General features: G+C 43.9%; 46 protein-coding genes and 1 pseudogene. 28 read left to right on the forward strand and 19 right to left on the reverse strand.

Annotated features, from left to right (window positions below; genetic code table 11):
• Positions 1-1601 precede the first annotated feature (1601 nt).
• The 11 genes from GF617_RS20500 to GF617_RS20550 all read right to left on the reverse strand — a co-directional run bounded on the left by GF617_RS20500 (position 1602) and on the right by GF617_RS20550 (position 13237).
• Entirely contained in the window at positions 1602-4283 is a 2682-nt protein-coding gene (locus tag GF617_RS20500) for a TraC family protein (protein WP_000387412.1), read from the reverse strand.
• Positions 4284-4291: 8 nt separating this feature from the next.
• The gene (gene trhV, locus GF617_RS20505) at positions 4292-5242 is read right to left on the reverse strand and encodes an IncHI-type conjugal transfer lipoprotein TrhV (RefSeq protein ID WP_001022588.1); all 951 of its coding nucleotides are present in this window, start codon (positions 5240-5242) and stop codon (positions 4292-4294) included.
• Between the two features lie 9 nt (positions 5243-5251).
• Positions 5252-6004: a protein-disulfide isomerase HtdT gene (gene htdT, locus GF617_RS20510; protein WP_182911723.1), complete on the reverse strand. Its 753-nt coding sequence runs from the start codon at positions 6002-6004 to the stop codon at positions 5252-5254.
• Positions 6005-6122: 118 nt separating this feature from the next.
• Positions 6123-6605 carry a hypothetical protein gene (locus GF617_RS20515; RefSeq protein ID WP_000377632.1) on the reverse strand — a complete coding sequence of 161 codons (483 nt, stop codon included), beginning with the start codon at positions 6603-6605 and terminating at the stop codon, positions 6123-6125.
• Between the two features lie 7 nt (positions 6606-6612).
• Complete coding sequence (gene trhB / locus GF617_RS20520; RefSeq protein ID WP_000351841.1) at positions 6613-7968, reverse strand: IncHI-type conjugal transfer protein TrhB; 1356 nt, start codon at positions 7966-7968, stop codon at positions 6613-6615.
• The gene (gene htdO, locus GF617_RS20525) at positions 7958-8419 is read right to left on the reverse strand and encodes a plasmid transfer protein HtdO (RefSeq protein ID WP_000521242.1); all 462 of its coding nucleotides are present in this window, start codon (positions 8417-8419) and stop codon (positions 7958-7960) included. Before htdO ends, trhB begins: the two co-directional genes overlap by 11 nt.
• A gap of 1 nt (position 8420) precedes the next feature.
• Positions 8421-9692 carry a type-F conjugative transfer system secretin TraK gene (locus tag GF617_RS20530; protein ID WP_000592092.1) on the reverse strand — a complete coding sequence of 424 codons (1272 nt, stop codon included), beginning with the start codon at positions 9690-9692 and terminating at the stop codon, positions 8421-8423.
• Entirely contained in the window at positions 9692-10480 is a 789-nt protein-coding gene (locus GF617_RS20535) for a TraE/TraK family type IV conjugative transfer system protein (RefSeq protein ID WP_000783153.1), read from the reverse strand. The genes GF617_RS20530 and GF617_RS20535 overlap by 1 nt, the downstream gene beginning before the upstream one ends.
• A gap of 11 nt (positions 10481-10491) precedes the next feature.
• The gene (locus GF617_RS20540; RefSeq protein ID WP_001447770.1) at positions 10492-10842 is read right to left on the reverse strand and encodes a type IV conjugative transfer system protein TraL; all 351 of its coding nucleotides are present in this window, start codon (positions 10840-10842) and stop codon (positions 10492-10494) included.
• A 17-nt stretch (positions 10843-10859) separates the two neighbouring features.
• The gene (locus GF617_RS20545; protein WP_000423602.1) at positions 10860-11213 is read right to left on the reverse strand and encodes a hypothetical protein; all 354 of its coding nucleotides are present in this window, start codon (positions 11211-11213) and stop codon (positions 10860-10862) included.
• 1148 nt (positions 11214-12361) lie between these two features.
• Positions 12362-13237, reverse strand: coding sequence for a RepB family plasmid replication initiator protein (locus GF617_RS20550; RefSeq protein WP_000594611.1), 876 nt, complete (start codon positions 13235-13237; stop codon positions 12362-12364).
• Positions 13238-13713: 476 nt separating this feature from the next.
• Here GF617_RS20550 and GF617_RS20555 point away from each other — a divergent pair, with 476 nt between their 5' ends.
• From GF617_RS20555 to GF617_RS20570, 4 genes are all read left to right on the forward strand, one after another.
• Positions 13714-14766: a hypothetical protein gene (locus GF617_RS20555; RefSeq protein WP_001065778.1), complete on the forward strand. Its 1053-nt coding sequence runs from the start codon at positions 13714-13716 to the stop codon at positions 14764-14766.
• A 19-nt stretch (positions 14767-14785) separates the two neighbouring features.
• Positions 14786-14986, forward strand: coding sequence for a hypothetical protein (locus tag GF617_RS20560; protein ID WP_000594930.1), 201 nt, complete (start codon positions 14786-14788; stop codon positions 14984-14986).
• Positions 14983-15699: a zinc finger-like domain-containing protein gene (locus GF617_RS20565; RefSeq protein ID WP_000838219.1), complete on the forward strand. Its 717-nt coding sequence runs from the start codon at positions 14983-14985 to the stop codon at positions 15697-15699. Before GF617_RS20560 ends, GF617_RS20565 begins: the two co-directional genes overlap by 4 nt.
• A 255-nt stretch (positions 15700-15954) precedes the next feature.
• The gene (locus GF617_RS20570) at positions 15955-16788 is read left to right on the forward strand and encodes a hypothetical protein (protein ID WP_001805246.1); all 834 of its coding nucleotides are present in this window, start codon (positions 15955-15957) and stop codon (positions 16786-16788) included.
• A gap of 8 nt (positions 16789-16796) precedes the next feature.
• On the opposite strand, the gene GF617_RS20575 is transcribed toward GF617_RS20570, so the two are convergent.
• Positions 16797-17609: a Dam family site-specific DNA-(adenine-N6)-methyltransferase gene (locus GF617_RS20575; protein ID WP_001121574.1), complete on the reverse strand. Its 813-nt coding sequence runs from the start codon at positions 17607-17609 to the stop codon at positions 16797-16799.
• A gap of 369 nt (positions 17610-17978) precedes the next feature.
• Here GF617_RS20575 and GF617_RS20580 point away from each other — a divergent pair, with 369 nt between their 5' ends.
• The 5 genes from GF617_RS20580 to GF617_RS20600 all read left to right on the forward strand — a co-directional run bounded on the left by GF617_RS20580 (position 17979) and on the right by GF617_RS20600 (position 22026).
• A complete protein-coding gene (locus GF617_RS20580; protein WP_000114860.1) occupies positions 17979-19142 on the forward strand; it encodes a hypothetical protein in 1164 nt (387 codons plus the stop codon).
• Between the two features lie 247 nt (positions 19143-19389).
• Positions 19390-21081, forward strand: a complete 1692-nt coding sequence (locus tag GF617_RS20585) for a DUF4942 domain-containing protein (protein ID WP_000096325.1) — start codon at positions 19390-19392, stop codon at positions 21079-21081.
• Positions 21078-21254 carry a hypothetical protein gene (locus GF617_RS20590; RefSeq protein ID WP_000070862.1) on the forward strand — a complete coding sequence of 59 codons (177 nt, stop codon included), beginning with the start codon at positions 21078-21080 and terminating at the stop codon, positions 21252-21254. The genes GF617_RS20585 and GF617_RS20590 overlap by 4 nt, the downstream gene beginning before the upstream one ends.
• 60 nt (positions 21255-21314) lie before the next feature.
• The gene (locus GF617_RS20595) at positions 21315-21758 is read left to right on the forward strand and encodes a hypothetical protein (RefSeq protein ID WP_001805248.1); all 444 of its coding nucleotides are present in this window, start codon (positions 21315-21317) and stop codon (positions 21756-21758) included.
• Positions 21745-22026 carry a hypothetical protein gene (locus GF617_RS20600; protein ID WP_000535423.1) on the forward strand — a complete coding sequence of 94 codons (282 nt, stop codon included), beginning with the start codon at positions 21745-21747 and terminating at the stop codon, positions 22024-22026. The genes GF617_RS20595 and GF617_RS20600 overlap by 14 nt, the downstream gene beginning before the upstream one ends.
• Positions 22027-22083: 57 nt before the next feature.
• Here GF617_RS20600 and GF617_RS20605 read toward each other — a convergent pair whose 3' ends face one another.
• Positions 22084-22710, reverse strand: coding sequence for a hypothetical protein (locus tag GF617_RS20605; protein WP_000966518.1), 627 nt, complete (start codon positions 22708-22710; stop codon positions 22084-22086).
• A gap of 372 nt (positions 22711-23082) precedes the next feature.
• On the opposite strand from GF617_RS20605, the gene GF617_RS20610 reads away from it, so the two are divergent.
• Positions 23083-25539 carry an Ig-like domain-containing protein gene (locus GF617_RS20610; protein ID WP_001232713.1) on the forward strand — a complete coding sequence of 819 codons (2457 nt, stop codon included), beginning with the start codon at positions 23083-23085 and terminating at the stop codon, positions 25537-25539.
• Between the two features lie 1107 nt (positions 25540-26646).
• A complete protein-coding gene (repHI2, locus tag GF617_RS20615; RefSeq protein WP_000159528.1) occupies positions 26647-27735 on the forward strand; it encodes an IncHI-type plasmid replication initiator protein RepHI2 in 1089 nt (362 codons plus the stop codon).
• 2077 nt (positions 27736-29812) lie between these two features.
• Here the strand turns inward: repHI2 and GF617_RS20620 are convergent.
• From GF617_RS20620 to GF617_RS20640, 5 genes are all read right to left on the reverse strand, one after another.
• On the reverse strand, positions 29813-32233 hold the full coding sequence (locus tag GF617_RS20620; protein ID WP_000681217.1) for an Ig-like domain-containing protein: 2421 nt from the start codon (positions 32231-32233) through the stop codon (positions 29813-29815).
• Between the two features lie 464 nt (positions 32234-32697).
• A complete protein-coding gene (locus tag GF617_RS20625; RefSeq protein ID WP_239006559.1) occupies positions 32698-33198 on the reverse strand; it encodes a hypothetical protein in 501 nt (166 codons plus the stop codon).
• 130 nt (positions 33199-33328) lie between these two features.
• Entirely contained in the window at positions 33329-33592 is a 264-nt protein-coding gene (locus tag GF617_RS20630) for a hypothetical protein (protein ID WP_000149862.1), read from the reverse strand.
• Between the two features lie 93 nt (positions 33593-33685).
• Positions 33686-34447 carry a methyltransferase gene (locus tag GF617_RS20635; RefSeq protein WP_001447802.1) on the reverse strand — a complete coding sequence of 254 codons (762 nt, stop codon included), beginning with the start codon at positions 34445-34447 and terminating at the stop codon, positions 33686-33688.
• 80 nt (positions 34448-34527) lie between these two features.
• The gene (locus GF617_RS20640) at positions 34528-35292 is read right to left on the reverse strand and encodes a hypothetical protein (protein ID WP_000277498.1); all 765 of its coding nucleotides are present in this window, start codon (positions 35290-35292) and stop codon (positions 34528-34530) included.
• A 331-nt stretch (positions 35293-35623) separates the two neighbouring features.
• Here GF617_RS20640 and GF617_RS20645 point away from each other — a divergent pair, with 331 nt between their 5' ends.
• From GF617_RS20645 to GF617_RS20725, 17 genes are all read left to right on the forward strand, one after another.
• Positions 35624-36139, forward strand: a complete 516-nt coding sequence (locus GF617_RS20645; protein WP_012695482.1) for a hypothetical protein — start codon at positions 35624-35626, stop codon at positions 36137-36139.
• Positions 36140-36242: 103 nt separating this feature from the next.
• Positions 36243-36674, forward strand: coding sequence for a hypothetical protein (locus GF617_RS20650; protein ID WP_001251242.1), 432 nt, complete (start codon positions 36243-36245; stop codon positions 36672-36674).
• Between the two features lie 236 nt (positions 36675-36910).
• A complete protein-coding gene (locus tag GF617_RS20655) occupies positions 36911-37099 on the forward strand; it encodes a hypothetical protein (RefSeq protein ID WP_001107529.1) in 189 nt (62 codons plus the stop codon).
• 32 nt (positions 37100-37131) lie between these two features.
• Positions 37132-37383, forward strand: coding sequence for a hypothetical protein (locus tag GF617_RS20660; protein WP_000115760.1), 252 nt, complete (start codon positions 37132-37134; stop codon positions 37381-37383).
• Positions 37384-37784: 401 nt separating this feature from the next.
• Positions 37785-40175 carry an Ig-like domain-containing protein gene (locus GF617_RS20665; RefSeq protein ID WP_000694552.1) on the forward strand — a complete coding sequence of 797 codons (2391 nt, stop codon included), beginning with the start codon at positions 37785-37787 and terminating at the stop codon, positions 40173-40175.
• A 433-nt stretch (positions 40176-40608) separates the two neighbouring features.
• Entirely contained in the window at positions 40609-41079 is a 471-nt protein-coding gene (locus GF617_RS20670; protein WP_000170639.1) for a hypothetical protein, read from the forward strand.
• Positions 41080-41128: 49 nt separating this feature from the next.
• Complete coding sequence (locus GF617_RS20675; RefSeq protein ID WP_000581857.1) at positions 41129-41425, forward strand: type II toxin-antitoxin system RelE/ParE family toxin; 297 nt, start codon at positions 41129-41131, stop codon at positions 41423-41425.
• A gap of 44 nt (positions 41426-41469) precedes the next feature.
• On the forward strand, positions 41470-42615 hold the full coding sequence (locus GF617_RS20680) for a hypothetical protein (RefSeq protein ID WP_000339750.1): 1146 nt from the start codon (positions 41470-41472) through the stop codon (positions 42613-42615).
• Positions 42616-43020: 405 nt separating this feature from the next.
• Entirely contained in the window at positions 43021-43398 is a 378-nt protein-coding gene (locus tag GF617_RS20685; RefSeq protein ID WP_000645320.1) for a hypothetical protein, read from the forward strand.
• A gap of 91 nt (positions 43399-43489) precedes the next feature.
• Positions 43490-43918, forward strand: coding sequence for a hypothetical protein (locus tag GF617_RS20690; RefSeq protein WP_000069824.1), 429 nt, complete (start codon positions 43490-43492; stop codon positions 43916-43918).
• A 64-nt stretch (positions 43919-43982) separates the two neighbouring features.
• Positions 43983-44240, forward strand: a complete 258-nt coding sequence (locus tag GF617_RS20695) for a hypothetical protein (protein WP_001290639.1) — start codon at positions 43983-43985, stop codon at positions 44238-44240.
• Positions 44241-44395: 155 nt separating this feature from the next.
• On the forward strand, positions 44396-45004 hold the full coding sequence (locus GF617_RS20700) for a hypothetical protein (RefSeq protein ID WP_000833775.1): 609 nt from the start codon (positions 44396-44398) through the stop codon (positions 45002-45004).
• Between the two features lie 170 nt (positions 45005-45174).
• Positions 45175-46425, forward strand: coding sequence for a site-specific DNA-methyltransferase (locus tag GF617_RS20705; RefSeq protein ID WP_000104393.1), 1251 nt, complete (start codon positions 45175-45177; stop codon positions 46423-46425).
• 294 nt (positions 46426-46719) lie between these two features.
• On the forward strand, positions 46720-47040 hold the full coding sequence (locus GF617_RS20710) for a hypothetical protein (protein ID WP_000834113.1): 321 nt from the start codon (positions 46720-46722) through the stop codon (positions 47038-47040).
• A 242-nt stretch (positions 47041-47282) separates the two neighbouring features.
• The gene (locus tag GF617_RS20715; protein ID WP_000556022.1) at positions 47283-47609 is read left to right on the forward strand and encodes a hypothetical protein; all 327 of its coding nucleotides are present in this window, start codon (positions 47283-47285) and stop codon (positions 47607-47609) included.
• Between the two features lie 65 nt (positions 47610-47674).
• Positions 47675-47932 (forward strand): hypothetical protein, encoded by a 258-nt coding sequence (locus GF617_RS20720; protein WP_001052325.1) that lies wholly within the window; start codon positions 47675-47677, stop codon positions 47930-47932.
• A gap of 229 nt (positions 47933-48161) precedes the next feature.
• A complete protein-coding gene (locus GF617_RS20725) occupies positions 48162-48953 on the forward strand; it encodes a hypothetical protein (protein ID WP_000774871.1) in 792 nt (263 codons plus the stop codon).
• Positions 48954-49040: 87 nt separating this feature from the next.
• Here the strand turns inward: GF617_RS20725 and GF617_RS20730 are convergent.
• A pseudogene (locus tag GF617_RS20730) lies at positions 49041-49250 on the reverse strand (hypothetical protein); the annotation flags it as partial.

Below are 49250 nucleotides of genomic sequence, written 5' to 3' on the forward strand. Positions count from 1 at the left end.
TCAGACATACTATGCACAGATATAATCACCCGTCCGTCCTTGTGATTATCGGAAAAGGCCATGCACCGGAGTCGGCAGACCGGTATGCAGTGATGTGACTTTAATCTTTATCAGCAGGCGCATTTCGTATTAAGGGAGCAAGTGTTAGCAACCCTGCCCAGGACGGAAGGACACTATCAGGACTGAACGCCAGTTTGGCGATTAAGGGGGTTAAATCTGCCAGTGGCTGACAGTGCCTTCTGATGCTGCTCAGACATACTATGCACAGATATAATCACCCGTCCGTCCTTGTGATTATCGGAAAAGGCCATGCACCGGAGTCGGCAAACCGGTATGCAGTGATGTGACTTTAATCTTTATCAGCAGGCGCATTTCGTATTAAGGGAGCCAGTGTTAGCAACCCTGCCCAGGACGGAAGGACACTATCAGGACTGAACGCCAGTTTGGCGATTAAGGGGGTTAAATCTGCAAGCGGATGACAGTGCCCCAGCTGCTGCTCAGTCACACCACGTCCTGATAAAATCTCCTGCCCGGTAATGTGATGACCGAAAAAAGCCCGTGCACTGGTGTCGGCAGACCGGCACGCAGGAATATGACGTTAATCTGTATCAGCAGGTACATCTCGCATTAGGGAGCAAGTGATAGCAACCCCGCCCAGAACTGAAGGCCAGCATGAGGACAGAACCCCAGTTTGGCGATTAAGGGGGTTAAATCCGGCAGCGTGAGTAAGTGCCCGTGCTGTGTTAAAGAAATATTCCCTAAGGACAATCTTCCGCTCGGCCTTTTGTATAAAGTTGTCACCCCGGGAGCGGGGATCACTTTACCTGCTTAGCCTAAATCTTACGTCAATCGCTATCCGGAATTTTAGCTTAATGGTCCTGAGTAAGTTAAAAGGGCTACCCATAATGACGTCCCCAGATGGTGATAAAGGAGTTAATTCCGCCTTCGGCTTACAGTGCCGCAGCTGCTGCTCAGCAACACCACGCCCTGATTAAATCTCCCGCCTGTCCTTGTGATGACCAAAAATAGTCCGTGCACTGGCGTCGTAAGACCGGCATACAGGAATGAGGCGTTAATCTTTATTAGGTGGCAGGATTCGCATCATGGGAGCAAGGGCCCTAGAACTGTAGACTAACATTAGAAAATCACAGTTTGGCGATAAAGGGGGTTAAATAAGTTAAAAGTCTTCGGTGAGCAAATTGGATAAATTTTCAGAAACCAAACCGTTAATAATAAACTTTTAGAAGAATGATTAAAGGATATTAAGTTTTGTATGCAAAATGACACCAGTGATCTGTTTTCACTAATAATGCCGCGCTACTTTGATTACCTTTGGTAAACAAAAATGTAATTTACGTGATTTTCATCTTATAATGTCAGTATTGAAGTTATAAATTTTGTTTACTTAATGCGTACACAACCTAACTGCGATTTGTATTTATGTCACTGTTTTTACACCACATTAATTATAAAACCAAAATTTGCAGCACAGTGATGAACTCATTAAGTCACAACCTCATTTGTTTACTTAAGGCATACAATAAAAAACCAGATTCTTATGAGACATCTGGTTTAATTATTTTTGCTTGAAGATATTTACTCTACGCGGCCAAACCCGCTGCTACTTCTTGAGCATAGAGAATTTCTATTGCCTCGCCATAGCTACAATTCTCGCGGCTTTGAATTTCCCATAATTTACTCCTGTCAGCACTATCCGTAGTAAAACAAAGCTCCATTTTCCGGTCTACGTATAACCGACAGATCTCTTGGAAGTTTTCGAACCTGACTAACATCTCTGAAAACACCTTTTTGACTGTACGAATATTTTTCATACGTTCATATTCTGCATCTGAAGTAGAAAAATATTTATTAGCCTTCATTGCTTCAATGCTTTCTTTTTCTTGTTTCATGATTATCTTCCAAGGCGAGTTAGCAGTCAGGGCCCGGCCAACAGAAGAAGTAAAATAATCTTCAAACGACTGTGTGATACAGATGCCAGCGCAGTTTGTTTTCCTGAACCTACGCCATGCCGCTTCGAGGAAGGAAGAGAAGAATTGGTTTGATTGATTTCCGGCACCTGATGAATTATCAGGACGAATGTACTCCCATGCTTCATCAAGGATGAACAAGCGACGACGCCCATCTTTTTTGATGAACATTGCATGCTGAGCAGCCTGAATGATAGACATTAATACAACTGTCTGAAGGTGGGGGGTGCCTTTTAGCTCCTCCAGTTCCAAAACAATAAATCTGCTGTCGAAGTTGATTGGAGGCAACGTATCGGTAAACCGGTGCCCATAAATTCCACCTTCGCACCATGCTCCGAGTTGCTCCCCAATATCCTTTATACGTTTGTCTTCATGCTTCTTGCAACGCAGAGCAAAGCCGGTTATTGAACCGGTCCGACCTGATTTTCTGGATTCTTGGTACTCTTCTGCAATAAGCTGAAGCATCACTGATTGTTGATAATCATCGATAAGGCCTTTCTCTGAAGCCATAATTTTTAGCTGATTCAAAACCATTATGGTCTGAGCAACTTTGTCTTTTTCTGCATCGTTTGAAGTTGATTCACCGGTAAATTCAGGTGCTTCGTTAAATACATCGTCGTTAACAGTGATGTCAGTTAGGAAGGCAAAGGGATTTAGGGTGAAGTCAGGGGTTTTACCGAAATCAATAAATTGACTGTTTGTATATTGTTCCGCAATCCCCTGGTAAGAACGGCCCACGTCCACAACAAATACTTGAGCACCGTCAGGATCATCATCTGGGTATTCGTTTTCTAAAAAATGCTTAAATGTTGAGCGATAATGAACGAGGTTATTAGATCGCGGTCCAGCTCCAAGATAGTTATTGATTAGATATGCTGTCCAGAATGACTTCCCTGCACCTGACGTTGCACCAATAACCATGTTATAGCTTGCAGAAGTCTTGAAAATATCAAGTCCCATGAGTTGACCTTCACGAGAAACTAAACTCAGTACTGGTCTATCTGTATTACCTTTCCAGGGCCCAAAGATCGGTGTCATATGAGCCGCTCCGGTGTTGCTCACTACTTCGGAACGGTCAAGGTCGAAAATTGTCTTTGGGTCATTGCACATTGGCAGACATGACATAAATGACGGGAAAACGATAAAGGAATCATCTGCTACTTTGACCCGGCTTTCGAGGTAAAAGGATTTGAGATCGTTAGCTGCTGTCTGCACAGAATTGGCATTACTACCCATAACAGTGAAAGTAAGATACCCTCTTAAAAGCTTTGCGCCATCCTCAAGCTCGCGAGTTACGGCCATGTAGTCATTATCCATATCCCGCAGGCGAGGGCAGAATGTGACAACTGAAGGTATACTTGCCTGTTTATTAGTGATTGCTTTGTAGCGGACGTTTTCTTTTGACAACTTGAGCGGATCGGCAAACTGAACAGTCTGAGTGATCATAAATGGGCTGAAAATTGTCTTACGTCCATGCATCCAGTTAACTACTAACTCATACATACAACCGAAATTGACGTATTCAGGAAACTTTACAACGGAAAGTTGTTTGAAGTAACGATGCTCAGATTCGTCGTCACTTTGTGTGACTGATGAGAAATGATTTTCTGTGACTGTATACTTACGGCCGGGAACGTTAACTTGTTCATTAAGCCTTTTCATAGTGTTAACGTCTATGAAACCTTCAGCCCACCGGGAGTTCTTTCCGGGGTTTACGACCTTATCTATACAATAGAGCCAGTTTTCTGCATCGACCTTAAACGGATGCAATCCAATCGTAATTAACTTACTTACAAGTTCAGAGTAAAGTGAATCGATACGCGAATGTTCCAGCTCGGTAGGAAGGGCAGACTGTAAAGGAATCGATAGCGAGATCCATACCTGAAAATCCCTCAACATAAGGTTATCATGATCAGGTTTTAAAGGCTTATGCATACTTCTGTCGTAGTAGTCCAACTGATAACCATTAAGCAGATCTGCTTTAAGCTTATCGTTCCCAGTCATACGCCCACCTCGCACAGCTGACCAAGCACTAAGCTGTAAAGTCAGGTCTGGCAATGCAGTCAGAGATATTTGACAGACAGTATCTGTAGGGAAATCCATTTTGAACATTTCAGCAAGAACATCTTGCTGATTATCAAAAACTCCAGGGGATGGATTACAGATAAACATAAACCCTAATCTGTTGCCATCAATCAAAAAATAGTGAGTCCCTGCTAATTGATCGTAAACAGGGATAAACCCACCTAATTGATGGCGATTTAAACCGCTATTGTAATTATTGATAGCTTCCATATTTGACCTTACAGTTGTCTAACAATGCCGTTCGAAGAGACAGCTTTAGTTGCTTTTTGTTGCTGCTGCATATTTTCCCGGGCCGCATCCTGTACTTCTAAAGGAACTATGCGAGCTGGGTTTGAGGTCGAATTCTTGCCAGCAATCCATGTTTGCGGTTTTACGTTGACATAAACGTAGCCGGGAAGATTAAGCGCATCGTTATCATCGGTATAAGGTGCAAAAGTAATTCTCATTACTTTCCCCTGTTGCAGAACAGCAAGTGGTTCAGGAGCCACTACAGCTTGTTTATAACCTTGCGAACGGTATTGCTGGATCTGCCCAGGGTTGAGAGTCGGGTTAACGGGCTGGCCATTGTAAAGAGAGTACATATCCTTACCAGGGCTGATATCAGAATTAGGTGCAACGTAGCGTGGGGCATTTCCAGCAGAAACCGGATAGCTTGTTTGTTTAACGACTTCCGCAGCCGGATGAACGAAAGGGTTACCAGTTGAAGAGGCAGTGCTATAACTGCTAGTCATCCTTACGTTTGAATTAACCGGTACACCAGAAATAGGCCGTGGTCCAATGGATGAAGTAGGGGCACCCATTTTTAAAGTTTTATCGTACATGACAGGTAACTGACCAACTGGCTTAATTTCGGTTTTTGAATAAGCCACAGGCTGATTTTTAAGGGTAGTAGACTGTGGATATTTGACTTCCCCTGGAGGGCTAATTTCAGTTGGATAACGGCTGTCATTGACAGCCGATTTCTCCTTTCCCGATTCCGACTCTTCCCCCGCCAGTGCAGACAGATCATCTCGATTATTAGTTAACTCCATAACTTCGCGAGGACCTTTACAGATAACGCCCTTTTCAATGCCTGGACATTCGGATTCGGAACTACCGATGGAGCACCCCGTAAGATATGAGGATGTACCTACAACCAGAGCACTGAGTACCAATCTTTTGATGTTCATAAACTAGCCTTAATTTGTCTCAAATGGATTTTTTAAGAGAGGTTCAACGCTTTGGTTCAACCAGTAGTCGAAATCTTTTGGAATGCCATTACCAGCCAAACCATCCTGTCTGACAACTGAAGGTACACCCTGCAATTTATAAATTCCTGCGAGCATCAATGACGCTACCAAAGGTTCCGCCGGACATTCTTCTGCTTCTTTTTGAGAGAGCAATCTTTTTTCAATGTCGGATTTGCTTCCCATTAGCCAACGAAGAATATCGAGGTTGTTTATTTTTCCTTTTTCTTTACTACACCAGAGCCTTCTAAGCTCTTCTTTTGGCTCACCGGGTGAGGGAACTAAAACAATATCTATCCGATACTTGTCCCGATCTGCATAGAATTTCTTAACAAGTTCCATGCAACCGTCACAATCAAGTGTTATGAAAATGGCTGCTTGTCTTTTAAGCTTTGAATTTCCCAGAGGAATGGACGCTACAGTTTCCAGAGGGAAGGGGGCCTCATCAAGACTAATAAAATAGGAATTCCTGATTTCTTCTACAGTCAGAACAGGTTTACGTTTAATTACATCAACAAGGCTTCCCCCAGTAAGGGAGTATCGGCCATCGGTCGTTACTGCCATTAGCTGCGAACGTTCGTCCTGAAAGAGGTATAGCCCACCAGAAGGAATGTATATGGCATCCTTAGGTTTATATCCTTTCATTTTTGATAACACACCCGAGATCTGACTGGGTGAAACGCCACCTTCCTTTGCCTTTGCCATTAACGCAGCAGCATCACTATTAGTTAGGACCTGCTCTGAAGCATAAGTGACCGTATTCGCCATAATGGCGAAAGCCGCCATTAAAGGGAAAAGTAACTTTTTCACTATTGGGTGCCCTCTACTTCTTTGCATTATAAGAACTTGATTGTACCGCTTCAGAGCTATCTTCAAGTTCCATATAAGTGACGATTTCAACACTATCCGGTACAGTAACGGCAAGCGTTGCATCAATAATTAAATAGCCACGGTCACGGTAGATCTTCATTAATGTTCTGAAATATTCTTCGAATTGAGATCTATCATTGTCAGCAGTACGGCCTCCGTGATGCTTGAAAAATTCCTTACGTAATTCAGGCATGTCAAGCACTGCAATCTTGTACGAAGGCTGGGATTGTTTATTGAAGTAATCGTAAACATTCATAAAGCCTTTATAACCATAAATAATGACCAATACGGCAAAGGCGAAGAAAAATAAATACTTCAATATTTTTTCAATATCAATTTCGAAGGTAATTTTTTTTGTTGTCCTTTCTCGCACCATTTTTTTAGTGATTTCAGGTCCAGCTGATTCAGGCGATTCTTTTTTTTCTAAACTATCCATTTAAACCTCAGCGACTGGTCAGATTCGTTGGAATTGTAGTTCCGGTCTGAACGACAAATGTAATAGCTCGGCCAGGGCTAATTTCTACGATTGGCCACTGTTGTTCTGCAATTGCGGTGTAGTAATCGACGAGTCGATTAAGACCACCTTGAGCTGCACCAGCCCCGGCTAATGCCCCAAGTGCACCAAAATTAGGGGACTGATACTGAGCCTGTGAATTAGGGTCGATGTTAAGTGAAGATACCTTACTGGGACTTAAGCTACCGGCAAGTGAAGAAAGTCCACCGGCAAATGCAGCTCCTGCAATTGCGTTACCATTTCGGCTGATAAGCGTGCCTCGGATCCCATTTTTTCCGTCATTTTCACTTACAGCATATGCTTCCAGTTTTACGTCAAAAGCTTTCCCTTTTGAATTAACACAAGAGATAGAAGTGGCACGTATGTAAGCACGCTGTGACGCCAGATCACCAACAGCTGAACCCAGAAGGTTACAGTCACGCAAATCCATGGTGAAATTATTGGGCATGATGACATCTTTTTTAATACGCATCGTTACTGGCATTGGTTCTGATTTGGAAGAAAGGCTTGTAGGCGCTTCAAGCCCGGTAATCAGAACACCAGTGATAATAGATGTTGCCGGAAGAAACATTTCATCTTTTCGGGCAGCATGCCGCGCTTTGCTATCAACTGGCGCAGTACCATCACCTCGTACAGTCCGAGTTGGCGCTTTATCTCCTGCAATGACCTCTCTGCCTTCCTTGATTCTGTTTTCAGACACGGGCATAACCTGAATGACACCATCGGTACCATTAGTCTTAATGGAACTTTGTGTGATTGTTCTCATTGGGCTATTACGCGTAGGTGTGATAGAAGCGTAATTAGGGTTTACGCCATTAATCGGCGCATTAGCATTAAGCTGATAAGGAGCTGCCGGTGCCTGCTCATTAATCGTTTTACGCGAACTACCAGCATCCAAGTTACGATTGCCGTTTCGATTTGTCTGCATATCATTAATTTGCTGAGACAGCTGCTGAAGTTGAGAAGTTAAACTTGCAACTTGGGCTTTAGTTTCCTGTTGGGCTTTTTCTGCTTTTTCGCGGTCCTCTTTCGCCGCATTTTGGTCAAGTCGGTTTTGCTTAACCATTTCTTTATATACTTTCTGGCTTTCTTCATTACTCAATTTGTTCATTTGCGAATCATCTAACAACAAATTGGTCTGCATGTCTTTTTTCTGTGTTTTCTTTTCTTTCTTAACTGGTGTGGAAAAAATAGACTGGCTAATAATATAAACAATCACTACCAGCAGAGCGCCAATAACAGAAAGTCTGACGGTCTTATTTTCCCAGGCCTTTTTAATGTCCATGATTAGCTCCACTTGTAGGTTTCTGGAATCGTTTAATTTTTAGATTTCGTTCGCTGTCAGACATCTGAGGAACGATATAGGGTTCACCTGCTCTGGCCCAGTTTTCACGAACAGATGGATGATTCATTTCAGCTTTATCTATCTGGCTCGTTCTAGATATTTCATGTTTGTAATTAGGTTCCAAAACGTTACTTTTGTGATAGTCAAAAGCATTCTCCTCATTAATATTGCCCTCTCCTACAAATTTATCAATAAGAGTTGGATCGTTCATTATTACTGTCTGAACGGGAAAAGCGTTACTGCCATCTTCGATACTAATGGGTGCGTCCGGAACGATTAATACACTCCTTTTTGGTATATATTCTGACCTGTAGTAAAAGCTGGTTAAAGCAAATACGACAAAACCAATCACGGTGGCCCCAAGCAGAGCAGGCAAAGTAACTTTTCCCATATTATTTTCTGATTAGACTTGGTCTGGTTGTAACCCGGGCCTCGCGTTCCTTGAACAATTTATCCCGGACTATGTAAAGCTCTGTTTCTTCTCCCGGTTGCAGGTATGCTTTATCAAATAAAGCACTTGCAATAACGCCTTCTGCCATACACTGCTGATCAGCAACGATTTGACCGTATGGTTTATCGTTTTTCACAAGAATTACATCAATAAGTTCACGTGAGCCAACCAGTCTCTGACCGAGCTTTGCATACATATTAAAGTTACATGGTGACTGCTCTGGCGCAGGAATACGAGAAAGTCGGTCCTGTTGTAAACTGAATCCTGAAGGGACCTCACCAAGAGCCACAGGAGTCAATAAATCAATGATTCTTTGTTTATGATCGTCTTGTTTTGGATCCGTTGGAGCCAGTTCTTCTGACTGGGAGCGGGCCAACATTTCCTCATAGTTTTGCTTATCCAATGAGGTTTCACGTTTGGCTTGCATAGATGGGCTTAAAGATGTAGTAACTGAAATCATCGCACCGGGAACATCAAGCGGTACCAGGGTCAGGTTATAGGTCGATTCAGGTACCTGATCTTCAGACAACATAATCCCGATTGGTTTATCGGTATTAGTTGAAATAAAGACATCGCCACCATTAACAAATATGCTTGCCTCTTCAGCAGGGGTAGAAGTACTGACAGAAGCATTCTTGAAGCTGGTCGATATTCTGTTTTGAAGTCCTCGTGAAACTGGCAGTACCACATTCCCACCAGGCGGCACATTTACACGCTGAACTTCTTTATATCGGTTACGAGCTTCGACATAAAGTTCATCGGCTTTTGACGTGGCGGTCGCATTGGTTGCATTCTGCTGGGAAGAGGTACCTGTTGGTCTCCCATAGCTATCAATTGCACCAGATCGGGTCTGTGCGTCAAATCCGGGGAGACTAGGATTATTTGATAATGCTCCAGTAATAGCGCTTACCGCAGGCGAAGCATTGCTGGCTGGGGAAAGTTGCACGGTAGGGAGATCAGTTGTAGGTTTTTGTCCCTGCGCATTACCGGCTTCACTAAGGTTTGTTTGTGCACCTGACTGTTCAGAACCAGCTTGACCCGGAATAATGGCTTTTGCAGCTCCATTCTGAAATCCGTCAGCACCAACTGGCATTACAACCGGGTTATTAATTGTTGCTGGCAATTGGTATTCTTCAGCGATTACGCAGTTCGAAGTCGTGAGCATGATCAATGCTGTAATTGCGTTGAAGCCTAAGCCCTTTTTTTTAATCATCACTTGTTACCTGTAGACGGTGGCGGATTATCCAGCGTTGCCAGTTGCTCTTTGCCGTTTATCGTAATTTTTTTAATATTCGGTGTTCCGGAATATTGATTTACATATGCAATTCTTGGGCGACCATTTTTCATCCCGAGAACCCATTCATAAGTCCATTTCGATGATTCAGTTTTGTCCGGAACATTTACAAGTCGAGTCGTTTTGGTACCCCAGACATAGACCATGTCATTTTTTGGATCAAAGTAAATATCATTAGGCTTAAAGGTCTGCTCAACACCACGAGCCTGCATGATATTTATCTGCTCCTGTAAAGACTCACTCGTTTTAGCCTGTAGTTCAGGTGAAAGGGCATCGAGGACATAGGCCGTCACAAAGGAAATATTAGTTGGATTAATATTCCCTAAAAGGGTACTAAAAAAGAGAGCCCATTGTGTTTTATAAGATTCCGATGCTTTGTTACCAACAACCGTGATCTCTTCATTCATGTTTGGAGGGGTAACAATCGTCACTGGGTCAGTGAAAAAAAGAATCTTTGCAACCAATAACCCAATGACGGCTATTGAAACAGTATTAATGCGGATAAGTTTTGTATCACGATTAATCAGGGCGCTGTATGTAATTCCAGCACCTGACGCTTCAGCTTGTGGGCTAAATCGTTTTTTAATGTCCAAAAAACGTCCCTTAGCACTTTCATCTTTCTTTACGTATGACTGTTCAAGATCACCGTTTTCATCCTTTTTAGATTTTTTGAAAAAAGGGATGTTAATGCCACTTAGCATTTTCATTCATAGCTCCATCAAGAATACAAATCTCTGATAAATGGATCGTTGAAATAACGGCTACTAAAAACTGCTTTACCTGGCAAAAAACCGAGCCACCAGAGTTTGTGTTTTAGCAATCCTCTTATTCCTGACTCAGCTGCTTTGTTATACGCAATCCAATACACAACCGCTGCTACAACAGAAAACCCGAAGCATTCGAAGATATTCCCAAATGCAACCAGAATGAATGCAAGCCCTAATTTTTTGGCATCCCAAAACAAAATCAGTAGAGGCATGTTGATCCTGAAAGGGAATCTATAGGTATGCTGAGGAACGTCGTTCTGCTTACTCATTAAAAATCCAGAGAGGGGGATGAACCCCCTCATGCATGATTAACAATAAATTACAGCGGTACGCCAGCATCCATAAAGGTGCTGATAATTTTCTCGCCGTTGGCCATTACCAGCATCATGAATAATGAAACCAGTGCCAGGCCCGGGTTAGGCTTAAGGACAGAGAAATATACGCTTGAGATCAACATCGCGGCTGCCAGAATTTTGCCCGGAGCTCCAGTCATACTTTCACTCATGTATGACCAAATATCTCCCAGTGCCCCATCATCTGAACCCGCATATGCCAGACCGCAAAAAAGCACGGTCAGCAGAACAAACAAAATCACTTTTGCGCTTTTTGTTTTAAAAAGTGCAGCCGTGTTAGATTTCTTTTCACTAAGGCCAATATTTAAAGAAAGTTCCATAATTACTCCGTGTAGATTTGAGTTCACGTAAACGCGAATGAATAATACTTTTTTATTCCGATCCTTCCGTTCGCATAAACCCCCTTTTTTTAACGTTTAGCGATTGGTGAATTTTTAAGCAAAGGGCCTAAAGCATAATCTTTGAAAGGTACCAGTGAACGCTTAGTAAAAGTTTGAAAGAGGGGAGGGGGTAAGATTACGTTAAGCTCAATCCTGAAGCTGATGAGACTCCTCAAGCATAAAAGTCACTTTTGATGGTTTGAAAAGCTCTAACTAGATATCGGGCAGGTAACTAAGCTTCATATCTAATCTTTTTTGTTCCCTTATTATCTATCTCTTGATTCTGAGAAGGCCGCATATCACTGTGCTCCCTGGTTCGGCAACTATCAGTTGGAGAAACTACATACAATCCTCGGGCCGGTGCGTCATTCATCTAAATGCCTTTTACACCTCTGGGCGTGAGTGGGACTTTGTCTTGTCCATACGAACATCATTCATTCGAATGCTTTTGGCCAATGCTATTTAAGCAAATGCTTTCTGGCTGAGTCCTTTTGCGAATGAGTCTTTGATATAACTGCATGAATTTTGGGTTGTTTGGTGTACTAACAAAACAAAGGCATTTCTTTGAATGCCATTGGAGTTGTGATGCTTCTGATATTTTTTTGATCTCATATCAAGCACATAGTCCTTCTGATGCCCAATGTCATAGATGTCTTGGACCATTCTCGCTCTTAACAAAGCTGAACTGTGTGTCATTCGACCTAATGCCATTCACCAAAATGCCTTTTTATACCACTGCATAGCTATGCTCGGGATACAGTGGCAAACAAAAGCATTTCAATGAATGAATTTTTGGGATACCGACATCAAAAGCATTTGTATGAATGTAAGAGGCGTAATCCACAAAAGGCATTCACGTGAATAGAGTGCGCACGAAACCATCTTGCTCAACGGCATTTAATGAATGGGCTAGCATGTACGCTTGAGTCAGAAAGGCATACAGATGAATAGTCAGGAGTTCGTTTGAAAAGTTACTTTTTTGCACATTAAGCCGAGATGTAAGACCAGTAGTAAAAGAAGCACTAAGCATAGCACTGATAAATAACTTATTTTTCAGCAGGTTATAACCAGTGCATACCAGATAGCTTTCAACCTTGTTTGGCAAGGGCCAGCTTAGGGCTTCTTTTGAAGATCTGAAATTGTATGTCGCGACCTTTCTTAACTTCTTGATAATCGAGATATCCGATAGATTCAAGTTCCCGCATTGCTTTACGAATTATCTGGTTTTGCGTACGAATAGGGGTTGTAAGAAGCAACCTTTCCCTCAACCGTTTCATATTAACGAACAACGTACCAGCTGGCATTGCTTCAAAATAAATATAGAGAGATTGCGCAGCTTCTTTTTTAGCCAAAATGTATAGAACCTGAAGGCTTAACAATGTCTTATGGTCGTAACGATACAGTTCCCACATAGAAGGATCCCCAACCAGCTCAACAGTATCGCTTTTTGGATCAATCATAGCCTTCTGCACCAGATGCGTTACTGTGAACCGACCACTACGAGAGTCTGAGAAGGCAAGCACTACCGATGCAAGGTTCATTAATGACTCTTTAAAGCGCGCACGAGTTCGTTTGTTGATGTTTGTTGAACTGATACCACACATCTTCGCAAACTCGTTAAAAGTCAGGCTAATCTTCTCGGAAGTAAAACCATATTTACTGAAAGCCATGATGATCCCGAGCCAGCACTTAAAGTCGGTAGACATAGATAGTTTGACACCAGTTATCTTGATGTCGTCATAACCCTCCGATCTTGCAATTTCCATACACGAAAGCTCATCAGAGGCATCAACTTCAAAGTTTCGGTCGCGGTTTTCTTTTGTGCCGACAGGGGTAAATACACTCAATCTCAGCAGGGCCACGGGCTGAACCGACTTGGACGAGTTAGGCGTCAGTTGATAAGTCTTACCTGATTCATTACTGGTTACGTCAAAAGGATGGATTAACTCGTTGTTTTTAATCATTAACTTAACTCGTCGGTGATAAGATTTTCATTTGGCAAACTGTTTATAACATATTCTTGCAAATGCTTTTTACGCATTTACCTAAATGCCATAAGCATTCCAGTAAATGCCTTCCTTATTCATTCAAATGCTTTTCGCATGCATCCGAATGCCGGATCCTTTCATAAAGTTACTATAATCAATGAGTTAAAGATGCCGTGATCTTTACTTGAACTCTATTGATCTTTAGTGATCTAAAGAATTGATCTAACCTGTTGAAAACAATGATAAGTCCATATAAAACAAGGAATAGCGCTCCTTTATCAATATCTACAGATCGCAAACGGAAATGAAAGTGGGTTTACTATCATTGTTTTATTCAAGACAGTTTTTATTTTAATTTTATTAAGCAAATTTTTTGAGTTTACCTTTTAGATGTATCAGCCCTATTTGGCAAATTTGAGGTTCATGTATCATGTAGTAAACAGGAGGAAGATATGAACAACAGCAAACATACAGTCATTGAAGTGGATACTAATCTAGTTGAAATTGAAAAGGGATTTAATCCCCGAGAGGCGGTAATCGGAGATTTGTGTTACGAACAAGAACCTGTCAAATCGATGATTGTGTCAATCAAACAAGCCTTTAAGGAAGGAAGGCAGGTTGATATGATCAAGGTCGTAAAAAGAAAAGGTAAATATTTAGTTCGTCAAGGTCATACTCGTTTTCATGGCTTAAAATTAGCAATTTCTGAAGGTGCTAATATTCCAAAATTATCTGTTATCTTAATCGATTATAAAAACGAAATTGAAGAATACCTTGAGAACCTCGATGGTAACAGAAGCAATGGGCTAAATCCGGTTGGGCAAGCTCATGCATTAGCTCATGCTGTTAGTCTCGGGTATTCGGTTGAAGAACTAGCAATGCGATATCAACGATCAACTACCGCAATTCGTAATATGCTAAAAATCCTTGATATGCCATTAGAGCTTCAACGTTTGATTAGCCTAAATCTAATCAAAAAAACGCTCGCCATTGAAATAATGTTAAAATATTCCAACGATCACAAAATGGTTTTAAAACATATAGAAGGTTTCTTACCTGGCGTTAAGAATATTGAGACTACAACGAGCAAAATTGTAGGCATACCTGAACACAATGCAGCTGGAGCAGGACCAGACACCTTAAATAAAGGCGGACCAGAAAAGAAAAATTCGGCAGTCACACGTAAGACTTTGGGTATTAAGCGCCTCTCGCATAAGAAAACAGAACGGCTAAAATCTGAATTTCTTGAGCTTGTGGAAAGTACACATACGGAATCTATAACGAATACTCAAACAGAACTAAAATTTGGTAGAGATAGTGCACACTTGTTCAAAAATGTTGATAGTAAAAATGTAATATTTTCTGATGATGGTGTTCAAATAATCTTGAATGATGAAAAGCTAAATATTTTATTGTCTTTACTTAACGACGAAAATACAGCAATCATTCTTTCTAAACCAAAATTAGAAGAGCTTCTGGAAATTCGAGATCTCCTTAAGGAATAAAAAACCGAGGATTAGTTGAGTGATTAAACCTATAAAGCTGACTCTTATCGATAATTATAATGATTTGCTTCTAACTCATGAAGTCCTTAAACGCAACATGGAAGAGTTAGAACACGGTAAACGTTTTGACCAATTTCCTGAAGGGCATGACCACTATGAAAAAACTGTGAAAGAAGCTGTAGCAATCGTAGAGGCACGTTTGGAGGTGTTTCGAAAATGAAATCTCTTTTCTTTACTCTTGATGGTCATATGGTACCAGCCTCAGTGAATGTATCCCTTAACGGAGATGGAAATTATTATGCACCTATCGAAAGAGAATGTAACGAATGTGCGGGCACAGGCCACAAAGGGGCTGATGTATGTGAAAAGTGTCATGGGGTGCAAACAGTTGGACCCATTATTGAAAAATTAGTGGTACTAGAGCCAATTACCTTTCTCGATAACATTCCGGAACTGCGTGTTAACCCAACACTCGAAGCATGGAAATCCAGAAACCACGTACTTATTGAGAAAGCAAAAAAGGCTAACACTAAGTTTTCTAATAGTATATTGGCGCAACTAGACAATAACCGTTTTTTGACAGAACGCCAGCTGGATTGTTTCTTTACAACCTTTGATGTGATGTTGTCTGAAACTCCGGAAAATGAACAAGAAATTTTAAAACATAGCTACAATATCGGCCAGGTCATAAGCATTGAACTAACATTTACTGAAGTCAGGGCCGCGTACGCAAAAAGTAAAGGGAGTTATTTTTTTACATTTACTGGTAAAGTTAGAAATGACGGGATCGCTTTAACGGCCGATAAACAGGATCACATTTTATTGGGTGAACGTTATCATTTGACTGGAAAAGTCAGAAAATTCTATGATTTTGATTCGAAAAATTATGCTGCAATAACAGTTTTTAAGTTAAGTAAACTCCAAGACAGTTAAATGTTTTACTGCTTAAATATAGAGCCAAGACTTAAACTGTCGTTAGGACTCACTCACGTAATATTGTTGCTTACGCAATGGGTTTTATCCCTCATAAAGATCTGCGAGTATAAATCTTTTACATTTAAATTCCCCTCTATCACAACCTTTTCAATAGTAAAAAAATGATAATCTTATTAATTATAATTTTTAATTTTTTGTATACCAATACCATACAGTTAAGGCTAAAAGGTGATGATGGAGATGGACTTTAAAATGCACAATGATCTGGGTCTCGGTTTCATTTGTAAAAATGCAAGAACATCGTCAAAGCCAACGTTAAGAAAAGTTACTTTTCCGGTAAGCGCATATGAAACGTCTAAGCTTTCTTTAACCGGTTTTCAATGCCCCACAGCCTGCCGATTTCCTTTTTTTGTGCTATGCATGATAATCCATAACCATCTTTCGTCTGCATGCCCTATCAACCAAAATGAATGTTCAAATCATATATCGCAATTTTCTATCGACATTAAAGTACAAGATTGGCTTAGCCGTTCAAGAGTAGCGTTTATTGATTTCCATAATCTAAGAAATACAGATAAAACCACATTAATAACAGTGGAACATCTTGAAGCTTTACTTACTGTTATGTCAACTACTCTTGTCGCTTACGCTCCATATTCAAAAAAGAGACTTAACTTTAGCTTTCTAAATTCATTTACTTTGTCTAAAACTTCTCAAAGTTACACATTAACTTTCCCGGTAGTTCTCAGTCCGCTTTTAGATGCTCTTGGCGGTTTCATTCAGGAATGCATAACCGAAAAATTGTTAAAACGACGAAATTCGAATTTCATGGTTTACGAGTATCTTAAACGTTCAGGCCAGAGCTCTCATAAAGTGGAGGACATTAATAACGACTTACAGCTTAAAACTCTAAATATAAGACTTATGAGCGTCCTTACTGGGCTTTCTCAGCAAGGACTCATTTCATTTATTTGCGAAGGAAAGAGGGGCGACCGGAGAATAGAAGAGCTTCAGTTTATACCTTATGTTCAACGAACTCACCCTGAGGTATTAACTTTTCAGGAATGGATTAGCCCCGTTGATTAGAATTAACTCTATTTCAGCACGGCCAGTATTTCTGTTTCCGTTTTCCGTGTATTTGGCTTACTTCCTACGGATCGGTAAGCGCTGAGTCTGTGTATGACGAATCCACGCTCTTCATAGAGGCCCAAAGTGAATGGTGTCAGGCTATTTGATATCGCAACAGCAGCGCCTTTTCTGTGAGCGTCAACGAGCATATTTGCTAACAGCACGTGGTCGCTTTGGCTGAACGGTTTACCATCGTAACTGACAAAACTAGTTTTGCTTGTTTTGTCATATGGCGGATCACAATAAATCTGATCTCCTTCGCCGGTTGCGGCCAGAGTCTCCTCAAAACCAGCGGTGATCAGTTCAATACCTGAAAGACGAAATGAAAGGTAGTCTATTTTATTGAAGTCAAGCTTCAGTTCTGTATGTTTCCCCCAGGGCACTGAATAGATTCTTTCTGAGTTATAGCGGCACATACCGTTATAGCCCAGGCGATTCAGGGAGTAAAACAAAGCCGCTCTTTGAAGCGGTTGACCAGAAATACAGGTTTTGTTGAAACGGTCCCTCATCTCATAGTAGTCCTTTTCGACAAAGGTTTTATCCGCTAGGTTTTGGACCTGATTTATAAAGTTAGTTTTCTGTCTTTGAATAGTCCTGTATAGGTTGATCAAGTCTGGATTGCTATCTGCAAGCAATGCATTTTGTGCAAACATGTTCAGAAAAACGGCACCACCGCCTATAAAGGGTTCTACCCACCGGCAACTATGATCGTGTGGGTAGTGATGGCTGATGAAAGGCATCAGTTTCGTTTTTCCACCAGCCCATTTGATTATCGGCATGTGTCTGAGATGTCGAGTCAAAGTGTCTATACCTGAGAGAGAAATTTAGGTGCTGGTATCGTACCTAACCACGGGCTTTAACTAATAACTTAGGGAGCAAAAAAAAGTTGTTTAAGACGCACAGTTTTGACTTTCAGCATTGCGGATTTATAAGATTTTTCCTCACTGATACCTGAACTTTATGTTTTGGATTTATGTCTTTGTTTATGAAGCGATTTTGATGCCATCACAAGAAATGGGGAGCCCTCTTTTTTTGTGAAAAATCAGAATAGGCTCAAAAAGTACCTTTTTTGCGAAAAATTATGGATTTTTTTTTCGGTAGTATCCCCGCTACGCAGAAAGTAAGCAGAAAAATGTAACGGAGCCCCTATGAGTGTTTTACTGACAGAACCTACACAGCAAGCTAATGACAAGGTCTTTAAAACGGCCCATGTTGCCTTTTCAGTAGTTACTGGCACAGGTCGTTACGTCACTGGGCTTAAACAGTTCCGTGATGCAAACCCTGAACTTTGTACTGAAGTAAGTGACCAGAAAGCATGGGCTATCCACCCTTCAGTAATTCAGGTCACGCCAGGCTTCAACTCCCGCGAAATGGGAATGGGTGACGATTACTATAAGCTCCCTGAGGTTGAAGAACACATCTACAACATCAAGAATGCCTACATTCGAGGTGACTATGTAGACCCTATCCGAGTACGTGTCATTGATGGGGTACCTTTTGTTCGCCAGGGGCACTGCCGTTTAAAAGCCGCAATGATGGCATGTGATGAAGATCATGACATCACAATCCTTTGCGTTGAGATTAAAGAAGATGAAATTGGCTGTGAGCTCGCGACCATTGATGGTAACCGTGGTCTTGCGCTTTCTCCTGTTGCGCTTGGCGAGTCCTATCGTCGCCTACATTCTCTTGCTGGCTGGTCACTCGAACGAATTGCTCAACGTGAAAATAAAAGCCCGACGACCATCAGTTCTCTTATCCGCCTGACAACCTGTTCTGTTGTTATCAAGAAATGGATTCATGCTGACGCTATTTCGTATGTTAACGTGCTTTCACTGATCGATGAGCTCGGTGAAACAGAAGCAATTTCACGTATCAAGAAGATGATCGCGGAACTTGAGCAGGCCGATGCGAATGGCATCACGGTGAAAAAAACCCAACATGGTCAGGTACGAGTCAGACCTTCAGACTTCAAGCCAGCACGGATTCCGCCGGTTATTGCCACAAAAGCCGTAGAAGGCGTCAAACTCATCACCACCAGCTTATTACAGAAACTGGGGGATATTGAATTGCCGGAGATGACAGATTCAAGTGCTGACGAAGAAATCAACATTACGTTGAACCGCAGTACTCTGGAGATGCTGAGAAATCTTTCAAAAGAGATCACAGAATCAGAGAACAAGCAGCTTCGCCGTGCGGAGAATCGTCAGGCAAAACTTAATGGTGAGAAGCCAAAATACCCACGTAAAAAAAATGCTAAGAAGGCAGGGGAAGAGACCGATCAGGATACTGACCCACAGCCGGACGCAGAATAATTTACTTTTGGCAAAGTGTTGGTTTTGTCAGAGTCATTAAGGATTCAGGCTTTTTGCCCGCCTTTTTTAAACCTCCATGTATCGTTCTTGCCCCGTTTATGCGGGGCTTTTTTTTTGCTTCTTTCTATGAGTTGACATCTTTAAGTTTTATTCAGAGACATAAAAAACTTTTTCGTGTCACTGAACCTATTAGGTTACAGAGCGACGTTGCTATCCTGGTAAAAGTTTTTTCTAAAGGACCGGTAAAATGTCATCTCTTGATTCTGAAGCTAAACCCGATAATGCAGGTCACAGCGTACTGGCTTTAACAACCTCTCATAGCCTGGTGGTTAGCTCTTCTGAAACATTTCTTCCAGATATGCGCAAAGAGCTCGGCATTATCGCGGATCTTGTTGAGTCCTATAATGATGAACTCTGCTTGTTGAAACACATGGCTGTCCAGTTCAAAACCCACAATCACCAGAAACTTTATTCTTATCTCTCAGGCTACAACCACAGTATCTCTGAAGCGGATGCCTTGTTCGCGGAAAACGCTCTGAGATCTGAATACTGGAAACGCGTTATGGCACTCACTGATGTTTTGCCTATCATGTCGGATGCCAAACGTAACGAATGGGATAAGCAGTTTACGGCCGACCGCTATATTATGCCGCCTCAGGTGATCCCTGATTTCACAGCTGACGCTGTAGTAGGCACAGTCGTTGCTTTGCTTAATGACCGCAATCAATTTATTAAAGAAAGGGTTTACGACGTCTTCCAGTCTCTGAGCCGCAGTCATAAGACAAACAAAGCTTTTGGGTTCTCCACCCGCATGATCACTACCGGAGTTTGCGAGCCGTCTAAATACCCCTGGCAGAAATTAAGGGTGGATTTTAAAGAGTCTGGCATTTCACCACTGAGCGAGCTCCGCGTTATATGCGCATTCTTCCGTGGCGAACAGGTGAAGGCGATCCATAACACCAAATCATTGGTTGAGGCGTTGGTCGAACATGAGGGGTTCAGAAAATGGATCTGCATCGATGGCAACAGTATTCGTTTCAGGGTTTACAAAAATGGATCAATGCATATTGACGTCCACCCTGATATCGCCGAGCGGCTTAACAATATTTTATCAGCTATCGTACCGCTGGCATTACCTGCCGACCGCATGGCTCATAGCAAGAAATCTTTGGAGGCATTCCCTGTACTTAAGCAGTGCATCGACTTTGATACCCGGATGCAGCTTTCTGAACTAATGTTTAAAAATGACGGGGACAATAAATGGAGTTGCTGGACATCTTTAGGGTCTCTCGCCGAACGCAAATCTTCGAGTGTTGCCGCTGACACCCTTCGGTTCTTAGGGGCAACAGTAACAAAATACGATGTGACATTTTCCTATGATCCGTGTGAGGTTATTCGTTACATCGGCCAGATAGGGGAGATGCCTGATATTGTATCGCATCAGTTTTACCCTTCATCTTGCCGAATCAGCGAATATGTATATTCCCTGCTCGGTGCAGGGGAAGGGGATACCCTCCTGGAGCCTAATATTGGCCATGCGGATTTGCTTAAATCATTCCCTGCCGGTGTGATCGTTACTGGCATCGAGCTTGATACTTTGAATTGCCTTATCTCCCGGGCTAAGGGATACGATACGACAGAAGCTGACTTCCTCACATGGTCTAAGTCTAATCAACAGAAGAAGTTTGATTATGTCGTGATGAACCCACCTTTTGCCGATAACCGGGCCAGGCTGCATCTCCAGGCAGCTGCATCTCATCTCGCAGCCGGGGGATCTCTAGCAGCCGTTCTTCCATTATCTCTTCAGGGGCTCGATAACCTTCTGGGGGAAGAATTCCGGACGGAATGGATGGACGTTTTTGAGAACGAGTTTGAAAACACGACCGTTTCGGTTCGCATCCTGTACGCCGAACGTATTCAACAAGAGGAAGTCCTATGAGCAACCAACCCACCAGCCTGCCAGAAGAAGATATTGAGTTTGTTATGGATACCTTTCAGAGGAGCATGGGTAAATCCAAACCTGTCAGGGATACTCAAATAGAGGGCGAGAAACCGCAAAGTAAAGAGTCCGCAAACTCAACTGAAAACCCCGGTTATGAAGAATTCTTTTAATTACGCTCATGATATCCTGGTGCAGTTATTTAGAATGATATTTGAGGGATGGGGGACATTGTGATTAAAAGGCGTAACATTCGACGATCAGTTTATGGATTGCTTATTGTTCTTATCGCCGGAAATGTGTGGTTAGGCCTTAGAGCTGATAAAATTCATAAAGTGCGTTATCAGGATTTCTGGTCACCGGCAACTGTGATTAAAGTAACTGTAATGCCTTCAACGAATGAAATCCAGCTCAGTGGTAAAATCCCTAAATCGGTAAGAGTTTCAAACAATTATGTTGAGTACTCGTTACCGGGCACACTCTCGGACAAGACCATTTACCGAAGCGTGTTAGAAGATGAGATGCTCACTTTGCTTAATGCTGGAGGTCAACTTGAAGTTAAATACACTCTGGACAAGCAGACAAATCGAACTAAGGTATGCACTAAGTGCTTACGGGTGATTAAAGATATTAACCATCAATATTCAGCCACTGAGGTAAAGCATGGGCAGTCCTAAATTTGAAATTGCTGAGCAAATTAAAATGTGGATCGTTGTTTATCTAGTTTGCTTTTTAGCACTTTACTGTGTGTTAAGCGCTCTACATGCGCTTTATGATCCGCTAAATTTACCTGCCCTGACGTGGCCTATCAGCTGGTTCGTGGTGCCTGAAATGACAAGTTTTGGCAGTGCATTATTAGCTTTTGTCCTAACGCCAGGCCTTTGCTCTATAATTGCTGTTTTATTCGGTAAGTCTACCTTTAAAAAAGCTAAAACAAAAATATAGAGTTAATTAGATTGGTGGCTCAGGTTTATAAAACCTCTCACTAGAGAGGTTTATTTATTATTTTTGACTGAGATTAACAGCGTTTTCCATAAATGTATCAATAACAACCGTAAGAGACTGGCTGGTACCATGGCTATACTCAGGCCAAGGTAAAAAAGGATATGAAGAATACGCCATCAACATGATACTGGTTGGGCAACGCCAGTCCGTTGGAACACCTTTACTGTAATGGACAATCATAGCCGGGCGACTACAATCAATATCTCCAGCGTTTTTATCGAGTACGAAAGTAGCCAGAACGCCGGTGTCCTTCTGGGATACGAAAACAAGGCTGTCAGTAAAAATAAAGGCCATTAAGGAAGAGGCCAGGAAAGCGCCAGTAAATAAGGACTTCTTCTCTTTCCAAACGCGTCGAGCATATAACCCCATTAGCGCTACCGCTGAAACCATTCCGGACCACTGAGCACCCAAAGAAAAATCTGTTACTGTTTTAGATGTCATACTTTCATTAATAGTAATCATTGCGACAATGAATGGTGATGCAATTCCAAGTGTTGCTAGGACTATCAGCGATATTTCAGACCGGTTTTCTTTAGCGGATCCTTTACTTATTGCAGACATTGCTCTGAACATAACGAATGTACTGTTGAGCATCAGAAAACAGCATAAGAGCATGTATAACATTGGGTTTCCTCAACCTAGAAGTGATGGTTACCCTGTTATTTTACATAAATTTGACTCAACAGATGCTTTTAAAATCTCGCTTCCTTGAATTTAAAAACATATCAGCACAATTGGCAAACATAAAGGAGCAGCGTCTATCAAAAGTTACTTTTATGATTGGTTGAATACTCATTTTGAAGGCTAAAATCCAAAAAAGTGGGTACAAAAAGTTACTTTTGCGTCATCCAGATGCACTGCCGCCATTTTGCATTCTGTACGTTGGTTGCTTTCTCACTTGATGTCTCTTTTAACAGGCAAATTATCACTTTATCCGACCGGACCTTGTAGGCTGAATCCGTAGAATAAGGCTATAACCTATTCCCGGAGCATCATATGCGTAAAACTCTAATTGGCTGCATGGTTGCAACTGCCCTTGCTACTGTATCTTCGGCACATGCTCAGGTATTTAGCTACTCATTTACAGATACCAATAAGGCTGTTCGGAATATTAAGCCTGCAACACAAACATATCTTAATCCCGCTGGTGTTTTGACTCTGAACTTGATATCGGGTCTTGATCGGTACGAGCGAGTGACGGTCACACGAGACAGCGATAAAAAGGTTATGTATTCCTCCGTCTCGACCAAAACGAGCGTTGCAGATCGTATCGTTGCTGCCGATGGAACAGAATACTATGGAAAGGATATGGTTCTACCGGCGCTCGGAGAAGGGACCTTTACTGTAGTCAATGAAACTCTGGATATTCGCCAGACTGTAGTGAGCACATCTACTTATCATTTCATCGTTGATACAACTCCTCCACGCTATAAGAGTATTTATCCGAGTCAAAACGCAGGTTACGACATGGTACTTTCTGGGCCACTTTGGGAGTTGGGCCGAGGCGGTAGTGGCCAGTTTTCTATATTTGCAGACGGTATTGAGGATGCTAGTGGAATTGCCAAGATCCGTCTTGTCATTAAACGAAGTAATGGTTCTGTGGTCTCCGACAATAACCTGAGTTATGACACAGCCAATAAACGTGCGTTCTATCCGTGGATTAAAGATATGAACACCCAGGCTGGCATGCCCTCAAGTGATCTTGATGAAGAATTCACCTTCAATTTCATCGTTACGGACCTGGCAGGAAATACGCTTAACATTCCTCCCCAGCGGTTTTTATATGACGATCAAATGGGAGAATTTACGCCATTTGCAGTTCATGACTCACGTGTAAGCACCAGTGTTGTACCCGGCATTTCTTCGGGATACGTCCCGTTTAAACGAGGCCTTACAGTGCTGGAAAACCCCTACAAGTTGGTTATACGTATCCCAAGAACTAACTGGAAGCCATATCGAAATGGTGGCATGAGCATTACCAATAACTATGGCGGAGTACAGGTCCTTTCCGAAGATGCCACCTATGTCTACGTGGAAGTTAAGCTGCCACAGGGTGCCTTAGATGGAAACTACTATAGACCTGTGAATACATATCAATGGTCTGGAGGAGATCTTGGTCAGTATGCCAGCTGGCTCAACTGGGATCCTGCCTCTGTAAAGAGTCCGGCTTGGGGAAGTTCACCCATAGAACGACAAAAGGCTGATGGAACATGGTTCAACAGCGTAAACTGGAACCTGTTCAAGGCATCTGATATGCCTATAAAACTTACTAATATCCGGTTCAATGTACAGGCTAGGCCATATGATCAAAAAATCACTGGCGGAGCAACATGCAGTATTCCAGCTGGCTCAACAACCTGTACCGTCTCTTTGCCCCAGGATATTATAAATGGCACTACCGGCTATCTTCATAGTGGCTATGAAGTAAGGTCAACCACCGAAGCAACCTTCTTTGCCCCTATATGGGAGAATATAGCCTGGCATACACTGGGTCCCTCCGTCACTGGATTTGATTACATTGAAACCACCAACATTCTCCAGGTTTACGTGAATCAACCTGGAGATGGTTCATATTTCGACCATGTTTATGTAAATCGAGTTTGGTTGTCAGATAAAAACCGTAACAACGCAGAAATAAGCGTAACCGGCAAACAAACAGGTAGAAATATGGCGTCTGGGAACTACACGTATGAGTTCAACATGAAAGAGGTACCAGAAGGCAGTTATAACGTGGTAATTAATGCCCAAGATACATTCAACAATACCGGTAACCTCCCTTATCAAACTGTTGTCGTTGATAATACAGCACCATCTGTAAGTATTAGCTACGAAGGAAAACCGATCAGCAAAAACGTAACAGTATATGGGCTGGAGAACGTCCGTATACAGCTCACCGATGCTCTAACTAAACCATCCTTAAGCCGTATGACTCTTCGCGGTGGCCCTGTTTCTGATGCGGTGGAATTGTCTTGGGTGAATCTGGGAAACAACCTGTATGCACCTAATTATCCCAAGATCTTTCCGTCTCTTAATGAAGGCGAAACATACACTCTCACAGTTCAGGCCAAAGATGAGATGAACAACGTTAAAGAAAGCTCAGTCGAATTTAACTACCTTCCAAACAATCTCGTCAGGCTAGAGAATCTGAAAACCTTAGCTGTCAATGCTTCTCTCAAAACATCTGACAATACTCCTCTGGCTGTTCTGTATGCCAGCCAGCTGCGTAAAAAGGATGGTTCAATCGCTACAGGGCTTCAGGACGCAGTGCTTACTGTCCGTAAGGACGCTGCATTCGGCGTGACTGTAAATGGTGTTTCTGCGATGCCAGGTGAAAGCAAAGAGCTTCAACTGGATTTGGGGCTCGGGGACAGCCGTAGCTTTCCTATTTTCCCTGCTGTATCCGGCCTTACAGGCAGATCTGAGTTCATGATTAACATTGAAGAATTAAAATAAAGCAGGGCTGTTTTGCTGAAGCACAACGGCCGTCTTCTGATGCGCCGTAGCCCATGTTGTTGCAAATCAGTCCGACGTTCATTGCGTAAGTAACGCTTACTGCGGACCATGGTAGTGATTAGACTCACTACCATGGTCATTTCACCACATATCTTCTCTGCATTGCTCTTGTTGGGCAGACTAGTAACTCGTCACTAAATTGCAGCTTTTGTCTTGCTAAGTCGCTGGTATAACTGCACTACGAAATCGTCAAAAGATTTTATCCCTCATGTAGATCCAATAAATGATCCCAAAGGTGCCAGAGAGTACAAAGAAGATCCCGGTACGCTGTAGGCCGCATGGTTACTGGGCTGGAGCATTGTCACTGACAACAGTAGCGACATAAGTGACAACGGGAGTGACTTAAAAGACAATGGTAGAGACTATTTCGACGTTGGTAATGATTTTAAGTGACAATGGTAGTGAGGTTAGACTTAAACTTCCACTGTAAGGTAAGGTGACTCGCATTATTTAAATAAATTATTACTTTCAATTACTTGCGACACGAGTCTGCATGTATGCTTCTATTTCTCAAAAATTTATCCACCGAAAATGCCTGTGGCTGTGATTTAGCTTTGACGACAGTTTTTATCAGGGAGGCAAGTTGAGACCTGTATAAGAACTAAGCATTTATTTATCCCCATTTTCCACAAGGTAGTTCCAATAATTAGTACCTTAGTGTTCCTGATAGATCAAAAGAGATCCCCGCTGCCTCCAGGCCAGACGGCACAAGGCCTGAGACGTGATCAGTGACAACAGTAGTGATTATTTTGACATTGGTAGTGATTATTATAACGTTGGTAATGAGTTTTTTGACATCAGTAGTGATCAGAGCGACAATAGTAGTGACTTTTCATTAGATCTTTTTAACTTGATCTGATCCGTTGTTGATAAGAGTTGCAGGTCATTGTATGCAAAGAGTTTTTGCCAAGTTTTAATGAGTGGAGTCGTTTTTTTAGGTAGAACTTATGCACAGATATGGATCATCACAATGATCCATCCAGTGACATAGAGTTCGCTGGGGCTTACTATTCACCAATCTGTTTACACATTCAGTGATAACTTATTATGACTAAAGAGAAAGATACTGAGCAGCAGGACCTGGTCACCAGGGCTTTCTCTGTTAGAGAGAAAGAATCAGGTAAAGACATCATTTTGCGTCCTAACAGCAACCGTACGGTGCAGTCTATTGCTTTGATGCGGCTCGGGCTGTTCGTCCCATCACCAAAGAGTGTGGGGCGTCAAAATCGGGAATATAAAACGGTTGGCTTTGACGCAACGAAAGAGTTACAGACGCTCTCTTTAATGGAGAGCGAGGGGTTCACCAATATTTCAATTGTCGGTGAGCGTCTTGATATGTCAGTAGATTTTAAGACGTGGATGGGCATCATTCGAACCTATGCCAATCATCCGATTAACAATGACACGATAAGCTTAAAATTCACTGAATTCCTCAAGCTATGTACGCCTGAAAATTATCGCTCATCTACAGCGTCCAGAAAACGTATAGACGCCTCCTTACGCAGGTTAGCATCCGTTACCTTGTCGTTCACCAGTAATAACTCGTCCAAAGTCTATACAACGCATCTGGTACAGTCTGCCCTGTTAGACCCGGAATCAGATCAGGTTGTCCTTCAGGTTGATCCTAAGATTTTCGAGCTCTATCAATACGATCATAAGGTTTTGATGCAGCTGAAGGCAATTAAGGAGTTGGCCAAGAAGGAAAGCGCCCAGGCTCTCTATACGTTCATAGAGTCATTACCGCCAAATCCTATACCGATATCCCTTACTCGGCTGAAAAATCGTCTGAACCTCAAAACACGAGCAAATAGTCAGAATGCTACCGTGAGAAAGGCTCTTGAAGAGTTGGCATCGATAGGATACCTCCAGTACACCGAAATTAAGAAAGACGGAAAAGTATACTTCCAGATTCATAAGCGGGATCCCGATCTGAATTTGAACAATACTCAGCCTCCTTTAGAAGTGGTTGAAGATGAAGAAGAGAACTCAGGGTCTTCTGTTTTAGAAGGTGAGTTATGCCCACCAGCTGACCCGATAGACGGCGATGATGTTCTTACCGTCCATGATTTAACCGCTGAAGAACTGCGCTATATTCGTAGTCTTCGAAGCCAGAAAAAGAACAGCAACGCCAGCTAAAGTTAACCCGGCGGTTCAGGCTCCGGGTGCTAAATTACTTCTTCGATTTTCGTTAGTCCCAGCCCGCTCTTTCACGTCAACGGTAATGAGTCAAAAGTCATTACCGTTGTCATTGTTCTCTACCACCCTATGTAGATCGAGATTGCGAATTCAACGCTTTCTCCTGAGTCACCTGTTAACACCCGGTTTCTACGCTTTACTTCATTGGCCAGTACATCCAACGGAAAATATCGTAACGGGGTGACAATGGCAGTGAGTTGACCCACTCACTACCATCGACATTCAAATCCCGGCTTCTCTGGTAGCTATAGTGACAATGGTAATGATGTGTACCTTACTGGCATTGTCATTGTCCTCCGAGTGTGCGTTCAGCTTTGGGAGGACACCGGAACTTAATGCGGCGAGTCACGGCCATTGTGAATCTCGATTGGATTGGCGAATACGGCTTCCGGTTGGGCCAGATGTCAATGGTTATGCTTCATCCAGCTCATTACTGTAGTCATTGCCGTTCAGCTGAGCTGATGCTCCTCTCATTCTATGTGGCGACAACGGTAGTGAGCCCAGAAAGTGACTACCGTTGTCATGGCCGTCCAGTAGAGCGGGTCAACCTCTTAAATCACAGGGTGACAACGGTATTGAGCCCAGAAAGTCACTACCGTTGTCATGGACGTCTGGTTAAGCGGATCTACCTCTCAATTCACAGGGTGACAATGGTAGTGAGCCCAGCAAGTCACTACCGTTGTCATAGTCGTCCCGTTGAGCAGATCAACCTCTTAACTTACAGGATGACAACGGTAGTGAGCCTATTAAGTCATTACCGTTGTCATTGCCATCCAGAAGAGCGGATGATCCTCTCAATTCATACGGCGACAATGGCACTGAGCCCAGCAAGTCACTTCCGTTGTCATAGCCTTCCAGAAGAGCAGATGAGCCTCTTAATTAACAGGGTGACAACGGTAGTGAGCTCATTAAGTCATTACTATTGTCATGGCCGTACAGCTGAGCTGATCATCCTCTCAATTCACACGCCGACAATGGTAGTGAGCTATTAAAGTCACTACCATTGTCATAGACGTCCAGTTAAGTGGACCATCCTCTCAATACACACGGTGACAACGGTAGTGAGCCATTAGAATCACTACCGTTGTCATTGCTTTTCAGGTGCACTGATAAGGCTCTCAATAGACACGACGACAATGGCAGTGAGCAATTAGAGTCACTTCCGTTGTCATTGCTTTCAGCTGAGCTGATAAGGTACGTCATTTACACGATGACAATGGCAGTGAGCCAATCGAGTCACTACCGTTGTTAATGCCGACCAACCGAGGGAAGGGTCCGCTCAAAGAACTGAGTGACAACAGTAGTGAGATCATCCAATCACTACCATTGTCAGCTTAAACCTGTAGGACGAAGAGGCTTGTCCGATAAAATGACGACAATGGAAATGAGCCTATCCATCACTACCACTGTCATTAAAGTCCAGCGGTTCAACGTTAATCAGTAGCTCCGGATGACAATGGTTGTGAGTCAGGCAATTCCCAAGCATTAAGTGACAGCAGCGTAACACCTCTAAGCTCACTCCTGTTGTCAGGGGTTAGGGTATTGAGTCTCTACCGTCGTCAGTGTTTCTGAGACACCAGTATTGCAGATCACTACAATTGTCACTTAAGTATCGACGGGGGAATAGATGCAAGTGACTGGCTAACCAGTACCAGTTTAGATTCAAAACGATCCCATCTTTGTGGATGCACTTGAGTAAGCTCGTATGACGATATGTCAGAGAAGTGACAACGGGAGTGAGTTGCCGGACTCACTACCGTTGTCATCCCCGGTTGAAGGAAGAGGATCCCCGGGGCTGTATATTTACCGGGTATCCTTACTCAAGGGTTTCGACACTCACTCCCATTGTCGTAATCAACGAGTGTGCATTGTCTTTTAAAAGCATCGCTGGAAACGTACGATTAAAGTAACTTTTCTTTCGGTTCTTCCTTGCGAATCTCTGAAGACGTACTGGCTGATCGGAGTCAAGGAGGGCAGTAAAATTGAAGCCGTCAGTTTTACTGTCGGCTCCGGGTAGTTACTTCAACTCGTCGATCTGAATCATGAATTCTGAGGTGCCAACTTTCCCATTTTCGGAAGGATAAACGGGTAACAGAAGATTATCCCCCTGGCCCATATCTATTTGCACCTCAACTGACTCACCTGGAGCCGCCTGTGCCCCGTTAAATTTAATACCGAAGGCTGCATCCTTCCGCACAGTCAGCGTTGCGTTCTGGACCCCTTTAGCAATTTCTCCATTTGTCTTACGCAGAACGTTAGTGGACAGGTACGCAAGGGGTACGCCATCTGTCGTTTTGAGAGGCGAACTGACCGATAATGTGCGTAGATTATGTAACTGCACAAGGTTATTCGGTAGATAACTGAACTTCTGAGTATAGGTTTTGGTATTCGACTGACTATCGGCAACTGTTACGCTAATTGAATAATTTTCAGATGGTTCGAAATTTGGGAACAGCCTCGGATACTCAGGCATGTATGTATCTTTGCCTGCCGGTGACCACGTAAGCTCAACGTTATCAGCTGTGGGGCCACCTACGAGCTGAAGACGGGTTATCCTCGGGGTTGTCAGATTATCTGCCAGAGCGATCCTGAGGTTCTCCAGGCCGTACACTACCGTATCGTCTTTTACCGGCTTTCCGTCGAATGTTATGGCCACTGTCGGAGGAGTGTTATCCAGAGCAATTTCTCCGAAAGTTTTATTGGTCTGGTTCTGGAAGAAGTCCCTGATGTTGACCTCAACGTTGTATTTTCCTTCAGACTGACGGGATAAATCATAAGCAATCGTGTAGTTACCTGAGATACGAGATTTGATTACGCCTGTGGGTGACATCCGGGTACCGGTGTTCTTATCGGAAAGATAAAATTCCCTCAATGAGACCGAGTCGAACCAGTTACCATCGCCTTCAAGTGACGCCAGTACATCCAGCTGCTTGTTAGTCTCGTCATATGATATCGAGTTTATTACCGGCAGTTGTTTATTGTTCCAGCGTGTCATAATCCATTGCTCAGACCGCAAAATGGGATTGCTGATGCTGCGAACGAAGTAAAGGATCCTATTGTAGCCCTGGGTACCCAAGGCCATATCAAACGTCTCAGGCGCTTCACACGAGGTTTTTCCTGCCGGAATGGTGCAGGTCGCCTTACCGCCGATCTCTTGTGCAAAGGGCCGGGCTTCAACGTTAAAACGAAGTCGGGAAATTTTAATTGGCAGTCGTGATGAAGCCACACTCTCAAAATCCTTCCACTTAACCCAGTTCCCCTTGTCATCGAGGAAATCTACCCAGGTACCCGCAAATGCAGGCGTTTGGTTTGCAGATGGGTTTAGAACGAGGCTGTATGACGGATAATACCCTCCCCACTGGCCAAAGTTCGCCATACGAGCCATATCCCCATTAATTGAGCCATAGGGAAGAGTCATTTCAACATAAGCATAAGTGCTGTCTACAGCTATCTCTTTGGGGGCGGAATATTGATTGATGAACTGAAGCCCACCTTCTGAATAAGCACGGTAGTTAGATTTTGGGATCCGGTAGACTAATCGAATAGGGTTTTCGTTAACGACCATACCGGCTTTGTAAGCCGGATAATTAGAAACCCCGGGTACGACGCTGGAAGACGTATTTGGATCATGAACGGCCCACAGTGTCATCTCACCCAGCGTGTTGTCGTAGCGAAATTTTTGAGTTGGCAGCGTTCGGCTATTACCTGCGTTATCGAAGATAACAACTTTTGCAGTAAAGTCTTCATCCAGGTTGCTGTCTGGTATTCCGGTTCCCTTAACTGAATTCTTAGAGTAAGTGTGGTACATCTTTTGGCCGGATACGTCATACTGCATCTGTGTAGTGCTGTAGAGGCTACCGTCCTGCCTGTAAATATATATTAGGCCCTTATCAATACCATTTGCATCACTTACGCCCGAAGAGGTGAAGTCATACTGCCCCGTTGCCTCTAATCCAAGCTTCCACACGTCACCAGCGGTAGAGCCAGAACCAGTATTAGCGGTAAGAGCATTTGCCGCTGGAGGGGTGACATCAATTAGCCAGTTATAGTTATAGGTCGCTACAGGCTTCTGATTGAGATCTAACACGTTTATCTGAACGACAAATTTGCCTTCACCCAAAGCAGGCAAAGTTACTTTTTTGCCGTAGAACTCACTACCGTCAGCAGCTGTTAGTCGGTCTGATACACCCGTCCGTGTAGTCGTAGTATTAAGAATGACAGTTCCAGTGTCTTTCGTGACTTTGACATTAACGAAACGATCAAGACCTGAAATAAGTGTCAAAGTTACCGGTGATGCCGGATTAAGCATAAGACGAGAAGACGGGGCGTGGATCTCAATACCGTTCGTGTCTTTAAAGGCCGATTCATATATCTGAGCTGGGGCCTGAACAGACATACCGAGTCCGGCTACAGCAGTAATAAAAGCGAGATGTTTCATTCTTATTCCCCTTTAGGTTTGGTGTTATTTTAAGCTTTTCCTAAAGGTCACTATGTTCGTAAAAGTATAAAAAACTTCTCCATATGGTGCTCGAAATTACAAATCTATAATTTGCCTTTCGACAAACCTTATTGTGCGTTCAGGACGGAAATCTTTCTTTTTGGAATTACATCTGACATTTCTGTGGTGTCCAAACTGGCAACGATTGCAAAACTTATAACATTAGCCTGAAACTATCGGCATCCACATATCGCATTAAGTGATGCTTTTACTTTATGTAAAAAAGAATCAGGATAAATTAGGTATGTCAGATATAAATGCGTTAACGGACGGCATATATGAATCAAAACCTGGCGGCATTACGCCACCAGTCGAGAGGGGAGTGAACCTCAGTCAGTACGTCTACCTTCGTTCCGCAAGGCGCTTCTTGTTGTGAATTACAAACTGCCCTGGCGAGAACTGCATCATTTCACCCCTAGCAACACACGTGCCTCTTCAACGGTTTGCCAAGAAGGCATTGCTACGCCAGATTGAGTGCCGTTGCCCCTGCGCTCACCTGTGTCACATTCTACATAAAGACGCATCAGCATCGCTTCTGTTTCAGCGGCCCGGCTATTATCCATTACCAGTTCTGCTGCGCGTCGTAGCTGTTCTGGAATGTCATTCCACATTCCCGCACCACTTCTGTCTTTGTTAGTGAGCAAGTCTTCAATAGCAGATGAAGCCATGTTAAGCAGGTCAGCCGAAACTAAAGGCATCGGCGGGGCGGTATAGAGGATTCGACGTCTTCCGCGTCTGTCTGGATCGTATTTATCATAAAAAGCTTTGTTCACATCTTCCCAGTGCCACTGAAGTTGCCCGGTTGCGTCATGGTGGCAAAACTCGCACTGATAAACAGGCGCAATCGACATAACTGCCTTTCCAATACGTGCCAGTACAGCAACTTCGTCAGCTCTGAGACTCATTGCTTCGCTTGGGTTACTACCCTCGGCAAATTCCAAAATTTGTTCAATACGTTCTGGTGTGAAAGTGGTCATAGGCTTTGAAAACATATTTTTCCAGTTGTGCTTACCATATCATCAGGCATTAGGAGCGTTAGCGAATAATTAACAGGTCAGGACCAAAACTAAATCCTTCCCCCATACGGTCTTCATGACGGGAGACATATGCCTTACCGTATTTCTCCAGATCCTGTAAGCGATCTTTTGCCAGATTCCACGAGTATTCCTGGCCCCACACGGGTCCGTCACGCCCGTCAAAGCGGTCAGGTTTACAATTTGCTTTCAGAAGAGCGTAGACATGCTCCACCGTGGGTAGCTGCAAAGCACTATTAGCCTGAGAAACGGCAGTATGCGTCATTTCTGTTCACTCTTTATTGATTTAGTCAGTTAAGCCGGTCAGGTAACTTTAACCGGCTACTCGTATTAAGATTTCTTTCCGGTTGCTTGTCAGTTAGCGGCGAAGATCAATTTCAAGGCGGGCTGTTTTGACCTTTGTTCCGGACTCCCTAAATGTATCATCCGGAAGAGGCGAAATTTGTCCGCCAAGTTGTTTGACTCGCTCCCTGAGCGCTTTTGTCAGTGTGTCTTCCCGGAACAATACCCCAGCTGACAGAATGGCCTGTAAGCGACCTCGCTTAGCGAGCATTGCGATGGCATGCATGACATGTTTAACGTCAGAGCGTTTAAGGAATGGTGGATTCATAACGATAACATCAAAAGTTTCATCGGGCTGGTACCCAAGAAAGTCGGTATGCACCAGCTCGACTCCTGTGCTAAGGACACTATCGTTCTTCACTGCAAGGAATCGCTCATCGTTCAATTCGATCCCGGTAATCAATGCATCCGGAGCCGCCAGTTTTAAGGCTTTCAGAATGCGGCCATCACCAAACTCTGGCTCCAGTACACGCTCCCCGGCAGCTGGTTCAGCGCGTAGAACCATATCTGTGACTAAATTCTCAGGTGTAGGGAAGAAATTGAACAGATCTCGTGGGATGTCAACCGAACCTGTCAGAATGATTTGCTCGATACGCTCAGCTGCATCCGCCGTAAAAATATGTGCCTGCTCTTTTCGGTTCCATTTGCCACCGGCGGCTTCGAGCACTTTGTTTGTCTTAACATAAATGCTGCGGTCGAGCTGGTCGGCCAGGAAAAGAAAGTTCCCTTCAGCACGGCAGCGAGATAAGACGTTCAGAACTTCAGTTGAGATTTGCATTAAAACTCCATTAAGAGGATTTACCCGCCTGGCGGCAGCGGGTTGGTTACTTAAACGGGACAATTCAGATTTGGCCTTGGTTAGTCGGCAGACAACAGCAGGGATGGGCTGTTATAAGAGAAGCGGTCAACGGGAGCCTTATCAAATCGCTGACCGCTTGCATCAGGGGTCAGAACGAGTCCGTTATGGGCGCAATGAATGTGGAGCAACATATCCCCGCCGGTGTTGATGTGTAAGGCAGGCACACCCTGATCGATTTCGAACATGACACCAAAACAGGGGTTACCTTCCTTGTTAACAACTTCACAGTGGATGTTATGTTGGCCGGTAACGCTGACCTGATAGGCCTGACTGTCCTCTTCTGGCAGTGTTTCCTCCTCCAGGCGCCAGTCCTGAAGTGTGAGGCTAATTTCAGGGGTGTCATGCTCTTTCTGAAGAGCCTGGATACCTTTACGGAACAGCTGCATCATTTCAGGAGTAAGGCAGTCTTCCTCAGCTCCAAAATGTTCTTTCCAGCCTTCAGGATCTGCATACATCCAGACGTTTTTAGCGAGCGAAGGTAAGGAAGCATCAGGCTCTACAAGGAGGTGAGGGATGTTCTCTTTGATTCCGAGATAACGTACCGGCTGGCCATTAAGCGGTAACCCATCCGACACTGTAACTTCTGTTCCTGGCAAGACGACGCTGTTTACCAGACCTCCACAATGTTCGGCCACCACGCGGCCTAAATCTGCCATAAACATCCGATGCTTTTCTGGTGAGTCCAGCTCACCAAGGAGTTCAGGTTTAAGCAGTAAACCGGTAATAATCTCAGTCAGTTCACGAGGAGATACTAATTTATACATTTTGTTTTCCTTTTCTGTGTTGGCTTTATATTACCAATCCAGATGCACGAGCTAATAACCTCCAGACAACTTTTTCAAAAATTATTTACTTAAAGCAGGGTGCTAATATGCGCAAGAAATGAATTTAGGAAGGACGGCTTCAAATTTAACTTTTTGGTTTTTTATTTTAGACGGACTTTAAAATAGCATCGTTGATAAAATAATAAACATGGTTTGTTTTTTTGTTTGTATTGACAATCAAATGGGTATAAATTAATTTACTTACATGGCGTATATTTAACGCCACCGCCCCGGCGGCACCGGGCATAAAAGGAAAACCATTTTGAAACCGATGCTCAAAAAAGATTTTTTTTCAGCTATTGAAAACCTTCTCAAAGCTGGCTTTCAACCTCGCTTTTACACTGTTAACAGTGGCCGAATCGGTCTCATTACATTCACTGATAAAAATGGAACAAAACAGGTTGAACAGGTTTATTCCTGCACTTCTTTAGCCGCCAATACTTTTGGAAAGCGCTTCACCACTTGGTTAGAAGAAATTTTTCAAAAGCATAATGAAGAAAAAGTAGCTGATTCCGGGTTCGAGGTTGGTAGCCGTGTCTGGGATAAATTGATGTATACGTTGCGCACCATTTCAGAAATTCGTGCCGGGGGGGTGCTGGTGCTGGATAACGGTGCACAGCGTACACTGGATGAAGTGCAAAAAACGGCACCTGAAACAAACCAGGTGGAGCCAAAGGAAATCTCTTCACTTCAGGAGCTGCTGAACGCTTCCAAAAATCTGGAGCCGACTTCGCCTGAGCTAATTGCGGCTCTTAATGAGGCTCTGTCAACCGCCATAAAACGGTGAATGCAACGGCAGTCTGGCACATCAGGCCTTGTCAGAGATTAGGCCTGAAAAGCACTTACGTACCGATATAACACCTAATTCCCCTCTAAGGAGATTGCCCTAAATGGCGATGAATAAAAAAGAACAAGCCGCGTATGATGAGCTGGTGGCACAGGCCAGAATAAACCGCGCTTTACGCTGGTCTGACTATGGCGTTGAACGCGATATGCCCGTACCAGAGGTCTCGGGGGAATACCAAAACGGCTGGAGCTTCAACACCGCCACTGGCACTGTTTATCCGACATGGAGCGGAACTACGGTTCACGGCACACGGGAAGAGGGAGAGGTTGTCGATGCAACCTCCCGCCGCATGCGAGGCATGAATGGTAGCCAGAACGGCATACCACAATACAGCACCAAAGAACGCGCCCTGAAGGCATTACGCTGTTCGCTTGAAATCAAGTTTGCCATGCAGCTGGATGCCATAGATAAAGCTATCGCAAAAGAAATAGAGCTGTCCACCGCTCGCCGGGAGAGCGATACATCAGATGCCTAGCGGTAAACCATCAATTCAGGCCCGTGATCAGAGGGGCCTTAACGCCCTGAAAGAGGCGGTTCCAGCGACGGCACAACTACAGATGCGGGTTACCCCTGAACGTAAACTGCGTTACGTCAATCAGGCAAAGGCCGAAGGTCTGGGTCTAACAGACTGGGTCCAAAAGCATATGGATAACGTGTGTGATCTGGCAGGCCAGCCTGAAATAACCATGTACAAAGATGATGGAGAAACAAGTGGCCAAAAATAACAACAGTCTCAAACAGCATGTCTTCAATATGCTGTCGGCTGGCAGCGAACTTAAAGAAGTGAAGCGTTTTCTCACCAGCAAGCGAGTTAAAGCCCGCCTGGCAGTGTCAATGATCCACGAGCAGGCGATTGCTGTGCAGAACACTGAATACCAGAATTATCCGGCTTATAGCTAACTGGTAACAACAATTACAGAGAGATACTTAAAATGAGCGTAAACCCAGAATACACCAGGGTTCAGCATGTCCAGATTATTCGCGAGCGAGATGGGCAGAAGGAAGTTGTTCGAGTCTATGATGAAGATGGCGACGTGGTTCTGTGTTTACCTGCCTACATTCAGGATGAGGAAATAAATCTTATTCTGCGCCGGTTGAATGACGTATATTCAGTCGGATATCGTGTAGGTGATGCAGCCCGCCGCCGCGCCATCAAAAAAGCGCTGGGGGATGATGAGGAGTAAGGCCATTTTTACTGGCAAGATATCTGTATACCGGAGTCTTTAGAGTACGTTCTAATGGCTCCGGATTATTAATACTGTTTTACTCATGCAATAAAAAGCAAACCAAAATTCTTTCGCTAATTCATTTTTAAATGCTCAAATCATTAAATGTAAGGAGCGTTATTTATCAATAGGTATGGCGTTCTTAATGGCTATTAAGCTAGTTCTGCTTTCGCTTGCTTCTGGAAATTAGGGAAACCTAATTTTACCCTATCAAAAAGTAACTTTTCTGGTTTTGTTGCATTCACGTAAACAAAAAAGTCCCGCCGGGCAGAAAAGAAAAACATCAAAAATAGCTATTTTCCCGAAAAGATCACGAACACTGAAAAAGTATCATGGGGAACCTGATCAGGAGACAACCCATGAAAATCAAACTAGCCCTGCTTATTGCATTTGCAGGTTTCAGCGCAGGAGCTTCCGCTGAAATCGCAGAATTCAGCTTTAAAGATACCCTGAACGTTAAAAAGACCGTATCGCCTGCATCCGTATGGATTAATCCGGTAACGAGCTTTGACGTTGCCGTTATTTCCGGTCTGGACCGTTATATTACGCTCAGTCTGCTGAAAAGTGACGGGAGCCTCATCTGGAGCACGAAAAGCAGCCTGGTTACCGTTGATGACCGTACCACATCTTCGACAGGCTTTGATTATTACGGCAAGACTCTGACCGTACCAGCGATGGGAGAAGATAGCTTCACCCTCAGAGAGGTGATTACCGACTTGCAAGGGAAGGAGGTCTCCCGGCAGGATTACCCGCTTGCAATTGACCGAACGCCTCCGGCAACGGGTACCATAAGTTATACGAGAAATGGGTGGAACTTTGGCAGCGAAGCGATCTTCACTTCAGTACCAGCCGGTATGCAGTACGCCAGCGTCCAGGCACTGGTCTTTAATGGACTGAGTGATAAAGGTTCCGGGCTTGCTAATGCTGAATATTTCATAACCGATGCCGCTGGAGTGGAGCGTAAAAAGCCAGCGGAAATTAATACAGTGGAAGGTAGCGTAACCGTTCAAGTCGCCGACGCAAGCAGCAATGCCCTGGCACCGGAAAACCGCTCTGAATATAAAGTGGGGATCTACCTTTATGACAAAGCGGGAAACAGGAGCGAACTAAGCCGCCGAAGCGTAATTGATCGGGTTAAGCCTGACGATATCATCCAGGTGCAGGACGCCACTACCGGATCATGGGTCTCCTATCAGTCTGGCATGACCGTCTTCCAGAACCCTATTTCCGTACGGGTATTAAGGAAGAAAAGTGACTTTACTGCTGTTAACGGTTCCAAATATGGCTGGGCGGACTCGAATTTCCAGACGTCCGATAGCACTTATAATATCTATACTTTCAAATACATATATCCAAATGTGGGGGATACTTATCATGAATTTCAGACTCTGGCGGGAGGAGTAAGACGAATTCATCATAACTCCCTCAACTTCACTCCAGCCCCGGCGATGGAAATAGCCCCGAAGATAGTGGCTAAAGAGATGTACCGGAGTGATACCAGTGAGTGGTTAACTCAGGCCTCAATCAGCGTTAAAACCGCCACCATTAGCCGCATAAAGGTAACCGCAGAACCCCGACCATACGTGCAAAAGTTCAGAACGGTAAAAAATGCAGCCTGGTTCTGCACTATTCCTGTCGGACAAAGTTCATGCGAGATGACGGTTAACTTCAACTACACCAGTGACAAAGGATTTGAGTATCTGCATCTTTACTCGGGAAAAGATGGTGACAGCATATTCGATGCGCTTGCTGGTAATTTTACGGTTATCTGGGATAACAACCCACCGGTGGTTAATGTCGCTCAGGTAAACAAGGCCTCCAAGACAATCACTATGACGGCCACCGATAATGATCGCGTCAACGCCTGGAACATCAGCTACTGGGATACCAAAGTTTTCGAAGCCACCCTTAAAAATGCCCGGGGGGAAACTTTCACCCTGAAGCCTGTGACTGTCAGTGAAAGCGATTATAAAACCAAAAACGCCACTTTCTCATACGCTGGTCTACCGGACGGGGATTATACGGTTGTTAGCGTGTCTGCCACGGATCTTGTTGGAAACACAGGAACCAAAACGCTTAATGCACCGCTGAAAATTGACTCAACGCTTCCGGTTATTGCGTTCAGCTTTAATGGCGCAGACGCAGAAGGAAAACTGGTTAAAGGGCTTGAGAACCTACGCATAAGCGTTACTGATGCCTCTGGGGATGCTTCCCTGATATCGCTTCAGCTCGCTGGTGGACCTAACTCTGAAAAGGTCACCCTTGCATTCACGCCGCTATCCAAGGATGTCTTTATTCCTGAATACCCCAGAATCTTCCCCAATACTGACGAATCGGGACAGATGTATCATCTGGAGGCTCTGGCTATTGACGAATCAGGTAACCGGACCACTAAAACGCTTAATTTTACCTACCAGCCAGCTAACCTGATTATGCTGGATAATCTCAAGACGCTGGCCACAGCCGTAGCACTGAAAGCAACGGACAACACGCCGCTGGCCATCATCCGAACCAGTGTGTTGCGTCGTCAGGACGGTTCTATCATTACCGGACAGTTAAACGGAACCCTGACTGTTCAGAAAAACGCCCAGTTCGGCGTTACGGTTGCCGGAGTTACGGTCCAGCCTGGTGAAACTAAATCGCTGTCACTGGATCTTGGTAATGGTGAAGAGCGCACATATCCCGTTACTCCCGCTGTAAGTGGTCAATCTGGCACGGCCACATTTACTATAGAATTCCCTCAAACATAAACCCTACACAAGGGTACGGTAGTATGCCGTACCCTGTTACGCCATCCTCAATGTAAAATGTAGAGTTGAGCATGACTTAATTATTACTTTCTCATTAAGTGTCTCTTAAACTGCAAACGGGAAAGTAATATTCCCGAGACGGGAAGGACTCCTTCCTTTTGGTTATAATCTATGATGCTAAACTGTGTAATTACACCGGAACAATGTCCTCGTTTAAATCGCTGGCACCAGTACATGATTTATCCATGAATGCTTTTTGATGCAATTTTACTTCAGAATGCTCTTAATTTTTTAAACAAATTATATTTGAATCCTTCGTGTATAAATTTGCAGCCCCTCTCTCAATGTTTTTTTAAAATATTTACTCTCAGGTTATTAGCCAGTAGATTCATTCTGTCATGATTACTCCAGAACTAACCGGAGGAATCACATTATGACCAAATATTATGATCGCAGTGGAATTGAAATCTCCAGCGCAAAAATCCGCTGTGTTGATTCTGTAAAAGGTACTGCGGAATATACTTTTCGTATTGTTTGCGATAAATGCAATGGGCGGGGAGAGCGTAAGCATTTTTATAGAAGTCGCTGTATGGCTTGTAAAGCCACGGGTTACAGCCTCGAAACGACCCGTACTGCTTACACGCTGAATGCGCTGTACCGCATTAATGCGCAAGCTGCCCGCAAAGTGTCAGCATCCCTGCAAGACGAGCGTTTAAGGACTGAAAGCGCCCACAGTTCTGCGTTCACAGCATGGTGCAGGTCTCATCAAAAAATGGTTGATGCAATCACCCAACAATCCAGTAGTAATAATTTTCTGGAAAGCCTTAAGTCTTCTTTAACCCACCAGCGTCAGTTAAGTGATAAGCAGCTGGCAGTTGCCGCCCGCATTTTAGGTATTCATTAATTCAAAGCCCTTTTAATTTAATTTTAAGGTCAATTATTACGGAGGAACTATGATCCATTCATTTAAAGACAGACGGCTTGAAAAGTTCTTCCGTAATGGAAAAACAACGGCAGGTATTCCTTCTGAAATTATTAACGCGATTCTGTGTCGACTTGAAACGCTGGATAATGTCCAGAGTGAGCGGGAGTTATTATCCAACAGCTTGCGTTATGAACGCTTAAGAATGACGTCAAACCGTTATTCCTCCATTCGAGTAAACTCTAAGTATCGATTATTCTTTGAATGGAATGATGGCGCACATAATGTTCATTTGTCTGCACATGACTATAAATCGCTCATCCATTAAGGTTAAAAATGAAGCTATTTTCAATTTCATCCCGGGATACAAGCATGGACGCGATGTTTTATATCCAGGCCAGTACTAAACAACAGGCAAGTTACATATTTAGTACCCTTTCCCCGAAGCCTACTGCGAACTGCCAGCTTACAGATTTGCAGAATGAGACGGTCGTCCCTTCCATAAGCCCTATTTCGCTTTCACTTAACCCCTGGTCGATCAATTCCCAGTCCCGAACCCGGGAACTGCGTATGGCCACGCATGGTCTTAACCTGATCTGTGCAGTCACGGATGAGCATACCCGTCAGATAGTTGACTTTTGCGATAACCTTGGACAGCAGCTTAAGGATCCGGACGACAAAAGCGCCTGGGTTAAGCTCATTAATTCTGAATGCGCTTTGCTTAATTCTCCGCGTCTCTATCCCGTTCTGCTTGAGCCGGATACACCGGCACAATTTGAAATCTTTGTGCCAGCTCCGGAAGATGGAGAACACGACACGGTCATAGCCAGCGTTGTTAAAGAATGTTTCGGAGATGAATGCCGGTACAGAGTAACGGACAAAGCTTTTGCAATGTCGGAAAAGCCAGTCATCAGGCTGGAAGCTCATTTCAATGACAAACGCGAAAAGGTTTTAGAACTGACCTTTTCCTGTTTCAATCTTTCACTCTCAGCGTCCGTGCATGAAAACCAGCTACGTCAGATTTTGTTACTTTGCGAAGACTTTGGCGTAAGGCTTCAGGGTAGAGCAGGGGCATCCTGCCACGTTAATATGCGCAGTGCTTACCGTCGTCTTGCTCATGTTGGCACCGGCTCTCGCCCAGGTGATGACAGTGATGTGCGGGTCTATACCTCGTTAAAAGAAGAAAAAGATGTTAAGAGGCTGCTTGATAAGTCAACCAGGGGAAGTGAGCTTGTACCGGCGAGGCACGGGCAGCAGTTTAACGGGGTCTTAGTGAATGCCACACCCGCATCGGCCACTACTGGTTTCATTTACCTTTCGCATGATTTTCCGGAAGGCCAGTTTATGATGACAGCCGAGGTGTTGCATGTTGGAATTACACCAGGCGGTATTTACTACATTGAAACACTGGACGGTTACCGGTTTATCGTGACAGCGTTTGAGAAGGGATTAATGAACGGTTTGAGGGAGTTTATAGCTGCAAATGAGGAATATTTTAAGTATTACCGCTGGTCTTAGTATCTGAGCTGAAACCGGTAGGCCAGGGAAGGCAACCGGGAAAATGCAATTTAACCTGATCCTATACCTACGACTATCTTTATCCACTTATAATAGCCTCACCAAATTATAATGCCCGATCACCGCATTTGCTTAAACCTCACATATTCTTCTTATGCTTCCCCTGATAATCTACGACCGAAAGACAAAGGAAAGTGAATACGAAATAAGATTTATGAGCACATAAAAGTTACTTTTCCTTGGTGGCACATCACAAACATTGTGGGTTTCATAATCCTTTTTGTTATTTAAAAAGGATGTGTTCAATTCTAATTAAAGGTGGTATTTTTTTTGAAAGTTTGCTGGGAGGTTATTAGCTGGGGGGATGGGTAACAGTATAATAAGTACAGATGAAAAGGAGGTTTTATGAAAGCGTTAGACGTGGTTTCAACTCAACTCAACTTTATTAATCTGTTGGATCAGGCAGGATATGCTCTTTCAGAAATTGTTGTAAAACGCTTCAGTGCTGCACCAGCCTTTAACGAAGGGCACTGGTTGTTCATTGCAGAGCAGGATAACCGCTACATTGAAGTGGTCTGTATTCTCTCTTTAGCTTCAGAAAGCGGAGAGCAGCATATTGATGTTTTTATTAATATGTTCGAAGACCCGATTGATGATGTTATTTCACGAAACATTGAAACCAAAACCTTTGCGACGCTTTATAAATACATTGAACGTATACCTTTTACTCCGGGTGTAAAGAAAGAATTCTTGAGCAGTATTGAGAACATCAATTTTAGTTAATCAAAAACCACAACTTTTTGCCACCAAGTTATTAGGTAATGCTATCAACCTGATATAATTACCTTAACATGAATATGAGCGGAGCCGGGTTATGTCTAATAATACTGAAGTCATTAGCTGTGATTTATTTTCAACTCTATCTTCACTTAATTTTAGCACCGAGGATATTACAGGTTTGACTCCGGCCAACTTTCGAAAGGGAGCTTTCTTACATGCAAAAATTTCTGCTAGCCAGGCCACGCGAGCGACTGATATTTCCATTCAATTACTCACGGATCGTGTTTCAGGTGAAATGAACTACGTAATAGTAATTGGCAGGCACGAAGGACTCCTGCAAAGCGAAGCAATTGACCCAAACGCTGATAAGCAATACCGGGAAAACCGTTATTCTCGCCATTTTATCTCAGTAACCGATGCCAATACCAAAGCCCTGAAAAAAACCTGCAAGGTAATGAAAACATATATCAAAGAGCAGGCATTTAAGCCTAACACCTGGGGGCACAGTTTCATTAAGGGTTGATTTATTCTTGCCCCGGTGAGCCGGGGCAACGCTAAATTAACCTCAAACTGTGCTGGAGGCACAAATGTCTGAAAAACACTTTATCGTTAAAATCCAGAACCGAAACGGCGACCATGAGAATAGCTATGTTCGGTTACTCGTCAGCGATTGTGAGAAAAATGCTTGCCAGACGGCACTCATTTCAGAGTGCCATGGCGAGCTTGAACAGCTGAGTTTTGAAGACGGTGGGGTTTACGACTACAACGGCGAAAATCACTACAGTGTCAGGAGCTGCGTGGAGGTTGCTCCAGAAGACGTTGCAACTTTGCAACGCTTCCTTTAACACCTGCGACATTTGATTAAATATCGGGCGTCCGCTACAGGATGCCCGTGATTTAAACGATTCCTCAAAGATCGCTGTCACTCCTGATAACTGTATTAAGAGCAGGTTTGTGATAGGTTCAGCGTAACAACATTACTGGAATTTTGGTTGCCTTGATGAAGAGCTGCTTTTCTGATTTACCCGTTAAAGACGGCACGTCCGGAACCTGGAAACTGGACACATTCGAAATTACCGCAGATAAGGCGATGAGCCTCGCCCTTCGTGCCGAGTATACAGGTAATACAGACGAGTTTATCCCGCCCGGTAGATATCGGCGTTTGTCCAACGGCTGGGATGTGGTGATGTCCAATACCCCGATGGAGATCAGAACCTGCCAGGATTTTTTAGAGCGAGCCACCGGGCGCGTGCTCATTAATGGTCTTGGTCTGGGGATGGTGCTTCACGCCATTCTTCAAAAAGAAGATGTAACCCATGTAACAGTAATTGAAAAAGAACAGGACGTTATTAACCTCGTTGCGGCCTCGTTTGCAAACGATCCTCGCGTTGAAATTATCCATGCTGATGCAATGATGTATTGCCCACCAGCAGGCGTCACGTACAACGCATGCTGGCACGACATATGGCCAGACTTCGCAACAGCTAACCTCTCACAGATGGATAAGCTGGAAATTAAGTACCGGGACATCTGTGAATGGCAGGGCTCGTGGGGCAGGGAGGAGTGTGAGCAAAAGCACATTGAGTTTCAAAATCTTGGGGCTGATTGAGTACAACTTTTGAAGGTGTCTCCGCTAAAGAAGACTGGGTCTCTTTGCGCATGCCCAGCTGTGCTGCATGACCTGACAAAGCCTATAAATAAACAGATCGGTTTGATTTAGTAATCCCCCTTCCAACCATCAGGCCGATATTTAAACTGCATCTCCATTAAGGATGGCTGATGAGCACGATTTCTACGGATTTAATTGCACGGATCTACGCAGCCTCCGAATTGCCGTTGAGCAACGACGAGCTTTATCGCGAAGTGCAGCGTGAAACTGGCATGTCGGATGCCGAATTGCACGAACTGAAAGAATTTGGGTCAGATAAAACCAGAACCAGCGGCGTCAAACACAAAGTACGCTGGTTTCAGCAGACTCTTCGGCAGGCCGGAGTCATCGAACGCGTTCCAGAAAAACGGGGCGTCTGGAGATACTCCTCTAAGACGAAAACAAACCTACACGAGTCATGGGAAAAGCTCTGTGTTGTCGGTTTCTCAACTTCTCTTGGGGCATCGGTTTTTGGAAACGCCTATGCCTTCTTCAGCAATATCACAGAGCAAATTCATCTTTGCCTGACCTCGCCGCCTTACCTCCTTCGAAATTCAAGAGACTACGGGCATGGCGGGGGGCGTGGCGAGCAGGTTTATATTGACTGGCTTCTGCGTATCCTCGAACCGATCGTGAAACAGCTTGTACCCGGCGCAAGTGTGGCATTGAATATCACTCAAGATAGCTTTAATAGGGGCAGGCCTTCACGTTCTCTGTATCTGGAGCGTCTGACACTGGCATTATGTGACAAGCTGGGGCTTGAGCTCATGGACAGGCTTCAGTGGGTGAATCGCAGTAAGCCCCCATCGCCAACGCACTGGGCATGTAAGCAACGAGTGCAGCTCTGCTCATCGTATGAGCCTGTGCTGTGGTTTACCAATGATGCGAGTAAGGTTCGTTCAAACAACTTACGTGTACTGCAACCGCATTCAGAGCAGCATCTTAAATTGCAGGCAGCAGGCGGTGAAAATCGCACGACCTTTTATGGTGATGGGGCGTACCAGCTTAAAAGCGGATCCTTTGGAAATAAAACAGAAGGAACGATCCCCAAAAATACTTTGTTTTACGGCAATAGCTGCGCTGATACGAGATTTTGCCATTCCATTGCCCGCGAGCTAGGTTTTCCGCTGCATGGTGCAACGTCTCCTACCAGGCTTGCAGCGTTTCTGATTGAGTTTTTGACAGAGCCGGGAGATCTTGTTGTAGATCCCTTCGCTGGCCTGCATAAAGTTCCCATCGCAGCCGAGCGACTTGGCAGACGTTGGCTGGCGACGGACAAAATCATGGAATGGCTGGCGATTTCCCGAAACCTTTTTACGGCCGCACCGGGATATAAGAGTAACCCCATGCTGGACGAGCTCGCCGAACTGTATCGGGCTTAATGCAAGTTAACGGTTTTGATAAAGTGGTTTGAAGCGACAAGCGGTTTATTCATTTTGCATTGTTTCTACCATAAAATGACAATATTAACGGCTTAGCATACGCCGCAGAGATAATTAGGGTGCCATTCATTTCCGGTTGTCTGTATTAACGAGTGTATTCAATATTCACTTGTTTCTCCGATATAGACCCAACAAAAAAAACTGATGGTTGTGATACAGAACTTGTTGAATTAACATCCGGTACATTAACTATATTGGTAATTTAGACGGTTTCTAAATTAAAGGTGGACAGATATGAAGTCAGATACAGAAATGGTTTCTCCTATCGAGTTGCACATTGGCGATCATGTCCAGCGGCATGGTGCTTTATTTGAGGTTATGCATATTGTTGAATCCGAATGCGATATTCCCGGCGGCATCCGGGTAGCAGCATGCATTTCACGGGTTATCGGTGACGTTACGGGCAATATTCCTCGTGGTTGGCTGGAAACACCGAAGCGTATGGCTGAGCGAGGAGTTAAGTGGGCGACGAGTCTGCCTGAGGGGCTTTACTTTAACATCCAGGGGAACGCACATGCGAAAGTAAGCCGGGTTATTCGTAATGTGACTAATTGAAACTTTTTTCTGAATTGCGGTGTAAAAGTTACTTTTCACCGCATCGTTTTCCCTAACTACTAAATCAGAGCTTCTCTGAAATAAGCGGATTTAACCGCTAGCGATTTATTCAGGCCATTTTATTCTAATCATTATCCTACACTTCAAAAATATTCATTATTTTTTCTTCTGACCTATTAGCCAGAATTCTCGATTCGGTATCATTTACTTACGGTAAATCTTTTGAAAACGAGGTAAATGGCATGCATTCTCAGGATCCTATCACGAAATTAACCCAGACGTTGCAACGCGACGATGGTTCTCAGGTTCGTATTGTAGCGCAGCGGGGATATGGAAGTGGGCTTACAGCCTCGCTTGATGTGTACGTTCTCCGTCGTGATTCCTCTGAAAGCAACTGGTCACTGTGCGGAAAAGATCCTCACCCAGAGTGGAGAAAGATGTCAGTAGATGAGTATCAGAAATTTGGACGCTCTGAAATGCTGCGTTATGCCACACCAGGTGAAATTCTCAGGGTGGCATCCGCTATTGGCCAGCCAATGAGCTTCCTCGATGGCAACCCTGCGTTTTAGCCCGAACCCTGGCGACGCCTTTTAAACCGGCGTCATTCTTTTTACGAGCAACAGACGGAGAAAAAATGAATCTGAACGAACGAAGCACGAGCGCAGCAACGCCAGATTTGAGCCGACTTTATCTCATTTCCGGGCGCATTATGTTTGATGATGATGATCAGGCCTACCTGGTCGAAGCCGACTCCCCTGGTGATGCAGAGGAGGCTTTCCGGCATCATATTGCTGACAGTGCCGACGACTTAGAAAAGGTGATTATAGTTTCCTCTACAAGTTTCGCTTCAGCTCACAGCAGTCGCGTAATTTGTCGGCCTGCCGTGAAGTAATTTCAACTTCCAATGATATTTCCCTCTTTATAAAAGCCGCCGTCTGGCGGTTTTTATTTGCAAAAATGAATATTAATCCTGAATGATATTAATTTAAGATGAGGTAGTGTTCATATTCTTCTTCTTAATATTTTTTCTAAAAAAACGCCTTCAGGTTATTAGTTGGTATTAGTGTATTTGTTATGATCTTCTCATCAAATACATTAATTAAATAATCAAGGAGTCAACTGTGGCAGATAATTATACTCAGGCGTCGTTTATTATTCCCTGCACTCAGGAGCAGGCAAAAATGGCACAAGAAGCAATCACATTCGTTACCGAAGCAGAAATTGCAGAAGGTGAGCGTTTGCTTGATAAGCCACTGACAGATTGTTCTCTGACTGAGAAGCTGATCCTCAGTATTATCGAGAACCACCCTGAGTATGACCCTTCTGAGCCGAGCTTTGGGCAACCATCCTGCCCAGACTGCAATTATGAACTGTTGTTCGCAACAGAAGTTACCAGCAGTGGGCTGGCAGTTTTTCATGGAGAGACCATTGATCTTGACCATGCAATTTGCCTCACAACTGCCGTGCTGTCGGTATTCGACCTCTCGGAAATGGTAACAATTACTGCTGCATTTACATGCAGTAAAAGCCGGACAGATGAATTTGGGGGTATGACTATTCTGGTCACAAAGGATACCCACTATTACCAGGATGGCTGTCAGTTTTCTCGTCTCATGAATGAGGCTCACAAAGCCGGTATCCAGTATGCTCTGTGTAAAGTGACGCATTACCACGGTGAGAGCAGCTATGTGGCAAGCTATGTCCTGAGCTGCGACGTAGCGGATTCAGCCCAGGAGGTCGTTAACAAACGACTGAAGGCATGTGCCGGAAAAGAGCCAGAAGACGGAATCTATATTCTGTGTGAAGAAGACAACACTAGTCTTTCGGTCGAACTCGTTACAGAACTGTCTCCGCTCGATTACGACAAGCTGAGCAAGCTTCTCCCTTCCCTTGACACCCTTTGCGGCGCTTAAGCCTGCCAATTACCGTAGCCACCGGTTTCCCCGGTGGCCTGGAGCCTGCCATGACCAATAAATTCATAGTTTCTACCGTTGATTGTATCAATGAATTTGCAAGTGACGTTCCGCAGAGTGTTTCCTTACGGATAGATACAATGCTTGAACAGCGTATCCGCAAATTGGCGGCATACGTGAAAGAAAACGATCTTCATTTAACTGAGTTTTACTTCTATGAGGCTTTGTTGAATAAATCGAACTTTTGCTGAGTTGAAGGATCAGATCACGCATCTTCCCGACAACGCAGACCGTTCC

Origin of the sequence: Lelliottia sp. RWM.1 (genome assembly GCF_016859735.1) — a bacterium.
Lineage (GTDB): Bacteria > Pseudomonadota > Gammaproteobacteria > Enterobacterales > Enterobacteriaceae > Enterobacter.

Bases quoted from the DNA above. Each gene is read 5' to 3' on its own strand.
- GF617_RS20690 (WP_000069824.1), top strand. From the start codon at position 43,490: ATGTCTAATAATACTGAAGTCATTAGCTGTGATTTATTTTCAACTCTA.
- GF617_RS20715 (WP_000556022.1), top strand. From the start codon at position 47,283: ATGCATTCTCAGGATCCTATCACGAAATTAACCCAGACGTTGCAACGC.
- GF617_RS20680 (WP_000339750.1), top strand. From the start codon at position 41,470: ATGGACGCGATGTTTTATATCCAGGCCAGTACTAAACAACAGGCAAGT.
- GF617_RS20720 (WP_001052325.1), top strand. From the start codon at position 47,675: ATGAATCTGAACGAACGAAGCACGAGCGCAGCAACGCCAGATTTGAGC.
- htdO (WP_000521242.1), bottom strand. From the start codon at position 8,419: ATGGGAAAAGTTACTTTGCCTGCTCTGCTTGGGGCCACCGTGATTGGT.
- GF617_RS20535 (WP_000783153.1), bottom strand. From the start codon at position 10,480: ATGAAAATGCTAAGTGGCATTAACATCCCTTTTTTCAAAAAATCTAAA.
- GF617_RS20530 (WP_000592092.1), bottom strand. From the start codon at position 9,692: ATGATTAAAAAAAAGGGCTTAGGCTTCAACGCAATTACAGCATTGATC.
- repHI2 (WP_000159528.1), top strand. From the start codon at position 26,647: ATGACTAAAGAGAAAGATACTGAGCAGCAGGACCTGGTCACCAGGGCT.
- GF617_RS20665 (WP_000694552.1), top strand. From the start codon at position 37,785: ATGAAAATCAAACTAGCCCTGCTTATTGCATTTGCAGGTTTCAGCGCA.
- GF617_RS20605 (WP_000966518.1), bottom strand. From the start codon at position 22,710: ATGTTATACATGCTCTTATGCTGTTTTCTGATGCTCAACAGTACATTC.
- GF617_RS20700 (WP_000833775.1), top strand. From the start codon at position 44,396: ATGAAGAGCTGCTTTTCTGATTTACCCGTTAAAGACGGCACGTCCGGA.
- GF617_RS20540 (WP_001447770.1), bottom strand. From the start codon at position 10,842: ATGAGGGGGTTCATCCCCCTCTCTGGATTTTTAATGAGTAAGCAGAAC.
- GF617_RS20660 (WP_000115760.1), top strand. From the start codon at position 37,132: ATGAGCGTAAACCCAGAATACACCAGGGTTCAGCATGTCCAGATTATT.
- GF617_RS20620 (WP_000681217.1), bottom strand. From the start codon at position 32,233: ATGAAACATCTCGCTTTTATTACTGCTGTAGCCGGACTCGGTATGTCT.
- GF617_RS20600 (WP_000535423.1), top strand. From the start codon at position 21,745: ATGGGCAGTCCTAAATTTGAAATTGCTGAGCAAATTAAAATGTGGATC.
- htdT (WP_182911723.1), bottom strand. From the start codon at position 6,004: ATGGCAAAGGCAAAGGAAGGTGGCGTTTCACCCAGTCAGATCTCGGGT.
- GF617_RS20565 (WP_000838219.1), top strand. From the start codon at position 14,983: ATGAAATCTCTTTTCTTTACTCTTGATGGTCATATGGTACCAGCCTCA.
- GF617_RS20630 (WP_000149862.1), bottom strand. From the start codon at position 33,592: ATGACGCATACTGCCGTTTCTCAGGCTAATAGTGCTTTGCAGCTACCC.
- GF617_RS20555 (WP_001065778.1), top strand. From the start codon at position 13,714: ATGAACAACAGCAAACATACAGTCATTGAAGTGGATACTAATCTAGTT.
- GF617_RS20675 (WP_000581857.1), top strand. From the start codon at position 41,129: ATGATCCATTCATTTAAAGACAGACGGCTTGAAAAGTTCTTCCGTAAT.
- GF617_RS20550 (WP_000594611.1), bottom strand. From the start codon at position 13,237: ATGATTAAAAACAACGAGTTAATCCATCCTTTTGACGTAACCAGTAAT.
- GF617_RS20570 (WP_001805246.1), top strand. From the start codon at position 15,955: ATGCACAATGATCTGGGTCTCGGTTTCATTTGTAAAAATGCAAGAACA.
- trhB (WP_000351841.1), bottom strand. From the start codon at position 7,968: ATGGACATTAAAAAGGCCTGGGAAAATAAGACCGTCAGACTTTCTGTT.
- GF617_RS20645 (WP_012695482.1), top strand. From the start codon at position 35,624: ATGCTCAAAAAAGATTTTTTTTCAGCTATTGAAAACCTTCTCAAAGCT.
- GF617_RS20625 (WP_239006559.1), bottom strand. From the start codon at position 33,198: ATGAGTCTCAGAGCTGACGAAGTTGCTGTACTGGCACGTATTGGAAAG.
- GF617_RS20695 (WP_001290639.1), top strand. From the start codon at position 43,983: ATGTCTGAAAAACACTTTATCGTTAAAATCCAGAACCGAAACGGCGAC.
- GF617_RS20585 (WP_000096325.1), top strand. From the start codon at position 19,390: ATGTCATCTCTTGATTCTGAAGCTAAACCCGATAATGCAGGTCACAGC.
- GF617_RS20610 (WP_001232713.1), top strand. From the start codon at position 23,083: ATGCGTAAAACTCTAATTGGCTGCATGGTTGCAACTGCCCTTGCTACT.
- GF617_RS20640 (WP_000277498.1), bottom strand. From the start codon at position 35,292: ATGTATAAATTAGTATCTCCTCGTGAACTGACTGAGATTATTACCGGT.
- GF617_RS20545 (WP_000423602.1), bottom strand. From the start codon at position 11,213: ATGGAACTTTCTTTAAATATTGGCCTTAGTGAAAAGAAATCTAACACG.
- trhV (WP_001022588.1), bottom strand. From the start codon at position 5,242: ATGAACATCAAAAGATTGGTACTCAGTGCTCTGGTTGTAGGTACATCC.
- GF617_RS20515 (WP_000377632.1), bottom strand. From the start codon at position 6,605: ATGGATAGTTTAGAAAAAAAAGAATCGCCTGAATCAGCTGGACCTGAA.
- GF617_RS20670 (WP_000170639.1), top strand. From the start codon at position 40,609: ATGACCAAATATTATGATCGCAGTGGAATTGAAATCTCCAGCGCAAAA.
- GF617_RS20650 (WP_001251242.1), top strand. From the start codon at position 36,243: ATGGCGATGAATAAAAAAGAACAAGCCGCGTATGATGAGCTGGTGGCA.
- GF617_RS20575 (WP_001121574.1), bottom strand. From the start codon at position 17,609: ATGCCGATAATCAAATGGGCTGGTGGAAAAACGAAACTGATGCCTTTC.
- GF617_RS20710 (WP_000834113.1), top strand. From the start codon at position 46,720: ATGAAGTCAGATACAGAAATGGTTTCTCCTATCGAGTTGCACATTGGC.
- GF617_RS20590 (WP_000070862.1), top strand. From the start codon at position 21,078: ATGAGCAACCAACCCACCAGCCTGCCAGAAGAAGATATTGAGTTTGTT.
- GF617_RS20685 (WP_000645320.1), top strand. From the start codon at position 43,021: ATGAAAGCGTTAGACGTGGTTTCAACTCAACTCAACTTTATTAATCTG.
- GF617_RS20580 (WP_000114860.1), top strand. From the start codon at position 17,979: ATGAGTGTTTTACTGACAGAACCTACACAGCAAGCTAATGACAAGGTC.
- GF617_RS20705 (WP_000104393.1), top strand. From the start codon at position 45,175: ATGAGCACGATTTCTACGGATTTAATTGCACGGATCTACGCAGCCTCC.
- GF617_RS20635 (WP_001447802.1), bottom strand. From the start codon at position 34,447: ATGCAAATCTCAACTGAAGTTCTGAACGTCTTATCTCGCTGCCGTGCT.
- GF617_RS20500 (WP_000387412.1), bottom strand. From the start codon at position 4,283: ATGGAAGCTATCAATAATTACAATAGCGGTTTAAATCGCCATCAATTA.